The organism is Mesorhizobium sp. M1273, from assembly GCF_040318195.1.
In the GTDB taxonomy this organism is placed as follows: Bacteria; Pseudomonadota; Alphaproteobacteria; order Rhizobiales; family Rhizobiaceae; genus Mesorhizobium.
Map to the genome: position 1 here is coordinate 109593 of NZ_JAMYLV010000014.1, position 53806 is coordinate 163398.

The 53806-nt window shown below is 62.6% G+C and carries 63 protein-coding genes and 1 pseudogene (1 of these 64 running past the window's edge); 30 read left to right on the plus strand and 34 right to left on the minus strand.

The window, feature by feature from the left end; all coding sequences use genetic code 11:
* The 4 genes and pseudogenes from NKH30_RS17135 to NKH30_RS17145 form a co-directional block, all read right to left on the minus strand.
* Positions 1-449 carry the 5' portion of an XdhC family protein gene (locus NKH30_RS17135; protein WP_352996274.1) on the minus strand. Its footprint begins 256 nt before the window's first position, so 449 of the gene's 705 nt are visible here — the first part of the coding sequence; its start codon is at positions 447-449; its stop codon lies beyond the left edge, outside the window.
* Positions 450-455: 6 nt separating this feature from the next.
* Positions 456-794, minus strand: a complete 339-nt coding sequence (locus tag NKH30_RS17140) for an XdhC family protein (RefSeq protein WP_352996276.1) — start codon at positions 792-794, stop codon at positions 456-458.
* A gap of 85 nt (positions 795-879) precedes the next feature.
* Positions 880-988, minus strand: a pseudogene (locus NKH30_RS33160) (AAA family ATPase); the annotation flags it as partial.
* A 33-nt stretch (positions 989-1021) separates the two neighbouring features.
* Complete coding sequence (locus NKH30_RS17145; RefSeq protein WP_352457772.1) at positions 1022-1516, minus strand: flavin reductase; 495 nt, start codon at positions 1514-1516, stop codon at positions 1022-1024.
* 180 nt (positions 1517-1696) lie between these two features.
* Here NKH30_RS17145 and NKH30_RS17150 point away from each other — a divergent pair, with 180 nt between their 5' ends.
* Positions 1697-2770 carry a branched-chain amino acid ABC transporter substrate-binding protein gene (locus tag NKH30_RS17150; protein ID WP_352474016.1) on the plus strand — a complete coding sequence of 358 codons (1074 nt, stop codon included), beginning with the start codon at positions 1697-1699 and terminating at the stop codon, positions 2768-2770.
* Between the two features lie 14 nt (positions 2771-2784).
* Positions 2785-3804, plus strand: coding sequence for a P1 family peptidase (locus tag NKH30_RS17155; RefSeq protein WP_352996306.1), 1020 nt, complete (start codon positions 2785-2787; stop codon positions 3802-3804).
* Between the two features lie 46 nt (positions 3805-3850).
* Here NKH30_RS17155 and NKH30_RS17160 read toward each other — a convergent pair whose 3' ends face one another.
* Positions 3851-4105, minus strand: coding sequence for a DUF2171 domain-containing protein (locus NKH30_RS17160; RefSeq protein ID WP_352474015.1), 255 nt, complete (start codon positions 4103-4105; stop codon positions 3851-3853).
* A gap of 248 nt (positions 4106-4353) precedes the next feature.
* Here NKH30_RS17160 and NKH30_RS17165 point away from each other — a divergent pair, with 248 nt between their 5' ends.
* Genes NKH30_RS17165 through NKH30_RS17180 form a run of 4 tightly spaced genes read left to right on the plus strand, consistent with a single transcriptional unit; the run spans position 4354 to position 7530 of the window.
* A complete protein-coding gene (locus NKH30_RS17165; protein ID WP_352772745.1) occupies positions 4354-5079 on the plus strand; it encodes a DUF2259 domain-containing protein in 726 nt (241 codons plus the stop codon).
* An 11-nt stretch (positions 5080-5090) separates the two neighbouring features.
* Entirely contained in the window at positions 5091-5591 is a 501-nt protein-coding gene (locus tag NKH30_RS17170; protein WP_352614092.1) for a hypothetical protein, read from the plus strand.
* Positions 5592-5650: 59 nt separating this feature from the next.
* The gene (gene purB / locus NKH30_RS17175; protein ID WP_352576020.1) at positions 5651-6958 is read left to right on the plus strand and encodes an adenylosuccinate lyase; all 1308 of its coding nucleotides are present in this window, start codon (positions 5651-5653) and stop codon (positions 6956-6958) included.
* A complete protein-coding gene (locus NKH30_RS17180) occupies positions 6958-7530 on the plus strand; it encodes an alpha/beta hydrolase (RefSeq protein WP_352637835.1) in 573 nt (190 codons plus the stop codon). The genes purB and NKH30_RS17180 overlap by 1 nt, the downstream gene beginning before the upstream one ends.
* A gap of 1 nt (position 7531) precedes the next feature.
* Here the strand turns inward: NKH30_RS17180 and NKH30_RS17185 are convergent, their stop codons facing one another.
* On the minus strand, positions 7532-8344 hold the full coding sequence (locus NKH30_RS17185) for a VOC family protein (protein ID WP_352772752.1): 813 nt from the start codon (positions 8342-8344) through the stop codon (positions 7532-7534).
* A 271-nt stretch (positions 8345-8615) separates the two neighbouring features.
* Here NKH30_RS17185 and NKH30_RS17190 point away from each other — a divergent pair, with 271 nt between their 5' ends.
* Complete coding sequence (locus NKH30_RS17190; protein WP_023674728.1) at positions 8616-9164, plus strand: RBBP9/YdeN family alpha/beta hydrolase; 549 nt, start codon at positions 8616-8618, stop codon at positions 9162-9164.
* 98 nt (positions 9165-9262) lie between these two features.
* On the opposite strand, the gene NKH30_RS17195 is transcribed toward NKH30_RS17190, so the two are convergent.
* Both NKH30_RS17195 and NKH30_RS17200 read right to left on the minus strand, forming a co-directional pair.
* Positions 9263-10036, minus strand: coding sequence for an HpcH/HpaI aldolase family protein (locus tag NKH30_RS17195; protein WP_352772754.1), 774 nt, complete (start codon positions 10034-10036; stop codon positions 9263-9265).
* A gap of 120 nt (positions 10037-10156) precedes the next feature.
* Positions 10157-10477: a DUF1476 domain-containing protein gene (locus NKH30_RS17200; RefSeq protein ID WP_254817651.1), complete on the minus strand. Its 321-nt coding sequence runs from the start codon at positions 10475-10477 to the stop codon at positions 10157-10159.
* A 270-nt stretch (positions 10478-10747) separates the two neighbouring features.
* Here NKH30_RS17200 and purC point away from each other — a divergent pair, with 270 nt between their 5' ends.
* The 6 genes from purC to NKH30_RS17230 are packed head-to-tail and all read left to right on the plus strand — an operon-like array spanning position 10748 to position 14251.
* Positions 10748-11542, plus strand: a complete 795-nt coding sequence (gene purC / locus NKH30_RS17205) for a phosphoribosylaminoimidazolesuccinocarboxamide synthase (protein WP_023674725.1) — start codon at positions 10748-10750, stop codon at positions 11540-11542.
* Between the two features lie 40 nt (positions 11543-11582).
* Positions 11583-11825, plus strand: a complete 243-nt coding sequence (purS, locus tag NKH30_RS17210) for a phosphoribosylformylglycinamidine synthase subunit PurS (protein WP_352541430.1) — start codon at positions 11583-11585, stop codon at positions 11823-11825.
* A 1-nt stretch (position 11826) separates the two neighbouring features.
* Positions 11827-12495, plus strand: coding sequence for a phosphoribosylformylglycinamidine synthase subunit PurQ (gene purQ, locus NKH30_RS17215; protein WP_352996279.1), 669 nt, complete (start codon positions 11827-11829; stop codon positions 12493-12495).
* 31 nt (positions 12496-12526) lie between these two features.
* Positions 12527-13192 carry a glutathione S-transferase family protein gene (locus NKH30_RS17220; RefSeq protein WP_352474653.1) on the plus strand — a complete coding sequence of 222 codons (666 nt, stop codon included), beginning with the start codon at positions 12527-12529 and terminating at the stop codon, positions 13190-13192.
* 2 nt (positions 13193-13194) lie between these two features.
* Entirely contained in the window at positions 13195-13605 is a 411-nt protein-coding gene (locus tag NKH30_RS17225) for a hypothetical protein (RefSeq protein ID WP_352474652.1), read from the plus strand.
* A gap of 4 nt (positions 13606-13609) precedes the next feature.
* The gene (locus NKH30_RS17230) at positions 13610-14251 is read left to right on the plus strand and encodes a Pr6Pr family membrane protein (protein ID WP_352996281.1); all 642 of its coding nucleotides are present in this window, start codon (positions 13610-13612) and stop codon (positions 14249-14251) included.
* Positions 14252-14265: 14 nt separating this feature from the next.
* Here the strand turns inward: NKH30_RS17230 and NKH30_RS17235 are convergent, their stop codons facing one another.
* On the minus strand, positions 14266-14517 hold the full coding sequence (locus tag NKH30_RS17235; protein ID WP_352996283.1) for a DUF1127 domain-containing protein: 252 nt from the start codon (positions 14515-14517) through the stop codon (positions 14266-14268).
* A gap of 93 nt (positions 14518-14610) precedes the next feature.
* Here NKH30_RS17235 and NKH30_RS17240 point away from each other — a divergent pair, with 93 nt between their 5' ends.
* The 4 genes from NKH30_RS17240 to NKH30_RS17255 all read left to right on the plus strand — a co-directional run bounded on the left by NKH30_RS17240 (position 14611) and on the right by NKH30_RS17255 (position 19483).
* Entirely contained in the window at positions 14611-16023 is a 1413-nt protein-coding gene (locus NKH30_RS17240) for an aminotransferase-like domain-containing protein (protein ID WP_352996285.1), read from the plus strand.
* A 148-nt stretch (positions 16024-16171) separates the two neighbouring features.
* Positions 16172-18409, plus strand: a complete 2238-nt coding sequence (purL, locus tag NKH30_RS17245) for a phosphoribosylformylglycinamidine synthase subunit PurL (protein ID WP_352996287.1) — start codon at positions 16172-16174, stop codon at positions 18407-18409.
* A gap of 85 nt (positions 18410-18494) precedes the next feature.
* Positions 18495-18728, plus strand: coding sequence for a BolA/IbaG family iron-sulfur metabolism protein (locus NKH30_RS17250; RefSeq protein WP_023674714.1), 234 nt, complete (start codon positions 18495-18497; stop codon positions 18726-18728).
* Positions 18729-18748: 20 nt separating this feature from the next.
* Positions 18749-19483 carry a class I SAM-dependent methyltransferase gene (locus NKH30_RS17255; protein ID WP_352541435.1) on the plus strand — a complete coding sequence of 245 codons (735 nt, stop codon included), beginning with the start codon at positions 18749-18751 and terminating at the stop codon, positions 19481-19483.
* A 2-nt stretch (positions 19484-19485) separates the two neighbouring features.
* On the opposite strand, the gene NKH30_RS17260 is transcribed toward NKH30_RS17255, so the two are convergent.
* Positions 19486-20280, minus strand: a complete 795-nt coding sequence (locus tag NKH30_RS17260) for a phosphodiester glycosidase family protein (protein ID WP_352474643.1) — start codon at positions 20278-20280, stop codon at positions 19486-19488.
* A gap of 163 nt (positions 20281-20443) precedes the next feature.
* On the opposite strand from NKH30_RS17260, the gene grxD reads away from it, so the two are divergent.
* Together grxD and NKH30_RS17270 are read left to right on the plus strand one after the other, a co-directional pair.
* A complete protein-coding gene (gene grxD / locus NKH30_RS17265; RefSeq protein ID WP_023674712.1) occupies positions 20444-20779 on the plus strand; it encodes a Grx4 family monothiol glutaredoxin in 336 nt (111 codons plus the stop codon).
* A 207-nt stretch (positions 20780-20986) separates the two neighbouring features.
* A complete protein-coding gene (locus NKH30_RS17270) occupies positions 20987-22186 on the plus strand; it encodes a multidrug effflux MFS transporter (RefSeq protein WP_502893744.1) in 1200 nt (399 codons plus the stop codon).
* Here NKH30_RS17270 and NKH30_RS33165 read toward each other — a convergent pair.
* The 4 genes from NKH30_RS33165 to rpsD all read right to left on the minus strand — a co-directional run bounded on the left by NKH30_RS33165 (position 22068) and on the right by rpsD (position 25139).
* Positions 22068-22778, minus strand: a complete 711-nt coding sequence (locus tag NKH30_RS33165) for a UCP034077 family protein (protein ID WP_502911478.1) — start codon at positions 22776-22778, stop codon at positions 22068-22070. The two genes, NKH30_RS17270 and NKH30_RS33165, sit on opposite strands and share 119 nt — an antisense overlap.
* Positions 22663-23490: an inositol monophosphatase family protein gene (locus tag NKH30_RS17275; RefSeq protein ID WP_352681933.1), complete on the minus strand. Its 828-nt coding sequence runs from the start codon at positions 23488-23490 to the stop codon at positions 22663-22665. Before NKH30_RS17275 ends, NKH30_RS33165 begins: the two co-directional genes overlap by 116 nt.
* Positions 23480-24367, minus strand: a complete 888-nt coding sequence (gene ttcA, locus NKH30_RS17280) for a tRNA 2-thiocytidine(32) synthetase TtcA (protein WP_352996290.1) — start codon at positions 24365-24367, stop codon at positions 23480-23482. Before ttcA ends, NKH30_RS17275 begins: the two co-directional genes overlap by 11 nt.
* Positions 24368-24521: 154 nt before the next feature.
* Complete coding sequence (gene rpsD, locus NKH30_RS17285; RefSeq protein ID WP_023717376.1) at positions 24522-25139, minus strand: 30S ribosomal protein S4; 618 nt, start codon at positions 25137-25139, stop codon at positions 24522-24524.
* A gap of 381 nt (positions 25140-25520) precedes the next feature.
* Here rpsD and NKH30_RS17290 point away from each other — a divergent pair, with 381 nt between their 5' ends.
* Positions 25521-25733, plus strand: coding sequence for a hypothetical protein (locus tag NKH30_RS17290; protein ID WP_023674706.1), 213 nt, complete (start codon positions 25521-25523; stop codon positions 25731-25733).
* Between the two features lie 90 nt (positions 25734-25823).
* On the opposite strand, the gene NKH30_RS17295 is transcribed toward NKH30_RS17290, so the two are convergent.
* The 4 genes from NKH30_RS17295 to NKH30_RS17310 form a co-directional block, all read right to left on the minus strand.
* Positions 25824-26012: a DUF3008 family protein gene (locus tag NKH30_RS17295; protein ID WP_023674705.1), complete on the minus strand. Its 189-nt coding sequence runs from the start codon at positions 26010-26012 to the stop codon at positions 25824-25826.
* Positions 26013-26088: 76 nt separating this feature from the next.
* Entirely contained in the window at positions 26089-26901 is an 813-nt protein-coding gene (gene murI, locus NKH30_RS17300) for a glutamate racemase (RefSeq protein WP_352996292.1), read from the minus strand.
* Between the two features lie 156 nt (positions 26902-27057).
* A complete protein-coding gene (locus NKH30_RS17305) occupies positions 27058-27702 on the minus strand; it encodes a DUF805 domain-containing protein (protein WP_352996294.1) in 645 nt (214 codons plus the stop codon).
* Between the two features lie 80 nt (positions 27703-27782).
* Positions 27783-28649 carry an RNA methyltransferase gene (locus NKH30_RS17310; RefSeq protein WP_352501579.1) on the minus strand — a complete coding sequence of 289 codons (867 nt, stop codon included), beginning with the start codon at positions 28647-28649 and terminating at the stop codon, positions 27783-27785.
* 206 nt (positions 28650-28855) lie between these two features.
* Here NKH30_RS17310 and NKH30_RS17315 point away from each other — a divergent pair, with 206 nt between their 5' ends.
* Genes NKH30_RS17315 through NKH30_RS33175 form a run of 4 tightly spaced genes read left to right on the plus strand, consistent with a single transcriptional unit; the run spans position 28856 to position 31261 of the window.
* A complete protein-coding gene (locus NKH30_RS17315; protein WP_292659842.1) occupies positions 28856-30067 on the plus strand; it encodes an NADP-dependent isocitrate dehydrogenase in 1212 nt (403 codons plus the stop codon).
* Positions 30068-30078: 11 nt separating this feature from the next.
* On the plus strand, positions 30079-30699 hold the full coding sequence (locus tag NKH30_RS17320) for a glutathione S-transferase family protein (RefSeq protein WP_352996296.1): 621 nt from the start codon (positions 30079-30081) through the stop codon (positions 30697-30699).
* Between the two features lie 15 nt (positions 30700-30714).
* On the plus strand, positions 30715-31059 hold the full coding sequence (locus NKH30_RS33170) for a demethoxyubiquinone hydroxylase family protein (RefSeq protein ID WP_502911479.1): 345 nt from the start codon (positions 30715-30717) through the stop codon (positions 31057-31059).
* Positions 30989-31261, plus strand: a complete 273-nt coding sequence (locus NKH30_RS33175) for a demethoxyubiquinone hydroxylase family protein (protein ID WP_502911480.1) — start codon at positions 30989-30991, stop codon at positions 31259-31261. Before NKH30_RS33170 ends, NKH30_RS33175 begins: the two co-directional genes overlap by 71 nt.
* A 166-nt stretch (positions 31262-31427) precedes the next feature.
* Here the strand turns inward: NKH30_RS33175 and NKH30_RS17330 are convergent, their stop codons facing one another.
* The 3 genes from NKH30_RS17330 to recA form a co-directional block, all read right to left on the minus strand.
* Entirely contained in the window at positions 31428-32222 is a 795-nt protein-coding gene (locus tag NKH30_RS17330; protein WP_352745700.1) for a PhzF family phenazine biosynthesis protein, read from the minus strand.
* 64 nt (positions 32223-32286) lie between these two features.
* Entirely contained in the window at positions 32287-34953 is a 2667-nt protein-coding gene (alaS, locus tag NKH30_RS17335; protein ID WP_352996308.1) for an alanine--tRNA ligase, read from the minus strand.
* A 259-nt stretch (positions 34954-35212) separates the two neighbouring features.
* Positions 35213-36310, minus strand: coding sequence for a recombinase RecA (gene recA, locus NKH30_RS17340; RefSeq protein WP_023674696.1), 1098 nt, complete (start codon positions 36308-36310; stop codon positions 35213-35215).
* A gap of 276 nt (positions 36311-36586) precedes the next feature.
* Here recA and NKH30_RS17345 point away from each other — a divergent pair, with 276 nt between their 5' ends.
* A complete protein-coding gene (locus NKH30_RS17345; protein WP_352996298.1) occupies positions 36587-37510 on the plus strand; it encodes a PfkB family carbohydrate kinase in 924 nt (307 codons plus the stop codon).
* A gap of 34 nt (positions 37511-37544) precedes the next feature.
* Here the strand turns inward: NKH30_RS17345 and NKH30_RS17350 are convergent, their stop codons facing one another.
* Positions 37545-37868, minus strand: a complete 324-nt coding sequence (locus NKH30_RS17350; RefSeq protein ID WP_352996300.1) for a TfoX/Sxy family protein — start codon at positions 37866-37868, stop codon at positions 37545-37547.
* A 90-nt stretch (positions 37869-37958) separates the two neighbouring features.
* Between NKH30_RS17350 and NKH30_RS17355 the strand changes: the two genes are divergently transcribed.
* Positions 37959-38456 carry a GFA family protein gene (locus tag NKH30_RS17355; RefSeq protein WP_352772789.1) on the plus strand — a complete coding sequence of 166 codons (498 nt, stop codon included), beginning with the start codon at positions 37959-37961 and terminating at the stop codon, positions 38454-38456.
* Positions 38457-38595: 139 nt separating this feature from the next.
* Here NKH30_RS17355 and sufA read toward each other — a convergent pair whose 3' ends face one another.
* The 8 genes from sufA to NKH30_RS17395 form a co-directional block, all read right to left on the minus strand.
* Complete coding sequence (sufA, locus tag NKH30_RS17360; RefSeq protein ID WP_006206001.1) at positions 38596-38976, minus strand: Fe-S cluster assembly scaffold SufA; 381 nt, start codon at positions 38974-38976, stop codon at positions 38596-38598.
* Positions 38977-39087: 111 nt separating this feature from the next.
* A complete protein-coding gene (locus NKH30_RS17365) occupies positions 39088-39480 on the minus strand; it encodes an SUF system Fe-S cluster assembly protein (RefSeq protein ID WP_352474719.1) in 393 nt (130 codons plus the stop codon).
* A 5-nt stretch (positions 39481-39485) separates the two neighbouring features.
* Positions 39486-40727: a cysteine desulfurase gene (locus tag NKH30_RS17370; RefSeq protein WP_352926426.1), complete on the minus strand. Its 1242-nt coding sequence runs from the start codon at positions 40725-40727 to the stop codon at positions 39486-39488.
* A gap of 179 nt (positions 40728-40906) precedes the next feature.
* The gene (gene sufD / locus NKH30_RS17375; RefSeq protein WP_352926423.1) at positions 40907-42175 is read right to left on the minus strand and encodes a Fe-S cluster assembly protein SufD; all 1269 of its coding nucleotides are present in this window, start codon (positions 42173-42175) and stop codon (positions 40907-40909) included.
* 25 nt (positions 42176-42200) lie between these two features.
* Positions 42201-42956: a Fe-S cluster assembly ATPase SufC gene (gene sufC, locus NKH30_RS17380; RefSeq protein WP_352746447.1), complete on the minus strand. Its 756-nt coding sequence runs from the start codon at positions 42954-42956 to the stop codon at positions 42201-42203.
* Positions 42956-43222: a hypothetical protein gene (locus tag NKH30_RS17385; RefSeq protein WP_352926420.1), complete on the minus strand. Its 267-nt coding sequence runs from the start codon at positions 43220-43222 to the stop codon at positions 42956-42958. Before NKH30_RS17385 ends, sufC begins: the two co-directional genes overlap by 1 nt.
* Positions 43223-43241: 19 nt before the next feature.
* On the minus strand, positions 43242-44759 hold the full coding sequence (gene sufB, locus NKH30_RS17390) for a Fe-S cluster assembly protein SufB (protein ID WP_023674685.1): 1518 nt from the start codon (positions 44757-44759) through the stop codon (positions 43242-43244).
* A 188-nt stretch (positions 44760-44947) separates the two neighbouring features.
* Complete coding sequence (locus tag NKH30_RS17395) at positions 44948-46126, minus strand: cysteine desulfurase family protein (RefSeq protein WP_352541450.1); 1179 nt, start codon at positions 46124-46126, stop codon at positions 44948-44950.
* A gap of 255 nt (positions 46127-46381) precedes the next feature.
* Between NKH30_RS17395 and NKH30_RS17400 the strand changes: the two genes are divergently transcribed.
* Positions 46382-47056, plus strand: coding sequence for an alpha/beta hydrolase (locus tag NKH30_RS17400; protein ID WP_023674683.1), 675 nt, complete (start codon positions 46382-46384; stop codon positions 47054-47056).
* Positions 47057-47062: 6 nt separating this feature from the next.
* Entirely contained in the window at positions 47063-47713 is a 651-nt protein-coding gene (locus NKH30_RS17405; RefSeq protein ID WP_352541451.1) for an FMN-binding negative transcriptional regulator, read from the plus strand.
* 40 nt (positions 47714-47753) lie between these two features.
* Here the strand turns inward: NKH30_RS17405 and NKH30_RS17410 are convergent, their stop codons facing one another.
* Together NKH30_RS17410 and NKH30_RS17415 are read right to left on the minus strand one after the other, a co-directional pair.
* On the minus strand, positions 47754-48086 hold the full coding sequence (locus NKH30_RS17410) for a lipid-A-disaccharide synthase N-terminal domain-containing protein (protein WP_023674681.1): 333 nt from the start codon (positions 48084-48086) through the stop codon (positions 47754-47756).
* A complete protein-coding gene (locus NKH30_RS17415) occupies positions 48079-48807 on the minus strand; it encodes a glycosyltransferase family 2 protein (protein WP_352477338.1) in 729 nt (242 codons plus the stop codon). The genes NKH30_RS17410 and NKH30_RS17415 overlap by 8 nt, the downstream gene beginning before the upstream one ends.
* A 387-nt stretch (positions 48808-49194) precedes the next feature.
* On the opposite strand from NKH30_RS17415, the gene tyrS reads away from it, so the two are divergent.
* Positions 49195-50448: a tyrosine--tRNA ligase gene (gene tyrS / locus NKH30_RS17420; RefSeq protein ID WP_352996303.1), complete on the plus strand. Its 1254-nt coding sequence runs from the start codon at positions 49195-49197 to the stop codon at positions 50446-50448.
* A gap of 563 nt (positions 50449-51011) precedes the next feature.
* Here the strand turns inward: tyrS and NKH30_RS17425 are convergent.
* Together NKH30_RS17425 and NKH30_RS17430 are read right to left on the minus strand one after the other, a co-directional pair.
* Positions 51012-52106, minus strand: coding sequence for an alkene reductase (locus tag NKH30_RS17425; RefSeq protein WP_352501563.1), 1095 nt, complete (start codon positions 52104-52106; stop codon positions 51012-51014).
* Positions 52107-52164: 58 nt separating this feature from the next.
* The gene (locus NKH30_RS17430) at positions 52165-52953 is read right to left on the minus strand and encodes an SDR family NAD(P)-dependent oxidoreductase (RefSeq protein WP_352614117.1); all 789 of its coding nucleotides are present in this window, start codon (positions 52951-52953) and stop codon (positions 52165-52167) included.
* Positions 52954-53063: 110 nt separating this feature from the next.
* On the opposite strand from NKH30_RS17430, the gene NKH30_RS17435 reads away from it, so the two are divergent.
* Positions 53064-53627 carry a TetR/AcrR family transcriptional regulator gene (locus NKH30_RS17435; protein WP_352541455.1) on the plus strand — a complete coding sequence of 188 codons (564 nt, stop codon included), beginning with the start codon at positions 53064-53066 and terminating at the stop codon, positions 53625-53627.
* Positions 53628-53806: the final 179 nt, after the last annotated feature.

The following is a 53806-nucleotide window of genomic DNA, read 5'->3' on the forward strand; positions in this document are numbered from 1 at the left end:
TCGATCTTCGGATCGTGGGTGAGAGCAGCCAGCGCCGTATAGCTATCGAGCGGCTGACGGGTCAGCACATCCTCTGGCCATTCGGCATGCAGCGCGATATCGGGAAAACGATTGGGCGTGGCAAAGGCCGTGCGCGGATCGATGATCTCGACAGGATAGCCGGCGATCCTGGCCATCGGTGCCAGCGCCTGGCTGATGTGGACGGCGCCGATCACCACCAGGCGCGGCTGCGGCAGATGTGCGTTGAGGAAGAAGGTCCGTCCCTCAGCTTCGACCGAACCGGAATTGCCGGTGCGAAATGCCTTGGCGATGGCCGCCCCGAGTTCGCCAGCTACCCGGTCGCCCTCGCGCACGACACGGTCGCGGCCGTCGCCGAGATCGGTGACCAGGATTGCCGCGCGGCGGGCGCGGCGTTCGGCGTTGAGTGTCTTCAGCGCATAGGGATCCATTCGAGATCAACCCAATCTTTCTACATAGACCTTGATGCGGCCGCCGCATGACAGGCCGACTTGCCAGGCGGTCTCGTCTGCGACGCCGAATTCGAGCATTTTGGCCTTGCCGCTATCGATAACATCGACCGCCTCGGCGACCACGGCGCCTTCGACGCAGCCGCCCGAGACGGAGCCGTGGAAATTGCCTTCGGCGTCGATGACCAGGTGGCTGCCGACCGGGCGCGGCGCCGAGCCCCAGGTCTCGACCACGGTGGCAATGGCGACATCCTTGCCGTCCTTCATCCAGCCCTCCGCGATGATCAGCGGGTCGCGGGCCCCATCGAGATAGATACTGCGTTCCATGATTTTCTCCCTGGCAGACATGTGGTTATGCGACGCGCTTCACGCCAGCCTCGATCCACGGGCGCGCGTCGACCGAACGCATAAAAAACAGCACGGTTGCCAGCGACCGGTCCGCCACATAATCCGCACGGGTCAACAGATCGAGCGTCTCGTCGATCGTCCGCGGCGCCGGACGCGGTTTTCAACTCGGTCATCCTGTCTTCGCCGACGCGGCCATCTGAAAGCCTCTACAAAGCGTGGTAGCCGCGGTTGTGATAGATCAGCGGCCGCAAATTATCGCCGATGCGCAAACCTGTAACCTTGCCAAAAAGCACACGGTGGGTGGCCAGATCCTTGGAGTCGATCAGTTCGCAGTCGAAGACGGCGAGCGCACCCTTCAGCGTCGGCGCACCGGTCGAGATCACATCCCATTCGGCCAATGCGAAACGCTCCTCGACCGGCAGGCCGGTAATGCCGGAAAAGCCGATCGACAGCGGCTCCTGATCCGAAGCCAGCGTGTTCAGGGCAAATTTGCCGTTTTCCACGAACGGCTCGTTCTTGGGATTTTCACGATTGAGGCAAACCAGGATGGTTGGCGGCGTGTCCGACACCGAGCAGGCCGCGATCACCGTCGCGCCGCGCCTGCCGGCAGGGCCATCGGTGGTGACCACATGCACATGGCCAGCAAAATGGGCCATCGCGTCGCGGTAGGCCTGCGGCCCGATGTCATTCTTCTTCAGCACCGATGATTTTCCACTAGTCAGAACCAACCGTTATATATGGGGGGATATTGCAGGCCACAAGCGAAGTGCTTGACCTATATCCCGAATTCGCGTGTTGCGCCAAAGCTGGCCAGCCTTTAGGTCTTGACGGCATTGGCGCCGGCAGAACACGCGATCGGCGCGGAGGAATTCTTCGCTCGCATGCGACGTTGGACAACCACAATAGCGGTGCTGGCCTGGCTCTCGGTCGCCGGTAGTGCGAGCGCCGAGACGCTGCGGGTCGGCGTCGCGGCACCTTTGTCGGGGCCGTCGGCAATCCTCGGCAAACAGATCGAGGCCGGCGCGACAATGGCGGCTGAAGCTGACGGTACCGAGATCAGGACGATCGATGACGCCTGCACGGCCGACGGTGGCGCCGCCGCCGCGCGGGAATTCACCGCGGCCAAGGTCAACGTCGTCATCGGGTTTTTGTGCACCGACGCAATCGAGGCGGCTCTGCCGATCCTCAAGGATGCCGGCATACCGGTGATCACAGTCGGCGTTCGCACGGAAAGCCTGACCGACCGGCGCGCCAAGACCGGATGGCCGATCTATCGTCTCGGGCCGCGCGGCGACGACGAGCGCAATGCCGTCGCTGCCATCCTCACCCGCCTATGGCAGACCGAGCTGTTCGCCATCGTCGACGACGGTACGATCTATGGCCGCGAAATGGCCGAGACATTTCGGGCAGCCGCCGAGCAAGCGGCGCTGAAGCCGGTTTTCGTCGACACGTTCCGGCCGCAGCTCGATAACCAGATCGGCCTGATCGGCCGACTTAGGAAAGCCGGCGCAACGCATGTCTTTGCCGGCGGCGACGGCGATGATGTCGCCATTATGGGCCGGGATGCTGGCCAGCTAAATACCGGCATGGTGTTTGCCGGCGGCGAAGCGTTGCGCGCGCCGCTCGGCGACGTGGCTTATGCCGACGGCACGCTGATGATCGCGCCGCCCGAATGGGCCGATGTCGCCGACCCCAAGGTGCTGCAGAGCTTCGCCGGACAAAACATCGTGCCGGAAGGTTACACGCTGCCCGCCTATGCCGCGGTCGAGATCGCCAAGTCGGCTTCAGCATTGACGCAAAGCTCCGGCGAGAGGCTGGCCAACGTGCTGACCGCGCATGACTTCACCACGGCGATCGGACCGATCCGCTTTGACGAAAAAGGTGACCTGACGCAAAATCCTTATCGAGCCTTCCGTTTCGACGGCGGCCGTTTCGTGCCGGCGGAGAGCCAATGATGTCCAGCACAGGGATGTTCCATACGGGTCCGCGCAATCTCATCACGGACGTCGCCGGCCTGCGTGTCGGCAATGCGGCGAATGCCAAGCTGAAATCCGGTGTGACCACCGTCATCTGCGACGAACCGGCCGTGGCCGGCGTGCAAATCCTGGGCGGTGCGCCGGGCACCCGCGAAACCGACCTGCTCGAGCCGCACAATTCGATCCACGCCATCCATGCCGTGGTGCTTTCGGGCGGGTCGGCTTTTGGCCTCGACGCCGCGTCGGGGGTGCAGGCGGCATTGCGTGAAAGGGGCATCGGCGTCGAGGTCGGCGGCTTTCGCGTGCCGATCGTGCCGGCGGCGATCCTGTTCGACCTGCGCAATGGCGGCGACAAGGATTGGGGCCAGTATCCGCCTTACCGTGACCTTGGCTACGAAGCCGCGCAAGCCGCCGCGATAGACTTTGCGCTCGGCACTGCCGGCGCAGGTAGCGGGGCTTTGAGTTCCGGCCTGAAGGGCGGGCTCGGCTCGGCCTCGACAGTGCTGGACAGCGGCGTCACCATCGGCGCGCTCGCCGCCGTCAACCCGACCGGCTCGGTGACGGTCGCAGGGACCCGCCATTTCTGGGCGGCGCCGTTCGAGATCGGCGACGAGTTCGGCGGGTTAGGCTATCCCCACCCGATGCCTGACGATGCCAGAAAGGTCCTGCTGAAGTTCCGTGACAAGCATGCGGCAGAACAGGCGGAAACCGGCGCCAACACGACCATCGCCGTGATCGCCACCGATGCGGTACTCACGAAGGCCGCCGCCAAACGTCTGGCGATATCGGCACATGACGGCTTTGTCCGTGCCATTTGGCCGACACACACGCCCGCAGACGGCGATCTGGTCTTCGCGCTGGCAACGGGCAAGAGCGGCATTGAGCTCGCACCCAACGATGCCGTCGATCTCTACGCCGCGGCCGGCGCCACGATGGCACGCGCCATCAGCCGCGGCGTCTTTGCCGCGACGCCGGCCGAGGGCGATCTGTTCCCGGTCTGGTCGTCGCGCTGAACGCGCAACGCTCATTCGGGTGAGCCGTAGTCAGACTGGATTATGATCAGGTGGGTTCGGATTTTTCTTCCTCGAACGTGACCGCAACATCCGAGTTTGCCGACAGCCGCACCTTCTGGCCCTCGACCTCGGCGACAAGGCTGAGAGGAATGAAGTGGTGATGGCCCCTGTGAGCGCCCTCGCCGCTGTCGCGCTTGGTCAGCTTTATGCGATCTCCGTCAACCTTGTCGACGGTACCGACATGGACGCCGTCGGCGCCGATCACTTCCATACGTTCGCGAATCTTGGCTGCATCAATCATTGGGGGTCTCCCTTAGAGCGCCGCGCGTCCCTTTGAACGCGCAAAGGACGCTCTAAACATTTTGAATCAATGCACCGTGCCTTGCGAAAATCGGTCCGGATTTTCGGACGGCACGATGCGGTGAAGTTGCCGACAATAACAAACGACGGCCGGATTGGATGCATCGACTTTGTGTTTCAGTCAGCACGATCTTTTGACGGCATCGTGATAGGAATTTGAGGGCGTCGACCGCCGGAATGGAAAGCCCCATGCGAAATCTTGCCCTGTTTGCAGTCTGCCTGCTTGCCCCGCTTGCGACTTTGGCCGCCGCCTTCGCAGGCGATGTCGCCGAGCTTGAGATCCTCGGCTTCAGCAGTGACGGCGGGGTCTTTGCCTTCGAGGAATACGGCGTCCAGGACGGATCGGGATTTCCCTATGCGACACGCTATTATATCGACACGGCCGACGACAGTTTCCTGAAGGGTTCGCCGATACGTGTCCGGCTCGACGACGAGAATGCCACGGTGGCCGCAGCGCGGCTGCGGGCCCGGCAAAGGGGCGAAGCGATCGTCAGTCAGGCGGAACTCACGGCAAATCGCGGCATCACCGCCGGCTTCAACCCGGTGACCGAGCTTTCTGCCGATCCCTTCCGCATGGTGGTCAATCCGCGCCCGATCTTCTCGCCGGTCGACGATCCGCTCGAGTTCCGGCTCGACCAGATCGGCATGAATGACACCGAACGCTGCCAGAGCCAGGGCGAGATCAATGGCTTTCGCCTGCTGCGCATCGAGGCGAAGGATGGCGGCCAGACGAGGATCATTCACGAGGACAAATCGATCCCGCAAAGCAGAGGCTGTCCGAATGGCTACCAGATCGGCGCGGTTCAGACATTTTCGCTGGATAGCCTCAGCGCCTATGCCGTGCTGATCGCGGTGCGCCAATACGGCTTCGAAGGGCCGGACTATCGCTGGATCGCGGTAACCGGTCGCCTGTGACGTTCCCCGCCATGCGCTATCGCGCTCTGCGCCGTCTCCGCCGTGCTCTGCCGTCGCTGCGCACCGCATTTGCCGGTGCCTTGCTGTGGGCGGCAGCGATGGGCGCCAGCGCGCTGCTCAATCTGCTGCAGTACGATTGGGAGACCCCGGCAAAGGTCCGCTTCGTCTCGCTGCTTTATGCTGCCGGCGGCGCGCTGGCCTTCCCGGTTGGGCTGTTTCTGGCGCGGCTCGTCTCGCTCGGACGCCACTGGGAAATCGCCCTCGCCGCCGCCTTCGTCTGCCTTCTCGCCGCGACAATTACCTTCACCGGCGGCCTCTTTGGGCTGCAATACCGCTCCTACTATGTCCAATGGCATGCACCCGCGCTCACCATCACCTGGGTTTTCCAGTTCGTGTTCACGATGTTGACGGCGCTTTACCAGTTCGTCGTCCTCGGCATCCGGCTGTATTTTCCGCTCGGTTTCGTTGCACTCGCTGTCGCCAGTGTCTGGTTTGCGCGCCAGCAACGTTGAGCATTTTGCCTGCCTCTGTTAGGACGCGGGCAAATGCTCTCACAAGTCAGGACCGACTGATGATCCCTCGCTACTCCCGGCCGGAAATGGTGGCCATCTGGTCACCCGAAACCCGGTTCCGTATCTGGTTCGAGATCGAGGCCTACGCCTGCGACGCATTGGCCGAGCTCGGCGTCATCCCGAAGGAGGCCGCCAAGACCATCTGGGAGAAAGGCGGAGCGGCGAAGTTCGACGTCGACGCCATCGACGAGATCGAGCGCGTCACCAAGCATGACGTCATCGCCTTTCTCACCCATCTTGCTGAATTCGTCGGGCCGGATGCCCGCTTCATCCACCAGGGCATGACATCCTCCGACGTTCTCGACACCTGTTTTGCCGTGCAGCTCACCCGCGCCAGCGACATCCTGCTGGCCGACATTGACGGGCTGCTTGCGGCGCTCAAGCGCCGCGCCTTCGAGCACAAGGACACCATCACCATCGGCCGCAGCCACGGCATCCATGCCGAGCCGACCACCTTCGGCGTCAAGCTGGCGCAGGCCTATGCCGAATTCTCGCGTTGCCGCGAGCGGCTGGTGCACGCACGCGAGGACATCGCCACCTGCGCCATCTCGGGTGCGGTCGGCACCTTCGCCAATATCGACCCCTACGTCGAAGAATACGTGGCCAAGAAACTCGGACTGAAGCCCGAGCCGGTGTCGACGCAGGTGATTCCGCGCGACCGCCATGCGATGTTCTTCGCCACGCTCGGCGTCATCGCCTCGTCGATCGAGCGGCTGGCGATCGAGGTGCGCCATCTGCAGCGCACCGAGGTACTCGAAGCAGAAGAGTACTTTTCACCCGGCCAGAAGGGCTCGTCGGCGATGCCGCACAAGCGCAACCCGGTGCTGACCGAGAACCTCACCGGCCTTGCCCGCATGGTGCGCTCCTTCGCATTGCCGGCAATGGAGAATGTGGCGCTCTGGCACGAACGCGACATCTCGCATTCCTCGGTCGAGCGCATGATCGGGCCCGACGCGACGGTGACGCTCGATTTCGCGCTCTCACGCCTGACCAGCGTTGTCGACAAACTGCTCGTCTACCCCGACAACATGCTGAAGAACATGAACAAATTCCGTGGCCTTGTGCATTCGCAGCGCGTGCTGCTGGCGCTGACGCAAGCCGGTGTTTCGCGCGAGGACGCCTACCGGCTGGTGCAGCGCAACGCCATGAAGGTGTGGGAGCAAGGCGCTGATTTTCTTGAGGAACTTTTGGCCGACAAGGACGTTGTCGCAGCCTTGCCCGAGGCCGAGATCCGCGAGAAATTCGACTTGGGCTATCATACCAAGCACGTCGATACGATCTTTAGCCGAGTGTTTGGAGAAGCCTGATGATTTCGTCGGCCGGAGATTTCGATTTCCTCGCCCTGCCCGGGCGCGGCAATTCCGGGCCGGATCATTGGATGTCGCATTGGTGCCGGGTGTTCCCCAATTCGAGCCGCGTGCTGCAGGCCGAGTGGGACCGGCCAAAGCCTGAAGACTGGATCGGCCAAGTGGATGCCGCGGTGGCCGCCGCACCGCGCCGCGTCGTGCTGCTTGCGCATTCGCTGGCGGTGGCGACGGCGGTGAAGTGGGCTGCCGGCGCCAGTCAAAGCCAACTCGACAAGGTCGCGGCGGCATTCCTGGTTGCCGCGACCAATGTCGAGGATACCGATCCCTCATTCGACGCGGTGCGCCCGTTCGCGCCGATGCCGCTGAAGCGCCTGCCCTTCCCGACATTGGTGGTGGCGAGCCGCAGCGACCCACGCGTCACCTTCGACAAGGCGACCGCTTTTGCCGCAGCCTGGGGCGCGGATATCGCCGATGCCGGCGATCTCGGCCATATGGGAAACGAGGCGCGCCTGGGCGTATGGCCAGCGGGCCTGCTCATGCTTGGCCGCTTGCTCGAAAAAGCGAACCTCTAACCTACGCCTTACCGGGAACCGTCCTTATTACCGTGCCCCACGGATCCTCGCGGGTGGTCTCGCTTGCGGCATTGTCCGAGCGCATCTCGACCCAGGCCAAGCCGGAGCGGGCGGGATCGCGGCGACCGGCGCCGGCGCTCTGCCACGCATTTGCGCCAATGTGGTGATGATAGCCGCCGGACGACAGGAACACCGCCGCGCCACCGTACTTTGCCACTGTGTCGAAACCGAACTCCTGATGCCACCATGCTTCGGCTTCTTCCGGGCTGCCGACCCGCAAATGGACGTGGCCGATAATGCTGTTTTCCGGCGTGCCCTGCCAGCCGGCGTCACCGGCCGGCACTTCGGCAATGACCGACGGAATGTTCAGCCGCTCCGTCGCCATCGCGATCTTGTCGCCATTCCATTTCCAATCCTGGGGGCGGCGGTCGGCATAGATCTCGATGCCGTTGCCTTCCGGATCGGTCAGATAAAGAGCCTCGCTGACCAGATGGTCGGATGCGCCCTCGATGCCGATCTTACCGGCGATGGCGTGATTGATCCAGCGGCCGAGATCGGCCCGGCTGGGTAGCAGGAAGGCGGTGTGGAAAAGACCGGCGCTGCGCGGGTCATCGGGTTTCGCAGCCGGATCCGCTTCGATGTCGAGCAAAGGGCGATTGACTGCGCCGAGCGTAATCGTGCCGCCGGAGCGGGTCAGTTCCTGCAAACCGACGACTTTGCGATAGTAGGCAGCGAGATTTTCTGCATCGCGCGCCCGCAAGCCGACACGGGCAACGCTGACCGGGGTCGTCGCGGCAAAAGGCAGTTCGCTCATCAAAGTGCTCCGTTCAGCCGGCGCTCGACAAGCTTCCAACGAAGGAACCCGGCGCCATCAATCATTCTACGCCGTGTCCGTGCCAAAATCTCGGAACAGCCATTCTTTCTCAGCGACAGATCGTCGATCGCGATCGTTCACACAAGAGCGCAAGAAGCGAACATGGTGTTCACAATAGCGAGCAGAACCGGGCTGATGAGAGGCCGTTTGCGTGTCGCTGTTGAGTTCATACCCGGTTGCACCCGACAGCGCCTCTCGCTACATGCGCGCCATGAAAGTCAGGGAAGCAGATATTCTCATCGTGCCGGGCTACACCAATTCCGGCCCCGATCATTGGCAGAGCCGCTGGCAGTCGAAACTATCGACAGCGCGCCGCGTCGAACAGGCGGAATGGTCGAAGCCGGTGCGCGAGGATTGGACGGCCGGTGTCGCCAAGGCGGTTAACGAGGCCGAGCGGCCGGTCGTCATCGTCGCCCATTCGCTTGGCGTCGCGGCGGTCATTCAAGCATTGCCTCGGTTCGAGAGGCCGGTCGCCGGCGCTTTCTTCGTGGCGCCGCCCGATGTCGCCAATCCAGAGATAAAGCCGAGGCACCTGATGACCTTCGGCCCCTATCCGCGCGACCCGCTGCCGTTTCCGTCGGTGGTGATCGCCAGCCGCAACGACCCGTTCTGCGCCTTCGGCGTCGCCGAGGACATTGCCGGGGCGTGGGGCTCGCTGTTCATCGACGCCGGGGATGCCGGTCATCTCAACGCGGATTCCGGCTTCGGCCCCTGGCCTGAAGGCTCGATGACGTTCGCGAAATTCTTGACGGATCTCTAGAGCGGTTCACCGTTTCACGGAAACGGCGAACCGCACTATCTCTTTGTTTTGACGCAATTCCGGACGGAAAACCGTTTCACACTTTTCCTGGAATTGCTCTAGGAAGCGATCGAATCCCTGACGCTGCTCAGCAGGGTCTTTGCCCCAAGCGAAATCAGCGAATGCTCGGAACCCATCGCCAGCAGCCGGTAACCCATCGACACCACGCGACCGGCGATGGCCGGTTCCATCACATAGATCGCCGCATGCTTGCCGGCTTTGCGGGTGCGCTCGGCGATCGAGGCGACGGTCCCCATCATGCTCTCCAGCGTCGAACTGACGGTGGTGCCCTTCGACCAGGCGATCGAGAAATCCGACGGGCCAAGGAAGATACCGTCGATGCCCGGCGTGTCGAGGATGCCGTCGAGTGCATCAAGCGCGGCCCGCGTTTCGACCATGGCGAACGCCATGGTGCGCTGGTTGCTGTCGCGCAGCCAGTCGGCATAGTCGCCCTTGCCATGGCGCGGAAAAGCATAGGTCGGGCCCCAGGAGCGCTCGCCGAGTGGCGGGTATTTCATCGCGGCAGCAAACAGCTTTGCGTCCGCCACCGAATTCACCATCGGGGCGATCACCGCTTCGGCGCCGAAGTCGAGCGCGCGGCTGGCCATGTCGAAGCGGCCGACCGGGATGCGCACCAAAGCCGGCTTGTTGGCGGCCAGCACCGGCACAAGCCCGCGCAGCACGCTGTCCTCGTGATGGCCCCCATGCTGCATGTCGAGCGTAACCGCGTCGAACCCTTGCCTGGCCAGTATCTCGACCGTCAAGGCATCCGGCACGCCGGACCATGCGGTGAACAGCGTCTCGTCGACCGCAAGGCGTGACTTCAGGGACATTGGCGATTTCCTCTTTGCTTGCAGCAATTCAGCCGGAAATGACCGCAAAGGCAAAGAAAAACCGCGCGGTTAGGCCGGGCGGTCGATTGGTCCAGCATTCGATCGGTACCGGCTGAAAAATCAGGTGTTCTTGATCTGCTCGATCGCCTGCGCCATCAATTCATCCATGGTGCGGCGGATCTGATGGTCCGACTGGTCGATGCCCGCCGCATCGAAATCCTTGCGTATCTTGCGGAAAACGTCGTGATCGCCGGCTTCCTCGATGTCGCTGACGACCACTTCCCTGGCATAAGCGTCGGCATCGGTGCCGGATTTGCCGAGCTTTTCGGCAGCCCACAGGCCGAGCGCTCTATTGCGGCGTGCCGCAGCCTTGAACCGAAGTTCCTCGTCGAATGCGAATTTGCGCTCAAAGCCCTCTTCGCGGTCTTTCATGCTGCTCATGGCATCCCTCCGTGAAATCCGATTCGTTGTGCCAATATGTGTTGCCGGAGCACAAACCAAAAGGGCGCAGGCCGGTCAATATGCTACATTGCTTGCTGCGCTGCGGCATTTCGGTGCCCGAAAGCGGTTGATTGAAAGGATTTGCCGATTGAGCAAACAGTGCGATTGGGATAGACACCGGCATTGAACCCCACCGTCGCCATCTTATTTTAGGCAGACGGACAGGAACTGGTCGCTTGCCGCCTGCCCGCAAATCCAGAGAAAAATCAGATGAAAAATCGCCGCCGCATTTATGAAGGCAAGGCCAAGATCCTTTATGAGGGACCGGAGCCTGGCACGCTGATCCAGTTCTTCAAGGACGACGCTACCGCTTTCAACAAGAAGAAGCATGAAATCGTCGATGGCAAAGGCGTGCTCAACAACCGCATTTCCGAGCACATCTTCAACCACCTCAACCGGATGGGCATTCCGACGCACTTCATCCGCCGGCTCAACATGCGCGAGCAGTTGATCAAGGAAGTCGAGATCATCCCGCTCGAAGTGGTGGTGCGCAACGTCGCCGCCGGCTCGCTGGCCAAGCGCCTGGGCATCGAGGAAGGCACCGTGCTGCCGCGCTCGATCATCGAATTCTATTACAAGGCCGATGCACTCGACGATCCGATGGTATCGGAAGAGCACATCACCGCCTTCGGCTGGGCGAGCCCACAGGAGATCGACGATGTCATGGCGCTGGCCATTCGCGTCAACGACTTCCTTTCCGGCCTGTTCATGGGCGTCGGCATCCAGTTGGTCGATTTCAAGATCGAATGCGGCCGCCTGTTCGAAGGCGACATGATGCGCATCGTCGTCGCCGACGAGATTTCGCCGGATTCCTGCCGGCTGTGGGACGTGGCGACACAGGATAAGCTCGACAAGGACCGCTTCCGCCGCGACATGGGCGGGCTGGTCGAAGCTTATCAGGAAGTTGCCCGCCGACTCGGCATCATGAACGAGAACGAGCCGCCGCGCCCAGCCGGGCCGGTGCTCGTCGCATCGACCGACGGTGTCAAAGGCAAGCCGCACTGATGGCTTGCCCGCTCAACAGATGAACAGGAACATGTCCAGCGTGATCAAGGCCCGCATTACCGTAACCCTCAAGAACGGCGTGCTAGACCCACAAGGCAAGGCAATCGAGCATGCGCTGTCCGCAATGGGTTTCGGCGGCATCGGCCAGGTGCGGCAAGGCAAAGTTTTTGATATCGAACTTGCCGAGAGCGACAAGGCCAAGGCCGAAGCGGATCTGAAAGCCATGTGCGACAAGCTTCTGGCGAATACGGTGATTGAGAATTACGCGGTGGAGATCGCCTGAGGTGAAATCAGCCGTCGTCCTGCTCCCCGGCCTCAATCGCGACCGCGACATGATCGCGGCGCTGACCAAGATTTCCGGCACGCCGCCGGTCACCGTCTGGCAGACCAACACCGACATTCCCGATGTCGACCTGATCGCCATTCCCGGCGGCTTTTCCTTTGGCGATTATCTGCGCTGCGGCGCCATTGCCGCGCGCATGCCGGTAATGCGGGCTGTCGCCGAAAAGGCGGCCAAGGGCGTCATGGTCATCGGCGTCTGCAACGGCTTCCAGATCCTGGTCGAGGCAGGCCTGCTGCCGGGCGCATTGATGCGAAACACCTCGCTGAAATTCGTCTGCCGGCAAGTCAAGCTGCAGATTGCTAATGCCAACACGATGTTTACCCGCCGCTATCAGCCGGGCCAGGTCATCCGCGCGCCGGTGGCGCACCATGACGGCAATTATTTCGCCGATGCCGAAACGCTGGCCCGCCTCGAAGGGGAAGGCCAGGTGGTATTCCGCTATGCCGAAGGCACAAATCCCAATGGCTCGATCAACGACATTGCCGGCATCGTCAACGGCCGCGGCAATGTGCTCGGCCTGATGCCGCATCCCGAGAACCTGATCGAAGCGGCGCATGGCGGCAGCGACGGCCGGGCGCTGTTCGAAAGCGCGCTGGGCATCGCCGCTTGATACCTTCAATTTTCCTCCTGGAGCCACGGTCATGAAACTCTATTCGCGGCCGTTGTCGCCCTATTCGTCGATCGTGCGGGCGTTGGCCTACATCAAGAACGTGCCGCTCAAGCTCATTGCACCGCCGCCGGGGTTTCCCATCCCCGAGGCGTTTCGTGCCATCTCGCCGTTGAACCGGATTCCGGTGCTGATCACCGGCTCCGGCGAAACGATCGTCGAATCGGTGGTCATCGCCGAATATCTGGAGGAGCGCTTTCCCGAGCCGGCGCTGCTGCCGAGGGACTCGAAGGACCGGGCGCTGGTGCGCATGTTCGCCCGCATCACCGACCTCGACGTGCTCGCCCCGACCATGAAGCTGTTCGAGCTCCATTTCGTGCCGCAGCGCAACGAGGCGGAGATCAAGGCACAGTTCGCCCGATTGCATCACGGGCTCGCGGCAATCGAGGCGCGCATGGCGCATGGCCCGTTCGCGCTCGGCGACGACATCTCCTTCGCCGATGCCTGGCTGACGCCGACCCGCTTCGTCTTCAACAATTTCAGGGCGACGATCGGCCGCCCCGACCTGCTTGATGGCTATCCGAAATTCGATGCCTATGAGCAAATCGCCCTGCAGCATCCGGCGCTGTCGCGCGTCTGGGGTGAGATGACAGACGGTCTGAAGGTGTTTCTGTCCGAACTCGAGATGGGCGCCGCTTGACCATGCGATCGACACTCGCCCGCCTCGCCCTCGCCGCTTCCGCCGGTCTTGTACTCGCCTCCTGCCAGTCAGGCCCGAAGAGCGCGCCGGCGCCGGCGGGCAAGAGCGCGTCACTGCTTGCCATGGAGCAGGTGGCAATAGCTGCCCACAAATGCTGGATCGCCAGCAAGGACCCTGCCTTCAAATCGTACCAGATGGCCAACGAGCTGAATTCGTTCAGCGGCACGCCGCGCTTCCTGCTGGTGCCGGCCAAACATTATGGTGGAAAGCCGTTGCTGGTCGTGCAGGCGCAAGGCAATTCGAGCCGCGTCGACGTGTTCGGCCCATTGATGGCGGAACCGCTCGGCGCCCGCATCGGCTCGGACATTGCCCGCTGGCAGGCGGGCAATCCGGCCTGCGGCGCTGCTGCCTAGCCCAATGGGTCGCGTGCTGCAGATCGCCGGTCTGGTCGTCGGCCTGGCCGGGCTCGTCCTGCAGCTCTGCATCACCGTCCCGGCATCAATGGAAGCCGGCCGCGGCTTTGCCGGCTCGCTGGTCTTCTATTTCAGCTTCTTCACCATCCTGACCAACATCGGCGCGGTGCTCGTCCATGCCTCGTTGCTGTCGTCGACGGGTTATGCATGGTTTCCGGCCTTTTCCGCGCCACGGATGCGGGCGGGCGTAGCCGTCGCCATAACGCTGGTCCTCATCGTTTATGCAACGGTCCTGGCGCAGCTTTGGCAGCCGCAAGGGCTGTTCCTGCTCTGCGATGTGCTCCTGCACTATGTGACGCCGGTGTTGTTCGTGCTGTGGTGGCTTGTGGCAGGCGCCGACGGCTCGACGCGGTGGCGCGACATCTCCTGGTGGATGATCTATCCGATTGCCTATCTGGCCTACGCGCTGGTGCGGGCGCCGATTGCCGGTGAAGTGCCCTACCCGTTCCTCGATCTCGCCAAGAACGGCGCGACCAGCGTCGCCGTCTCGGCTCTGGCCATCACCGGGCTCTTTCTGATGCTGTGCATTGTGGCGGTGCTTGTGGACCACGGTGTCACGCGGATCAGGGCGGCGGGCGTCCGCTAAAGCGCTCGAACGCATCAGTCCCAGAACGGCCTCAGACCTTCACGATGGGCGTCGCAGCGCGAAATGCCGATGTCCTTGAGCTGGGCGTCGGTCATCTCGAGCAGGACCAGCCGGCTGCGCCGGCGATCCATTAACCCGTCAATCCACCTCGCGAAGGATCTGAGCGTACGCACCAGCCGACTGACATAGGTTGGCCTGCCCGGCGGGCGCGCCACCTGCACCTGCAATTCAACTGCGGCGCAGCGGATTGTCTCTATTGTACCCATTTTCTTTCTGCCAAGATTGCAATTGTGCCCTTTTGTATTGCCCGTTTCATATGTATTGACTCTCACTTCGGTGCAATGTAGAAAATTGTCACCATGACAACTTGGCTTCCAGACCTTACCGGCGGCACTGGCCCGCTCTATCAGCGGCTTGCCGCTTCCATCGAGACGGACATCGACCGCGGCTTGATCGGTGCAGGGGCAAAGCTGCCGCCGCAGCGCGATCTGGCATACGACATCGGCACGACCGTCGGCACGGTCGGCAGGGCCTATCAATTGCTGCGCGAGCGGGGACTGGTCAGCGGCGAGGTCGGCCGCGGAACCTATGTTCTCGCTCAACGGTCGGAGAGCGCAAAGGCGGATTTCCTGGGGCCGGTCGAACAAGGCACGCGCTATATGGATGCGCCCGGCGACAAGCTGCGCTTCGATAGCACCGCCGCACCGGATGTCGGCCAGGGTGCCATCGTCGCCGACGTGTTGACACGCACGGCGCAAGACCATCCGCATGAGATTTCAAGCTATACTCGTGATTTCCCGGACCGCTGGTTCGAAGCGGGCAGGCGCTGGCTGTCGCGCAATTCCTATCGCCCGGCGGCGGATGCAATCGTTCCCACGCTCGGCACCCACGCCGCGGTGATGGCAACCATTGCGGGGCTCACCGCCCCCGGCGACTATGTCGTCTTCGAGCACCTCACCTATTCGCAGATCTCGCGCAGTGCCGGCCTGATCGGTCGCCGGACCGCACTGGTGGCGACTGACGACGAGGGCATCGATCCCCAGGATTTCGAGCGCGTCTGTGCGCAAAAGCACCCGAAAATGATGTTTTTGATGCCGACGGCCAAGAACCCGACACTGACAACGCTGTCGGCATCGCGCCGCGAGGCAATCGCGCATGTCGCCCGTCAATATAACGTCGTCCTGATCGAGGACGATCTCTATGGCGGACTGACCGATGACCCAACGCCTTTAATGGCCGAATATGCTCCCGAACGGACCATCGTTGCCGGCGGCCTGTCGAAATCGGTTGCGGCGGGTGTTCGCGGCGGCTGGCTCGCTTGCCCGCCGGCCTATCGTCACCGCATCCGGGTTGCCCACAAGATGATGACCGGCGGCCTGCCCTTTCTGCTGGCGGAGGTGGGCAGCCGGCTGGTGCTGTCCGGTCAGGCCGCTGAGATGCGCAAGCGCAGCATTGCCGAGATCGGTGCGCGCATCGCGATCGTGCGCGAGACACTCGACGGCTTCGATTTCAAGGCGCTGGATAACGTGCCGTTCGTCTGGCTCACTTTGCCGGACCCATGGCTTTCCGGCACTTTCAAGCAGGCCTGCCTCGAGCATGGCGTGCTCATTGACGACGAGGACGAGTTCAAGGCAGGGCGTTCCGAACAGGCCTTTCACGGCGTACGGTTTGGCATCTCCCAGCCGCGGCAGCGGGACGATATCGCGCACGGCGTCGCGGTAATCCGGCGGCTTCTGGACGAAGGCCGCGCCGGCTACGACAGCTTTTCTTGAACCGGCTTGAAACCGGCGGGTCGAGTGGCGATCTTTCGCTACTTGCGGTCAGCTGTTGCTTTCCATCGTTTTAGTCATCCGACGGGGTGTATCGGCTGCAACGCTTGCGATAAGACGGGACTCGATCCCAAGGACACAATTGCCGATCATGACCATTTCCAATTCCGTGCCGATCACTCCTGAACTCATTGCCGCGCACGGGCTGAAGCCCGACGAGTACCAGCGCATCCTCGACCTGGTCGGGCGCGAACCGAGCTTTACCGAACTTGGTATTTTTTCGGCGATGTGGAACGAGCATTGTTCCTACAAATCCTCGAAGAAGTGGCTGCGCACGCTGCCGACCACCGGGCCGCAAGTCATCCAGGGCCCGGGCGAGAATGCCGGCGTGGTCGACATCGGCGACGGCGACTGCGTCGTCTTCAAGATGGAGAGCCATAACCACCCCTCCTATATCGAGCCCTATCAGGGAGCTGCGACCGGCGTCGGCGGCATCCTGCGCGATGTCTTCACCATGGGCGCGCGGCCGGTCGCGGCGATGAACGCGCTGCGCTTCGGCGCGCCGGACCATCCCAAAACCAGGCACCTCGTTGCCGGTGTCGTTTCCGGCGTCGGCGGCTATGGCAATTCCTTCGGCGTGCCGACGGTCGGCGGCGAGATCAATTTCGACGCCCGCTACAATGGCAACATCCTGGTCAATGCCTTTGCGGCGGGGCTTGCCAAGACTGATGCGATCTTCCTGTCGGAAGCCAAGGGTGTTGGCCTGCCGGTGGTCTATCTCGGCGCCAAGACCGGGCGCGACGGTGTCGGCGGCGCCACCATGGCCTCGGCCGAGTTCGACGACAAGATCGACGAGAAGCGGCCCACCGTGCAGGTTGGCGATCCGTTCACCGAAAAATGCCTGCTCGAAGCCTGCCTCGAACTGATGGCGTCCGGCGCCGTTATCGCCATCCAGGACATGGGTGCCGCCGGCCTCACCTGCTCGGCGGTCGAGATGGGCGCCAAGGGCGACCTCGGCATCGAGCTCGATCTCGACAAGGTGCCGGTGCGTGAAGAGCGCATGAGCGCCTATGAGATGATGCTTTCGGAGAGCCAGGAGCGCATGCTGATGGTGCTGCGCCCCGAAAAGGAAAAACAGGCCGAGGCGATTTTCCACAAATGGGGCCTCGACTTTGCCATCGTCGGCAAGACCACCGACGATCTGCGCTTCCGCGTGCTGCACCAGGGCGACGAGGTCGCCAACCTGCCGATCAAGGATCTCGGCGATCAAGCGCCGGAATATGACCGTCCCTGGGTCGATCCGAAGAAGCCGGCGCCGCTGGCCGGCGATGCACCTCAAGCCGATGTGGCTGACGCACTGCTCAAGCTGCTGAGCGGACCGGACCTTTCCTCGCGCCGCTGGGTCTGGGAGCAGTACGACACGCTGATCCAGGGTAATTCCCTGCAGCTTCCCGGCGGCGACGCCGGTGTCGTGCGCGTCGATGGCCACCCGACCAAGGCGCTCGCCTTCTCCTCCGACGTGACGCCGCGCTATTGCGAGGCCGACCCTTACGAGGGCGGCAAGCAGGCGGTTGCCGAATGCTGGCGCAATCTTACCGCCACCGGCGCTCTGCCGCTCGCGGCCACCGACAACCTCAATTTCGGCAATCCGGAACGGCCGGAGATCATGGGCCAGCTGGTTGGTGCTGTGAAAGGCATCGGCGATGCCTGCCGGGCGCTTGGCTTTCCGATCGTCTCCGGCAACGTCTCCCTCTATAATGAGACCAACGGACAGGGCATCCTGCCGACACCAACCATCGGCGGCGTCGGTCTGATTGCCGACTGGTCGAAAATGGTGCGCATCGGCTTTGCCGCCGAAGGCCAGATGATCGTGCTGGTCGGCGCGCCGACGATATGGGGCTCGCATCTTGGCCAGTCGGTCTATATGCGCGACATCTTTGGCCGCGCCGACGGCCCGCCGCCGCCGGTCGATCTCGGCCACGAGAAGCGGGTCGGCGACCATGTGCGGGCACTGATCGCCTCCGGTGTCGTTACCGCGGCGCATGACGTTTCCGATGGCGGCATCGCGGTAGCGCTGGCCGAGATGGCGATGGCCTCCGGCATCGGCGCGACCATCCCCGGCCTGATCGGCACAGATCCAATCCCCGTCTGGTTCGGCGAGGACCAGGGCCGCTATCTCTTGACGCTGTCGATCGACCCGCAGAGCGAGCAATGGGACGCCATTCGCGAACAACAAAACAAGCTCGGCGTTTTTGCGCCGTGGATCGGCTCGACCGGCGGCAGCGACCTGAAGCTGGGCGAGGCGCGTGCGATACCGGTCAGCGAATTGACCGCCGCCCACGAATCCTGGTTCCCTCGCTTCATGGCAAATGAGGTCGTGGACCCGTGATGTGATCGAGTGGGCCGTTTCGCTGTGGTTCATCCGCCATTTCGACCATATCTATGAGATCACGACCTGAACAAGGAATCCTCATATGGCAATGGACGCCCACGACATCGAACGGCTGATCAAGGAAGGCATTCCCGACGCCAAGGTGACGATTCGCGACCTGGCCGGCGACGGCGACCATTATGCGGCTGAGGTTGTGGCCGAAAGCTTTCGCGGGAAAAGCCGGGTCCAGCAGCACCAGATGGTCTATGACGCGCTGAAGGGCAATATGGGCGGCGTGTTGCACGCGCTTGCCCTGCAGACCAGCGTGCCGGACTAATTCTACGCAAGCGGGAAGTCATGGCCAAAGGCGACAGCGATCCGGTTGCAGTCAGTGCCTATGCTTCCTTCGCCGAGCGCTATGACGCGCTGGCGCCGATCAAGCCGCACAACGCCCTTTATGAACGGCCAGCCTCGCTGGAGTTGCTGGGCGACGTGACGGGTCTGAACATACTGGACGCCGGTTGCGGCTCCGGTATCTGCTCGGAAAAGCTGGCTGGCTCAGGTGCGCGGGTAAGTGCCTTCGACATTACGCCGGAAATGCTGGCTCTGGCACGTCAGCGATGCGCTGGGCTCGATGTCGATATCCGGCTTGGCAACCTCGAAAGGGCTCTCGACTGGCTCGCGGATGGCAGTTTCGACCGAATACTTTGCTCGCTGGCGCTCGACTATGTCGAAAAACTGGAGCCGGTATTCGCTGAGTTTCATCGCGTGGCCTGCCCGGGCGGCTGGCTGGTGTTCTCTATGGGCCATCCAATGCGCGACTGGCAGGACACGCGCACGCGCGGGACGAAAACCTATTTTGAAACGAATCGCTGGGGCATGTATTGGGGAGGTTTTGGGGAGCCCAAGCCCTATGTCGAATCCTATCGCAGGCCGCTCGGCGATATCCTCAACGGGCTTGCCGACACAGGCTGGACGCTCGATCGTTTCGTCGAGCCGGTTCCCGCGCCCGAGATGGAAATGGTCGACTCCAGGCATTTTGCCGAACTGAGTTTGGCGCCGGCATTCATATGCGTACGTGCGCATAAATAAATTCACCTTTTCGCCGACACGGCGATGATCGGCCCGACCGGATAGCTTCCACCCACAATCATCCGCTCGCCGTTCGACAGCGCCGAAACGACCCCGTCGAAGAAAAGCGCGTTGGGACAATTGAGCGCATCTCGAAACAGTCGCGCGAAGCTGCCGAGGCTGACCTCAGAGCGCGAGATCGCCAGCACGACAGTGTTTTCGTCACGCACGCCGATGCCATTGCGGATATAGCGCGATGTGCCGTTTTGCTCGAAGCGGGGATGAAGCCGGCCGTCGATCACCAGCATCGGGCCGGATTGCGTGGCAAACATCACGTCCAGTCTGGTCGCAGCATAGGCGCTTGTCTCCATGACCGCCGCCTTGCCGTCCTTCCGGACCAGGAAGACGCCATTCGGTTTCAGGAAGAAATTCCCTTCGCTGTCGGCGACGTTGATCGGCGCCTTCTCCCGGCCGTCTTCGACGAGAAGGCCGACCGGAGTCAGGTCTTGGTGATACATGCCGGCGTTCATGGCGAGCAGCACCGGCCGGCCATGATCCGCCATCGCCTTGTCGAATTTGTCCAGTGAACCGAAAGCCTTGCCGTCAAGGCCTGCATGGAACACACCGATGTCATAGTGGCGCAGATCGATTTCGCAGACGACATAGGCGACCGCCTCGAAGCTCGCGTCGCGGCACGGCGCCGGTAATTCACCGCCGACGACGAGAGATGGCTGTCTCGGCGACCTGGCCCACCAGATCAAGGACAGTGCGGCGAACAGAACGGCGAGGAGGAACCCGGCGAGATATCGTCTTTTCATCGCGCCTCGGGAAAGATGGTGGCCAACGCTCTTGGCCCAAGATCAGACGTTCCTTTGCGCCATTTGCATGGCAAGGCGGCAAACATCTTGTTTCGCGCAACCCATGGGTTTATTTGAAGGGTAATGTTCGAGCCTGACTCCCACAGGCATGAAAGGGTATTCCATGAGCGGCATCAACGACTACATCGACAATGAAGTGAAGGGCAACGACGTCGTTCTCTTCATGAAGGGCACGCCCGGCTTCCCGCAATGCGGATTTTCCGGCCAGGTCGTGCAGATCCTCGACTATATCGGCGCCGACTATAAGGGCGTCGACGTGCTGACGTCGGCCGAACTGCGGCAAGGCATCAAGGACTATTCTAACTGGCCGACCATCCCGCAGCTCTACGTCAAGGGCGAGTTCGTCGGCGGCTGCGACATCATCCGCGAGATGTTCCAGGCGGGCGAATTGCAGACCTTCCTCGTCGAAAAGGGCGTCAGCGTCAAAGGCGCCGCCTGACTTCTGTTTCTGCGTATGACCTTCCGCCTGCGATTTTCGGGGGTCATGCGCTAAGCGCCGGGGCAGCCCCCACCTTGGCAAAAAGTTCTGCCCGCTATCGGGCAATCAACGAATGGATGCGTCGGCCAGCCGGCGCATTTTCGTTTGAGGATCGGACTGGCCTTGGATCAGCAAGCACAAGCGCAGCAAAAGGCAAGCACCTTGCCCATTCCGCGCTGGGAATTCATTGCGCTGTGCGCGGCGCTGATGGCGCTCAATTCGCTGGCAATCGACATTATTTTGCCGGCGCTGCAGCAGATCGGCGCTTCGCTTGGCATCGAAAATGAAAACCACCGGCAATATGTTGTCACCGCCTATATCCTTGGCTTTGGCGGCGGACAGCTGTTCTTCGGGCCGATCTCGGACCGCTTCGGGCGCCGCGCGCCGCTTGTCGCAGGGCTGGTGATCTACGTCCTGGCGGCCGGCGCTGCGGCAATCGCCCCGTCATTCGCCACGCTTCTGCTATGCCGGGCGGTGCAAGGCATCGGCGCGGCGGCGACGCGCGTCATTGCCGTCTCGATCGTGCGCGATACGTTCGACGGAAGGCGCATGGCCGAAGTCATGTCCTTGATCTTCATGGTGTTCATGGCCATTCCGGTGGTGGCGCCCGGTATCGGCCAGTTCATCATGCTGTTTGCGACCTGGCATGTGATCTTCGTCACCATGGCAGCCGGCGCGCTGATCGTGTCCGCCTGGTCGCTGCTGCGCCTGCCCGAGACACTACACCCCGAATATCGCCGGCCGCTGACGCTGTCCTCCATCATCGGCGGCTTCCGCATCGTTCTCACCAACCGCATCGCGCTCTGCTATGCCTTCGCCAGCACCTTCATCTTCGGCGCCATGTTCGGCTTCATCGCCTCGGCCCAGCAGATCTATGTCAGCGTGTTCAATGTCGGCGAGATGTTCCCCGTCATCTTCGCGGGGGTTGCCGGCGTACTTGCTTTTTCGAACTACCTCAACTCGCGCCTCGTCGGCCGCATCGGCATGCGCCGTCTGTCGCAAAGCGCGCTGCTGCTGTTTCTGGCCATCAGCCTTGCCTGGCTGGTCGTTTCCATCGAAATAAAGATGCCGCTCTGGCTCTTCATTACCTTCTTTGCCTGCGCCATGGTCCCGTTCGGCGCGCTTGGCGCGAACTTCAACGCGCTTGCCATGGAGCCGCTGGGGCACCTGGCCGGCACTGCATCGTCGATCCTTGGGTTCATGCAGACATTTCTTGGCGGCATTCTCGGCACGCTGATCGGCCAAGCCTTCAACGGCACGGTGACGCCGCTGGCCGCCGGGTTCTGCAGCGTGTCGGTGGCGGCGCTGCTGATGATCCTGCTGGCCGAGCGCGGCAGACTGTTCCAGCCGCATAACCCGCCGGTTTAATGCACATTGCCGGGCGCGCGTAGGATGCACCCTCACTGACCGCGGTGAAGCGGGGGAACAGCGTACGTCCTGCGATTGCTCCACCCATACTGTCCGAAACGGGCAGTGGAAGAGCCTTGTCGAGCGCCTCGAGGACGGAAGCCACGAAGGCCCGATTGAGCGGACCATCGTCCCCTAGATGGGAGTAAGTGGCGCGCGGCTTGCCGATAAGCGTGCCGTTTCGGCGAATTGAGAACTGCAGCGTCAGGGTCATGCCCGCGGTTCCGGGCGGCGGCTTCCAACAGGCGAAGATCGCGGAGAACATCTCGTCTATGGTGTCGACGGAGTCGGGACTGCGACATGCGCGTTCCCCAGCGCTTGCTTCATTGACACCGGCAACCAAGGCAAGGGCAAAGGCCGTTGCAACAATTGCGGACCGAGGTTTCATTCGAGGTCTCCGGTTTCGCACAGGATTGGACAACTTTGGCAGCGAAGAGTTATTCCGCCCAGAGCTCGCGGCGCAGCTCCCGCCAGCTCTCCCGGTCCGGCGCGACCAGCAGGCCACCTCCGACATGCGACGGCAGATAGGCGCTGCCGTCGAAGCGCGCGGCATGGCCGCCCGCCTCCGCATGGATCAGCACGCCAGGCAGGTGATCCCAGGGCATCAGCTTGTTGTAGACGACGAAATGGCCGTGGCCGCTGGCCAGCAGGCGGTATTCGTGGGCGGCGCAGCGATAATTGAACTGCGATAGCGACTTGGTCTGGTTGCGCGCCAAACGTGAGCGGTCCGGCTCGGGCACATAGTGCCATGAGACCGCACCGGTCATTTCCGACATCGGCGCGGGTTTGGCGACATGGACCTTTTCCAGATTGCCATGGGCATGGCGGATATGGCTGCCGGCGCCACTAACGCCGATCAGCCAATCCTTGCCGACGGGATCGTGAATGATGCCGACGACCGTCTCGCCCTTGACCACGACGCCAAGCATGACGCCGAAAAGCGGCACGCCGGAGGCGAAGTTGAAGGTGCCGTCGACCGGGTCGATGACGAAGGCGAGTTCGGCATCGCCGAGACCGTCGAGCAGCGTCAGGTCGTCGGAGCAGGCCTCCTCGCCGACGATCATTGCGTGGGGATAACGCTGGCGCAGCCTGGCGGTGATGAGCCGTTCGGCATTGACGTCGGCCTCGGTGACGAGATCGGCGGCCGAGGTCTTGCGACGGACGTCGCCCTCGCTCAACCGGCGAAAGCGCGGCATGATCTCGGCGACGGCGACTTCCGACAGAAGGTCGGCAAGCCAGTCGATCGCGCTGTCGTCAAACGTCATCGGGACGCCTGGTGGTGAGGGTTTCGTTGAGGGCGGCGAAATCGAACAGTTTCCTGTCGAGCAGATGTGAACGCCGCACATTGGTCATGGCGCGGATCATCGTGTCCTTGCGGCCGGGCATGCGCTTCTCGATGTCGTCGAGCATCGCCTTCATGGCGTTGCGCTGCAGGCCTTCCTGGCTACCGCACAGATCGCACGGAATGATCGGGAATTTCATGGCGCCGGCGAATTTCTCGAGATCCGCTTCCGCACAATAGGCGAGCGGCCGCAGCACCATGACATCGCCTTCGTCATTGAGCAGCTTCGGCGGCATGGCGGCGAGGCGTCCGCCATGGAACAGGTTCATGAAGAAGGTTTCCAGTATGTCCTCGCGGTGATGACCGAGCACCAGCGCCGAGCAGCCCTCCTCGCGGGCAATGCGATAGAGATGGCCGCGCCGTAGCCGCGAGCACAGCGAGCAATAGGTGCTGCCCTCGGCCAGCTTGTCGGTGACCACCGAATAGGTGTCCTGATATTCGATGCGATGCGGAATGGCATGGCTGTCGAGATAGTCGGGCAATATGTGCTTGGGAAAGTTCGGCTGGCCCTGGTCGAGATTGCAGGCCAACAGCTCGACCGGCAGCAGCCCGCGCCATTTGAGATCGAGCAGCACGGCAAGCAGGCCGTAGGAATCCTTGCCGCCCGACAGAGCGATCAGCCAACGGTCGCCGGGCCTCACCATGGCGAAATCGTCGATCGCCTGGCGGGCAAGCCGCAACAGCCGCTTGCGCAGCTTGTTGAACTCGACGGAGGACGGCACATCGGCAAACAGCGGATGAAAGCCGCCTTCGGTGTCGGCGACCGGTTCGAGTGTTTCGGCGTCTGGCAGCATATTCATGGCGCGTCGGCCCCAAGATCCTGTTGCCGCCCGCAGTAGCGCATCGGACCGAAAACCGAAATCGATTTCGGAATCACGCCGCGGAAAAGGAAACGAAAAAAGAAAAGGCCGCCTCGACGGGCGGCCTTCGATTGTATCGCGACGAACGCGCCGATCAGCGCGAATAGAATTCGACGACCAGGTTCGGTTCCATCTGCACGGCAAACGGAACGTCCGCCAGGCCGGGGATGCGCGTGAAAGCCGCGGTCATCTTGTTGTGATCGGCCTCGATGTAATCGGGCACGTCGCGCTCGGCCAGGCCCACCGATTCCAGCACGATGACCAGCTGCTTCGACTTCTCGCGCACTTCGATGACATCGCCCGGCTTGCAGCGGTACGAGCCGATGTTGACGCGCTTGCCGTTGACGTTGACGTGGCCATGATTGACGAACTGGCGCGCCGCAAAGATGGTCGGCACGAACTTGGCGCGGTAGACGACTGCGTCGAGGCGCGATTCGAGCAGGCCGATCAGGTTCTCCGAGGTGTCGCCCTTGCGGCGGTCCGCCTCTTCATAGACCTTGCGGAACTGCTTTTCCGACACGTCGCCATAGTGGCCCTTCAGCTTCTGCTTGGCGCGCAGCTGCAGGCCGAAATCGGAAAGCTTGCCTTTGCGACGCTGGCCATGCTGGCCGGGGCCGTATTCACGCTTGTTGACCGGGGACTTCGGGCGGCCCCAGATGTTTTCGCCAAGACGGCGGTCGATCTTGTACTTCGCGGATTCGCGCTTGCTCATCGCATTCCCTTTCAAAACAATGCACCCGGAACCTCATGGTCCGGGTGAAGGAAACGCGCCCTCCTCTGGCCTCCGTTTTCGAGACCTGACAGGGTTTTCCACGCAACGCGACGGAAAACCCACGGGACACGTCATTTCAAACAAGACATAGGGAAAGTAAAACCGGCTTCCCAAACGCCTCGCACACATAAAGAAAACCACCGGGCATTGCGGCCCGGTGTTGGTGGGCTGGTTAAACGGAGATTTAACCGCTGTCAAGCTTCTGGCTGGCGCGAATCGCCGAACCGGATAGTGTTACGGTTGTAGAACATGCCGGATGTGGCGGGAGGTTGCGCCAGCGGCATCAGGAAGGGACTGAAGTCAGAGGAGCTGGAATTCGCAATGAAGAAGTTCTTCCTTACGTTGGTAGGCGCCGCGGTGATGGCCGGCACGATGGCGGTCGCGCCCGAGCCGGCGCAGGCCCGGCATTGGCATGGGCACAGGCATCACCAGGTCTGCCGCATCGTGGTCAAGAAGAAGGTGGTGTGGCGCCACGGTCATCGCAAGGTGATCCGCTACAAAGTGCGGCGCTGCGGGTGGGGCTGGAACTGGTAATTTTCGTCCTCGCCCGTAGAGACTTCATGGCCCGCGGCTCAGCCGCGGGCCTTTTATTGACCGGCATCCGCCGTCAGAATGGCCAGTCGATCAGTGTTTCGACTTCTTTTCCGGCAGGCCCTTGCGCTTGGTCTCGGCGAATTCCTCGAGCTGTTTTTCGCTCATGGATTTATACATTCCCTTCGACGCGCCTTTGAGCGCGCCCTTCTTGGTCTCGCCGCGCTTGGCTGACAATGCCGCGCCGGCCGCTTTCTGCTGGGCTTTTGAGGTGGCTGGCATGATGGTTTCTCCCGTTTCCAATGAGAGGAAAACGCATTGTCCGGTGTGATGTTCCCAAAGCGAAAATTGCCTGCGGTCAGGATATCGTCAGGCCAAATCCCTGCATCAGCCGGCGCGTCGGAAAATCGGCGCTGTTCGAGGTGAAGAATGCAAGGTCGGCGCCTTCCGGCAGTGCCTCTCTGCGATAGCGTGCCTCGGTATCGGCAAGCAGCGACAGCGCGCGGCGTGCGATCGCCTCGGCCGGGTCGAGCCAGTCGACCGGCCACGGTGCTGTCTTGCGCATGCGGTTGGCCAAAAACGGATAATGCGTGCAGGCAAGCACGACGATGTCGGTGCGCAGCCCGTCATGCTCGACGAAGCACGGCGCGATCTCGGCGCGCACGGCGTCCTCGTCAACAAAACCGTCGCGCATATAGGCTTCGGCCAATGCAGCCAGCCTGTCGCTGCCGACCAGGCGGACATGGCATTTCTGCGCCCATTTGCTGATCAGGTCGCGCGTGTACTGGCGCTTGACGGTGCCGGGCGTCGCCAGAACCGAAACCAGGCCCGAGCGCGTGCGTTCCGCCGCCGGCTTGATGGCCGGCACGGTGCCGACGAAAGGGTGGCCGGGAAACCTCTCGCGCAAGGCATCGATGACCAGTGTCGAGGCGGTGTTGCAGGCGATGACCGAAATGGCCGGCGAAAACCGGTCGAGCAGCCTGGCGAACAACTCCAGGATATGTGTTCTCAGCGCCGGCTCCTCCCAGCCGCCGAAGGGGAACGCCGCGTCGTCGGCGACATAGATGAAGCGGCGGTCAGGCATCAGCACGCGCGCCTCACGCAGCACGGTGAGGCCGCCAATGCCGGAATCGAACATCAGGATCGGACGGGCGCTCGATGGATCGGTCATTGTCATTGAGTCACTAAGGGCTGGGAATCACTAAGGGCTGGGAATCACAAACGAGATCACGAGGGAGGCCCGGCCCATGCTTTCTGCTTCGGCCAATGATGCTTTATCCCGGCCGCTTCTATGTGGAACCATCATGGCCTTGATGCGGCGAGCCGGTCACACAAGGCCGCGCTTGCCGAAGCCGCCGGGCCGCGGCCGGCCGTTCGCCGGAGATGCAGGTTGAGATGCAGGGTGGTTCGACGGCACCGGCGCGGCCCGCGTGGCGTAGGCTGGAGCCTGGGCCGTCACGCCGGCGACTGACTCTGAATAGGGCGCCCCGCGACCGCGCAGCGGCCCGGGCGGGTCGAAATCGTCGAAACTCAGGGATGACGCCATATCCGAAGAGCCGCCACCCGCCGGCTTGCCCGCCAAGATGACGGCCCACAGCCCGACAAGAGCTAATCCCAGCAGGTTAAGGCCGGAATGCGAATCTTCGCCGTCGAATTTTACGACAAGAACAGTACCGGCCTGCAGGATCGCGAACAGCGTCGAGAACACGATATACGACCAAAGGATCCAACCCGACCCTTGCGCGTCGCGGCTTCGACGCCAGGCGAAATTCGCGCGGAACAGAACGATCACCAGCGAGGTAACGAGAACAGCCGCGGCCAGCCCTTCCCTGGAAGGACCGGGTTTCGAATTGGCCAAACCCTCGAAGCCGACGGTCCCCACGACGCACAGCACAAAGGTCACGATTTCCGCAACCAGCAAGGCCGCGGAATAGAAGAAAAAGCGAAGACGCCCGATATTTGAATTGAACATCGAAAGGATCCATCGTTTTCCAGACAATGGATCACACCAAATAACATTCGGTTACTGGTGAGGTATGGGCAGTTCCGAGGCTAGTCTTTGTCTTTCGCCCTCGCAGCGCGTGCCGCGGCCGCCGGGAGCCGCCTTGGATCGTCGCCGGGCGATCCGTCGCCGCGCGGCATGGCCGGCGAGAACCTGTCCAGCGATGATATGATGCCGCGCAGCACCTTGAGCTCCGGCTCAGCAAAGCCGGGGCGGGTCAGCACTGCACGCAAATTGTCGACCATCTTCGGCTTCTTCGCTGCCGGGCGGAAATAGCCGCGCGCCTCCAGTGCACCTTCCAGATACGCAAACAGGCCGTGCAATTCTTCCTTGGCAGCCGGCGGCATTTCGGGGCCGGAGAAGTTGGTCCTGGTCTCGTCTTCCAGGCCGGACTTCATCCATTCATAGGACATCAGCAGGGCAGCCTGGGCGATGTTGAGCGAGGAGAAGGCTGGATCGACGGGGAAAGTGACGATCTCGTCGGCAAGGCCGACCTCGTCATTATAGAGGCCGAAGCGCTCGCGGCCGAACAGGATGCCGGTGCGCTGGCCGGCCCGCTGCCGCGCGCGCAGCGCCCTGCCCGCCTCGACCGGACCGCGCACCGGCTTGAAATTGTCGCGCGCGCGCGCCGTGGTGGCGAAGACGAAGTTCAAATCGGCAATCGCCGAGGCGAGGTCATCGAACACCGTGACTGCATCGATGACGTGGTCGGCGCGGCTTGCGGCGGCACGCGCCTTCTCGCTCGGCCAGCCGTCGCGCGGATTGACGAGCCGCAGCTCGGTAAGGCCGAAATTGGCCATGGCGCGCGCAACCATGCCGATATTCTCGCCGAGCTGCGGCTCGACCAGGATGATCGCCGGTCCGGACGCTGGAGTTCCGGAGGCAAGAGGGGTGGCGGGATCCTGGGTAGCGGCCATGGTTGTCAGTGAACTGCTGTTTGCGGCATTTCGCAGTCCCCTGCCACATTTGGCGGCGAAAATGAAGCTTTCGCAAGGAATGCCGACACTACGGCGCGGTTCGCCGTTTGCGCGGCCAAAAAGCCTTTGATATACGGGCCGCATCCCAGGGCCGGCAGCCGTGCGGGCAAGGCCGTTCCGTTCCCCAAAAGTGAGGCATTCTTTCCATGGCGAAGATCAAGGTGGCGAACCCGGTCGTCGAACTCGACGGCGACGAGATGACCCGCATCATCTGGCAGTTCATCAAGGACAAGCTGATCCACCCTTATCTCGACCTCAAGCTCGAATATTACGACCTCGGCATCGAGCACCGCGACGCCACCAACGACCAGGTGACCATCGATTCGGCCAATGCCATCAAGAAATACGGCGTCGGCGTGAAATGCGCGACGATCACGCCCGACGAGCAGCGCGTCGAGGAATTCAAGCTGAAAAAGATGTGGAAGTCGCCGAACGGCACCATCCGCAACATCCTCGGCGGCACCATCTTTCGCGAGCCGATCATCATGAAGAACGTGCCGCGGCTGGTGCCCGGCTGGACCAAGCCGATCATCGTCGGCCGCCACGCCTTCGGCGACCAGTACCGCGCCACCGACTTCCGCTTCCCCGGCAAGGGCAAGCTGACAATCAAATTCGTCGGCGAGGACGGCCAGGTGATCGAGCACGATGTGTTCGACGCACCCGGCGCCGGCGTCGCCATGGCCATGTACAATCTCGACGAATCGATCCGCGAATTCGCCCGCGCCTCCCTGAACTATGGGCTGCTGCGCAATTACCCCGTCTACCTCTCGACCAAGAACACCATCCTCAAAGCCTATGACGGCCGCTTCAAGGACATCTTCCAGGAGGTCTACGAGGCGGAGTTCGAAGCAGAATTCAAAGCGAAGAAACTCTGGTACGAGCACCGGCTGATCGACGACATGGTGGCCTCCAGCCTGAAATGGTCGGGTGGCTATGTCTGGGCCTGCAAGAATTATGACGGCGACGTGCAGTCCGACACGGTGGCGCAAGGCTTCGGCTCGCTCGGCCTGATGACCTCGGTGCTGATGACGCCGGACGGCAAGACCGTCGAGGCGGAAGCCGCGCACGGCACCGTCACCCGCCACTATCGCCAGCACCAGAAGGGCGAGGAGACCTCGACCAATTCGATCGCCTCGATCTTTGCCTGGACGCGCGGCCTCGCGCACCGCGCCAAGCTCGACGACAATGCCGAACTGAGGCGCTTTGCCGAGACGCTGGAAAGGGTCTGCATCCAGACGGTCGAGTCCGGCTTCATGACCAAGGACCTGTCGCTGCTGATCGGCCCCGACCAGCCATGGCTTTCGACCACCGGCTTCCTCGACAAGATCGACGAGAATTTGCAGAAAGCGATGGCCTGAGCCCAACCGGCATGGGCAAGCCCGTCGTCTACGGCGCGGACTACAGCGTCTATGTGCGCATCGTGCGGCTGGTGCTGGAGGAAAAGGGCGTCGGCTACGAGCTCGTGCCCGTCGACATCTTTGCCGCGGACGGCATTCCCGGCTGGTATTTCGAGCACCAGCCGTTCGGCCGCATCCCGGCCTTCGAGCATGACGGCTTTCGCCTCTACGAGACCGGCGCGATTGCCCGTTATGTCGACGAAGCCTTTGGCGGCCCGGCGCTGCAACCGGTCGAAGCCCGGCCTCGAGCACGCATGAACCAGATCACCGGCCTGCTCGACGCCTATGCCTACAGGACCATGGTCTGGGATGTCGCTGTCGAGCGGCTGGAAACAACGCCGCCCGACGAAGCGGTGATCGCCAACGGGTTGCGGCAGGCAAGAACGGCATTGCAGGCGCTCTCCTCGCTGAAAGCTGAAGGGCCTTGGCTGTTGGGAACGGACCTGACGCTGGCCGACCTGCACGCCGCAGCGATCATCGGCTATTTCGTCAAGGTCGCCGAGGGACAAGCCCTGCTGGCCGAGTTTGCCGAGATCCAGAATTGGTGGACCCGCATTGCGGCGCGTGCGAGCGTTGCCGGCAGGCTGACTTAACTCTCGAGCGCATTCATGGCCAACTCTCACCAGGACGCACTGACGGTGGCCAGAATAGTCAGAGTCAACCACGCCGGCGAGTACGGCGCGATCAGAATCTATTCGGCACAGATTCTTGTCGCGAAGCGTTTCTGGCCGGACTGCGTGCCGTCTTTGTCGGAGATGCTTGGGCACGAGCGCACCCATTGCGCGTCTTTCCATGCAGCCATGCCACTGCGAAATTCCCGACCGTGTCGCGTGATGCAATTCTGGAGCTGGGGCAGGCTGGCTGCTGGGTTTCCTCACTGCCCTGCTCGGCCCGCAAGGCGTCTGGGCCTGCACCGCAGCTGTCGAAGCGGCGGTGCACCGCCATCTCGATGATCAGCTGTTCTTTCTCACCGGACGCGATCACGAGTTGCACGGCATCATCCTGTCCATCCGCGAAGAAGAGCTTGCCCATCTCCGTCACGCCGAAGAGCAGCTGACCTCGCCTGGACCGTTGCTGAACCGCCTGCGCGCAGCGATCTCCGTTACCACCGACTGCCTGATTTGGCTGTCGACCTGGGGGACTCGACGCGAATGACGCGTGCCCTGAAGGCATCAAGGCATCTCTGATGAGCGCTATGCCGTTCTAGCGCCGCCCCTTTGGGGCCACTGCCCTGCGCCATCGGGCCGCCGCCGGGCCCAAACGCCATACCGTGATCTGGACACCTGGCTCAGGCGAAGCAGCCACCGAATTGGCAAGCCGCTCAATCGGGAAGGTAGATCTCCGCCTTCATGAAGGTCTTCGCACGGCCTGTGATCAGCACGCGATCTCCGGCCAGTTCGCATAGCAAATGCCCGCCGCGCTGCGAGCATTGGAATGCCGACAGATGCGTCTTGCCGAGTTTTTCAGCCCAATAAGGCACCAGCGTCGCATGAATGGAGCCGGTTACCGGATCCTCGGGAATGCCCGCCCCGGGCACGAAGTAACGGGAGACGAAATCGTGGGCTCGCCCAGGCGCGGTAATGACCAGGCCGAGAGGATGAAAACGTCCGATCCTGAGCAGATCGGGAACGAAAGATCGGACGGTTGTCTCGTCGGCAAGCTCGACAAACAGGTTCTCGAAATTGCGGAAGCTCGCAACCGGCCGCTGAGGCAATATCGCTTGCAGCGCCGAGTTCAGCTCTTCCTCGACGGGCTGCGGCGGAAAACAAGGCAGATCGAGCTGATAGCCCCCTTCCCACCGGGAAACCCGCAGCTCGCCGACCCGGGTGGCGAAGGCCATTTCGCCCTGACCATTGTATTCCGTAGCCAGCACATGGGCGGCCGCAAGAGTGGCGTGGCCGCAGAAGTCGACTTCGTGGACCGGCGTGAACCAGCGCAAATCCCAACCTTTGCCATTCGGCCGCACAAACGCGGTTTCAGCAAGATTGTTTTCGTTGGCGATGGCCTGCATTACCTGCTCCGACAGCCATTCCTCTAAAAGGAGAACGGCGGCAGGGTTACCCTGGAAGGCCCGTTCGGCAAAGGCATCGACCTGATACATCGTCAGCGTCGGCATATCGGCCCTCAGAGATATCCGCTGGGCGGCGCGCCATTTCGGCCGTGCCGCCCCCGGTGCAGGTTCACGCCGCTTCGAGAGCCGCTTTCACCGCAGCGATCGCGTCTTCGGCCTTCGAGGCGTCCGGGCCGCCGGCCTGAGCCATATCGGGTCGCCCGCCGCCGCCCTGCCCGCCCAATGCCGCGGACGCGACGCGCACCAGATCGATGGCGTTGAAGCGGCCGGTCAGATCATCGGTGACGGCGACGACGACGCTCGCCTTGTTGTCCTCGCCGGCGCCGACAAAGACGACGATGCCGGAGCCGAGGGACTTCTTGCCGGCATCGGCCAACGGCTTAAGATCCTTTGGCGAGACGCCCGATACCGCCTTGCCGAGAAAACCGACACCGGCAATGGTTTCGTTTTCCGCAGGCACACCGGCTGGCGAGCGATCGCCCAGCGCCAGCTTCTTGCGCGCCTCTGTCAGCTCCTTTTCGAGCTTCTTGCGCTCGTCGAGCAGCGCCTCGACGCGGGCCGGCACATCGGCCGGCGAAATCTTCAGCGCGGCGGCGGCCGCCTTCAGCCGCTTGTCCTGTTCGTCGAGATGCTTTCTGGCCGCCTCGCCGGTCAACGCCTCGATGCGGCGCACGCCGGCAGCGACCGCGCTGTCGGACAGGATGCGCACCAGGCCGATATCGCCGGTCGCCCTGACATGCGTGCCGCCGCATAGCTCGACCGAATAAGGCCGGTTGGCCTTGGCGCCATGCAAGCCCGTGCCCATCGAAACGACGCGCACTTCATCGCCATATTTCTCGCCAAACAGCGCCATGGCGCCTTCGGCAATGGCGTCGTCGACAGACATCAGCCGCGTGGTTACAGGGCCGTTCTGAACGACGATCTCGTTTGCCATGCGCTCTACCTCTTCGAGCTCGTCAGGCGAGATCGGCTTGTTGTGGGAGATGTCGAAGCGCAGACGCTCGGGCGCAACCAGCGAGCCCTTCTGCGCCACATGGGTACCCAGCACCTCGCGCAGCGCCTCATGGATCAGATGCGTGGCGGAATGGTTCGCGCGCAGCCTGGAGCGACGCGCGTGGTCCACCTTCAGCTCGACGGTCGCGCCCGTCTTGACCGTGCCGGTAGCCACCTTGCCGAGATGGACGAAAAGCCCATCGGCCTTCTTCTGGGTATCGGATATCTCGATCGAGAACCCGTCGCCCGAAATGACGCCGGTGTCGCCCATCTGGCCACCGGACTCGCCATAGAACGGCGTCTGGTTGACAACCACGGCAACGGCGTCACCTTTGCCGGCGCTGTCGACGGTCTTGCCGTCCCTGACCAGCGCCTGGATGAGGCCTTCCGCCTGCTCGGTCTCATAGCCGAGGAACTCGGTGGCGCCGGCGTTCTCGCGCACCGGAAACCATACCGTCTCGGTCGCCACGTCGCCGGAGCCGGCCCAGCTTTTGCGCGCCTCCGCCTTCTGCCGCTCCATCGCCTCGGTGAAGCCGGCAAGGTTGACCGAGATGTTGCGCTGGCGCAGCGCGTCCTGCGTCAGATCGAGCGGAAAGCCATAGGTGTCGTAGAGCTTGAACGCTGTCTCGCCATCCAGCATGTCGCCGGAGGCCAGCTTTTCCGTCGCCTCGGAAAGCAAGCCCAAGCCGCGCACCAGCGTCTTGCGGAAACGAGTTTCCTCAAGCTTCAGCGTTTCGGTGATCATCTGTTCGCCGCGCACCAGTTCCGGGTAGGCTTGACCCATCTCGCGGACCAGTGCCGGCACCAGGCGCCACATCAGCGGATCGCGGGCGCCGAGCAACTGCGCGTGGCGCATGGCGCGGCGCATGATGCGACGAAGCACGTAGCCGCGTCCTTCGTTGGACGGCAGCACGCCGTCGGCGACCAGGAAGCAGGACGAACGCAAATGGTCGGCGATGACACGGAACGATGCGACGGTGCCCGCATCCGGACCTTTGCCAAGCGCCGACGACGCAGCGTCGATCAGGTGGCGGAACAGGTCGGTTTCGAAGACGCTTTCAACCCCTTGCAGGATGGATGCCATGCGCTCGAGGCCCATGCCTGTGTCGATCGACGGACGCGGCAGGTCGACGCGCTCGTCCTTCGTCACCTGTTCGTACTGCATGAACACCAGGTTCCAGAATTCAAGGAAACGGTCGCCATCCTCCTCGGGGCTGCCGGGAGGGCCGCCCCAGATATGCTCGCCGCGGTCGATGAATATCTCCGAACACGGCCCGCAAGGTCCAGTGTCGCCCATTGCCCAGAAATTGTCCGAAGTCGCGATGCGGATGATGCGATCGTCCGAAAGGCCGGCGATCTTCTTCCAGTACGAGGCCGCCTCGTCGTCGGTGTGGTAGACGGTGACCAGCAGCTTGTCCTTCTTCAGCCCGAACTCCCTGGTGATCAGGTTCCAGGCAAGCTCTATGGCCCGCTCCTTGAAATAGTCGCCGAAGGAGAAATTGCCGAGCATCTCGAAGAAGGTCAGGTGGCGCGCGGTGTAGCCGACATTGTCGAGGTCGTTGTGCTTGCCGCCGGCGCGAACACTCTTCTGGGCGGTCGTGGCGCGCGAATACGGCCGCTTCTCCAGACCGGTGAAAACGTTCTTGAACTGCACCATGCCGGCATTGGTGAACATCAGCGTCGGGTCGTTGCGCGGCACCAGCGGGCTTGACGCGACGACCTCGTGACCTTCCTTGCGAAAATAGTCGAGAAATGCCGACCGGATCTCGTTGACGCCACTCATGAATACTGCCTTTTCGAGAGAACCGCCGGCTGCCGGCGGAAAATAGACATGGCCTTTTAGCGGTCGCACCGCAGCCTGTCCAGAAACACCAAATGGGCTCAAATCCCGGCTTTCACCAGCGCCTTGAAATGCGTCTGCCTCGCCGTCAAACGCGAACCGCCGGCCCTGGGCCGGCGGTTCGAAACGCATCGATTACGCAAACTCAAAATCAAAACATCAAATCGAAACCTGGCTGAGGCTCAGCGAGGCGTCGCTTGCCCTACATCACCCCAGCGTCGTCCTCGAAACCGTCATCGCTGCTTTCGGAGCCGCCGTTCTCAAGGAATTTCTCAGCGATCAGCCCGGCATTCTGCCGGAGCGCCAGCTCGATCTCGCGCGCCGTGTCGGGATTGTCGCGCAGGAACAGTTTTGCGTTTTCGCGGCCCTGGCCAAGACGCTGCGAATTGTAGGAGAACCAGGCGCCCGACTTTTCGACCACGCCCGCCTTGACGCCGAGATCGACCAGCTCGCCGGTCTTGGAGACGCCCTCGCCATACATGATGTCGAACTCGACCACCTTGAAGGGCGGCGCCAGCTTGTTCTTGACGACCTTGACGCGGGTCTGGTTGCCGACGACCTCGTCGCGATCCTTGACCGAGCCGATGCGGCGGATGTCGAGGCGGACCGAGGCATAGAATTTCAACGCATTGCCGCCGGTCGTCGTCTCGGGCGAACCGAACATGACGCCGATCTTCATGCGGATCTGGTTGATGAAGATGACCATGGTGTTGGAGCGCGAGATCGAGGCGGTGAGCTTGCGCAGTGCCTGGCTCATCAGGCGGGCCTGCAGGCCGGGCAGCGAATCGCCCATCTCGCCTTCGATTTCCGCCCGCGGCGTCAACGCCGCCACCGAATCGACCACCAGCACGTCGATGGCGCCGGAGCGCACCAGCGTGTCGCAGATCTCCAGCGCCTGCTCGCCGGTATCGGGCTGCGAGATCAAAAGGTTTTCGAGATCGACGCCGAGCTTGCGGGCATAGACCGGGTCGAGCGCGTGCTCGGCATCGACGAAGGCGCAGATGCCGCCCTTCTTCTGGGCTTCGGCCACCGTGTGCAGCGCCAGCGTCGTCTTGCCCGAGCTTTCCGGCCCGTAGATCTCGACGATGCGGCCGCGCGGCAGGCCGCCGACGCCAAGCGCGATGTCCAGCCCAAGCGAGCCGGTCGGCACCGTCTCGATCTCGACGACCTGCTCGTTCGCGCCGAGCCGCATGATCGAGCCCTTGCCGAAGGCACGCTCGATTTGCGACAGCGCCGCATCCAGAGCCTTTGATTTGTCCACCGCTTTGTCCTCTACAAGCCGCAAAGAATTCTGAGCCATGATACATCACCCCGTGGTCGTCAATGGAGGCCGGACAATCCCGCAATCCTTAAAAGAATGTACCTCATTTGTTCTCATTTGTCAATGAGCACCAAGGGTTTGAAAAATAACGCATATCCCTATTTGTTCTATTTTTGTTTCGCAATTATTGCTTCGGATGTATCTCACCTCGCATGCGGCGCCGTTGCCGTTACCGACCGAATCGGACCCGCGATTGCAGGGTTCCGCCCGGCGACCTAGTCTCCCCGGGCAACAGCTAAAGGGCATTTTGACGGCATGATCAAATCCCCGACGATCCTGGCCGTGGGCGGCGCCTATATCGAGCGGCGCGGCCGGGTTGCCGGCGCCTTCGTGCCGGCCGCTTCCAACCCCGGCACGATGCGCGAGCATGTCGGCGGTGCCGTCTTCAACGCCTTGCGCTTTGCGGTGCGACGCGGCGCCTCGGCCGCGCTGCTTTCGGTGCGCGGCGGCGATGCCCTTGGCGACACGGTTTTACGCGCCGTCACCGAGGCCGGCATTACCGACCTGTCGGCGGTGTTCCTCGACCGAGCAACGCCAAGCCATACGATGCTGATCGACAGCGACGGCGGGCTGATCGCCGGCCTTGCCGACATGGTGCTCTACGAGCTGGCGCTTCCCAAGCAGATCCGCCGTGCCAAGGTGCGGGAAGCGATCGGTTCGGCCGACGCGGTGCTGTGCGACGCCAACCTGCCGTCGACCGCGCTGGAGCGGCTGGCGGCACTCGCCGCCGGCAAGCCGGTGTTTGCGCTTGCGGTCTCGCCCAACAAAGCGGCGCGGCTGACGCCGGTGCTCGACCGTCTGGCGATGGCCTTCATGAACCGGCGCGAGGCCGGCATGCTCGCCGGCGTCCAAATCGATCAAGGCATCGTCGACGGCCTGAGACGCGCCGGGCTGAAAAGCGGCGTGATCACCGCCGGCGACGAACCAGTGCTCGGTTTCGACGAATTGGGCGCGTTCTCGATCTCGCCACCGCCGCTGCAAAAGCGGACCGATGCTGCCGGCGCCGGCGACGCATTGGCAGGCGCCACGATCGCTGCCCTGCTGCGCGGCCTGACGCTGTGCGCGGCACTGCGCGAAGGCATTGCCGCAGCTATGCTCGTCGTCGAGAGTGCCGCCTTCACCAGCGCTGGCTTTGCCGAAGCGCTGGCGCTCGTGCCCGAGGCGCGGGACCTGGCATGAAGTGCGGCCCGGAATTGCCGAAGCATGACGCAGCCTATTTGCCGGCGCGCCGTCCTGCCTCGTAGGCGCGGCGCGCCCAGATCGCCATCTCGTCGGGATCGTCGAACGCGCTGTCGGGAACGCTCCAATAGGGCATCGACACGAGCTTGCCGTGGCGCGAGCCGGTATAGGTCCATTGCCGGCAGCCGGCCGCTTCGAATTCCGGGGCGCTTTCGGCGTCGGCCTTCAGCATCAATTCGCCACCGATGACGATGGCGACGATGACGCCGTCGAAATAGATGCCCCTGCCGCCGAACAGCTTGCGGATACTGACCGGGCCGAGGCCTTCGAAAAGCTCTTCTATGCGCTCGTTGTCCATGCGGCGATCATGTCACCCGGATTTCCCCTTGTCATCGCCGCAACCGGCGCCATCCTGACAAAGTTCAAATCACTTTCGTCGGAGTTTCTCATGCCGCTTCTGCTCAAAGGGTCCTGCCGGTGCAATGCCGTGCGTTTCGAGGTGGAAAGCCACACGCCGGTGCCGTTCATGCTGTGCTACTGCTCGATCTGCCGCAAGCAGCAGGGCGGCGGCGGTTTTGCCATCAATCTCGGCGCCGATTACGAGACGCTGAAAATCCAGGGCAAGCGCCATCTCGGCGTCTACCGCGCCGAGATCGAGGACGACGAGCACCCGCAACGCGAGACCTCGACCGGCGAGCGGAACTTCTGCATGAAATGCGGGACGGCACTCTGGCTCTACGATCCGACCTGGCCGGAGCTGGTGCACCCCTTCGCCTCGGCGATCGACACAGACCTGCCAAAGCCGCCGGAGAAGGTGCATCTGATGCTGAAATACAAGGCGAACTGGGTCGAGCCCGACATCGGCAAGGGCGACAAGGTTTTCGATGTCTACCCGGAGGAGTCGATCGCAGACTGGCACAAGCGAACGGGGATGTGGGTGGATTAGCGTTCTTCTCCCCGTCGCTATACGGGGAGAAGATGCCGGCAGGCAGATGTGGGGCGGCGCAAACATTGCGAACGCTCGGCCCCTCATCCGGCCCTTCGGGCCACCTTCTCCCCGTATAGTGACGGGGAGAACGAAAACGTCAGGCCGAAGCGCGCGCCTCGGCCAGTGCCTTCAGATCAGCCGGCTTCAATTCGACCGATTCGCCGCAGCCGCAGGCCGAGCTCTGGTTCGGATTGCGGAAGGTGAAACCGGTGCGCAGCGTCGTCTGCTCGAAATCCATCTCGGTGCCGAACAGGAAAAGTGCCGCCTCCGGCGCGACATAGACATGGGCGCCATCGCGCTCGATATGGTCGTCCTTGGTGTTCGGCTCGGTCACCAGATCGACCGTATATTCCATGCCGGCGCAGCCGCCCTTCTTGATGCCAAGGCGGATGCCATGCGCATTCTCACGGGTCGCGACGATCTCGCGCACCCGGTCGGCAGCCTTTTCGGTCATCGTGATGACGGCGAAGCGTCCCATGTCTTTCCTTCTCCATTCTTTGCAGGTTCAAGGCCTGCCGAATGATTCCTCACCTAAAATGGTGAAGTTTTGTACCCGGCGCAAGTGCGCCAGCCTCTGTCTGGTCGGATGCTAATACCAGCCCACCGCCACCTGTGCCTCTTCCGACATGCGGTCGGGCGACCAGGGGGGATCGAAGGTCATGTTGACCTCGACGCCGGAAACGCCTTCGACGGCGCCGACGGCATTTTCGACCCAACCCGGCATTTCGCCGGCCACCGGGCAGCCGGGCGCGGTCAGCGTCATGTCGATCTTGACCGAGCGGTCGTCCTCGATGTCGATCTTGTAGACCAGGCCGAGCTCGTAGATGTCGGCCGGGATTTCCGGGTCGTAGACCGTCTTCAGCGCCGAGACGATGTCGTCGGTCAGCCGCGCCAATTCGTCGGCGGGGATTGTCGATCCGGAAACCGCCGCATTGGTCGTCGCTTCCGAATTGGTCTCGGCGGTGTGGCTGGCATCATCCATGATCGTCACCCGAAGAATTTTCGCGCTTTTTCCAGCGCATCGGCCAAAGCATCGACTTCGGCCCTGGTATTATACATGCCGAACGACGCCCTGCATGTGGATGTTACGCCGAAGCGTTTCAACAGCGGCTGGGCGCAATGCGTGCCGGCGCGGACCGCCACGCCCTGCCGGTCGATGACCATCGACACGTCATGGGCATGGATACCCTGCAGCTCGAACGAGATGATGGCGCCCTTGCCGGGCGCATCGCCGAAGATGCGCAGCGAGTTGATGGCGCGCAGTTTTTGATGCGCATAGTCCTTCAAATCGGCCTCGTGCGCGGCGATGCGCTCGCGGCCGATCTTTTCCATGTATTCGAGCGCGGCACCAAGCCCGATTGCCTGCACGATCGGCGGCGTGCCGGCCTCGAAACGGTGCGGCGGATCGTTGTAGGTGACGATGTCTTGCGTCACCTCCTCGATCATCTCGCCGCCGCCCATGAACGGGCGCATGCGCTCCAGAATATCCTTCTTGCCATAGAGCACGCCGATGCCCGACGGGCCATAGACCTTGTGGCCGGTGAAGACGAAGAAATCGCAGTCGAGATCCTGCACGTCGATCGGCATATGCACGGCGCTCTGGCTGCCGTCGACCAGCACCGGAATGCCGCGCGCGTGCGCGATGCGCACGATCTCCTTCATCGGCGTCACCGTGCCCAGCGCGTTCGACATATGGGTTATGGCGACCAGTTTTGTCCGATCGGTCAGCCGCTTTTCGAATTCCTCGATGTGAAAAACGCCGAGATCGTCGACCGGTACCCAGACCAGCTTCGCGCCCTGCCGCTCGCGGATGAAATGCCACGGCACGATGTTGGAATGATGCTCCATGATCGACAGCACGATCTCGTCGCCTTCGCCGATATTCGGCATGCCGAAACCATAGGCGACCGTGTTGATCGCCGCCGTGGTATTCGAGGTGAAGACGATGTTGTCGGTGCTCGGCGCATTGAGGAAACGGCGCACCGTCTCGCGAGCCTTCTCATAGGCGTCGGTCGCGGCATTCGACAGGAAATGCAGGCCACGATGGACGTTGGCATATTCCTGGGAATAGGCGTGCTGGATAGCGTCGAGCACCGCCTGTGGCTTCTGCGCCGAGGCGCCATTGTCGAGATAGACCAGCGGTTTGCCGTAGACTTGCCGCGACAGGATCGGGAAGTCGCGGCGGATCGCCTCGACGTCATAGGGGATGTTTTCGACTTTCTGGTCCATTACAAGCTCTCTCGAGGCACCGCCTCATTCTGTCCAGCACCCCTCATCCGACCGAGCTTCGCTCGGCCACCTTCTCCCACAAGGGGAGAAGGAAGAGCGCCTCTCCTTCTCCCCTTGTGGGAGAAGGTGGCGCCGAAGGCGACGGATGAGGGGTGTTGGCACCAACCCCTCAGTCACCTCTACCCGTGCGTCAAAAACCAATCGTCGAGCCGTGCTTCCAGCGCCTCGACGATGGCCTCGTCGTCCAGTTCCTCGATCACTTCGGCGACGAAGGCCTTGACCAGCAAGCCGCGCGCGGTCTTCTCGTCGACGCCGCGCGCCATTAGGTAGAACAGATGGCTGTGGTCGATCTCGGTGACGGTCGCGCCATGGCCGCAGACGACGTCGTCGGCGAAGATTTCGAGCTCCGGCTTGGTCGAGAACTCGCCGTCGTCCGACAGAAGCAGCGTGTTGCAGGCCATCTTGGCGTTGGTCTTCTGCGCATATTGGTGGACGTTGATGCGGCCCTGGAAGACGCCGCGCGCCTTGCCGGTCACCACATTGCGGATGACTTCGGTCGAGGCTGTGTGCGGTACGGCGTGGTCGAGCACCATAGTGACATCGGTATGGGTATCGCCGGCGAGCAGATTGATGCCGCGCAAGGTGAATTCGGCGCCCTCGCCGGTCGTCTTCACAACGACCTCCTGGCGCACCAGCTTGCCGCCGGCATTCATGACGAACAGCGTCAGTTTCGAATTCTTGCCGAGATGCGCCTTGAACTGGGCAAGGTGCGTCGCCGTATCCGGATGCTCCTGCACGATGAGCCATGTCACTTCGGCGCCCTCGCCAAGCACAAGCTGGCTGACCGAACTGACCAGCGCCGCCCCCTCGCCTGCCTGGCGCTCGACGACGACAGCCTTGGCGCCGGCGCCGACACGGACGGCCAGGCGTACATGCGTCTGTCCACCGGCCTGCAAATTCTGCAATTCGATCGGCTTTTCCAGTTGGGCACCGTCGGCGATGTCGACGAAATAGCCGTCGGCGACAAAGGCAGTGTTGAGCGCGCCGATGGCGTCGTCGCTGCCATAGGAATCCAGCCCCGGGGCGATGCTGCCGTCGGTCAGCTTCTCCGACAGGCGCTGCACGGCAACGCCTTCGATACCGGGCAGTTTCGTACTCGAAACGCCGTTCAGCACCGGCAAAACCGAGGAGCCTTCGACGATCGGCGCAATGGCTTTCGCGACCGCTGCCGGATCGAAGTCCGGCACCGAGGTCAGCAGCCGGCGCAGGTCCGTATAGTGCCAGGATTCGATGCGCCGCGTCGGCAGGCCGCTCTTGATCGCCTCGATGGCGTCGTCGCGCTTCAGCATCACCGCGCCGTCGCCAGGCAGCAGCGACAGCCGCTCGCCAAAGGCGTCGATCAGCGCCGTTTCGGCCAATGTTCGCTGGGGTGTCGTGTGCATATTCATCAGTTTCGTCCCGCCTTCCGGCATCTCACGCGGCTTGCCCGATCACGCCGGCATAGCCATTGGCCTCGAGATCGAGCGCCAGCGACTTGTCGCCCGACTTGATCACCTGGCCCCTGTAGAGCACGTGCACCGTATCCGGCACGATGTATTGGAGCAGGCGCTGGTAGTGGGTTATGACGACAATGGCCCTATCCGGCGAGCGCAGCGTGTTGACGCCGTCCGCGACGATCTTCAGCGCATCGATATCGAGTCCGGAATCGGTCTCGTCGAGGACACACAGCTTCGGCTCGAGCAGCTTCATCTGCAGGATCTCGGCGCGCTTCTTCTCGCCGCCGGAAAAGCCGACATTGAGCGGCCGCTTCAGCATCGCCATGTCCATGTTGAGCGAGGCGGCCGCTTCCTTCACGCGCTTGAGGAATTCCGGGATTTTCAGCGGCTCCTCGCCGCGCGCCTTGCGCTGCTCATTCATCGCAACTTTCAGGAATTCCATCGTCGCCACGCCCGGTATCTCCATCGGATACTGGAAAGCGAGAAAGATGCCGGCGGTAGCGCGCTCGGCCGGATCCATGTCGAGGATCGACTGGCCGTTGTAGAGGATGTCGCCCTCGGTGACCTCATAATCCTCGCGCCCGGCAAGGATATAGGACAGCGTCGATTTTCCCGAGCCGTTCGGCCCCATGATGGCCGCGACTTCACCGGCCCTGACCGTCAGGTTCAGGCCGCGAATGATCTCGGTGCCGTCATCGACGATACGGGCATGGAGGTTTCTGATTTCAAGCATTATTTTCCACTTTCTTGTTCGCGGTGCCCGGCCTGCGACGGAACTTTTCTAAAAGCTCGAAAAGCGCGTACAAACTTGCTGGTGACCAACATCCAGCTAAAAAACCCAGCCGCGCTTAAGCCTGCAATCGAACCACCAATAGTTTTTGTCGAACTCAAGCCAAACACTGCGCCTATCAACGCCATCACAGCACCACCAACAGCCAATGTCAGCAAGAGCATCAGAACGGCAAATATCAAGCCTTCTATCCGCTTGAACAAATCCATGATCGCCGTTCCAGTTAACTCACCCAACACTCCCCTCAAGACTAATCCCGATCAGCTTCTGCGCTTCGACCGCGAATTCCATCGGCAGTTGCTGGATGACGTCCTTGACGAAGCCGTTGACGATCAGCGCAATCGCCTCTTCTTCCGGGATGCCACGCTGCATGACGTAGAACTTCTGGTCCTCGGAAATTTTCGAGGTCGTAGCCTCATGCTCGAACTGCGCCGTCGAGTTCTTGGCTTCCATGTAGGGCACGGTGTGTGCGCCGCACTGATCGCCGATCAGCAGCGAGTCGCAATTGGTGAAGTTGCGGGCGTTGGTCGCCTTGCGGTGCGCCGAGACCTGGCCGCGATAGGTATTCTGCGAGAAGCCGGCGGCGATGCCCTTGGAGATGATGCGGCTGGACGTGTTCTTGCCGAGATGGATCATCTTGGTGCCGCTGTCGACCTGCTGGTAGCCGTTCGACACGGCGATCGAATAGAACTCGCCGCTGGAATCGTCGCCGCGCAGGATGCAGCTCGGATATTTCCAGGTGATGGCCGAACCGGTCTCGACCTGCGTCCACGAAATCTTCGAGCGATGGCCGCGGCAGTCGCCGCGCTTGGTGACGAAATTGTAGATGCCGCCCTTGCCTTCGGCGTCGCCGGGATACCAGTTCTGCACCGTCGAATATTTGATCTCGGCATCGTCGAGCGCGATCAGCTCGACCACCGCGGCATGAAGCTGATTCTCGTCGCGCTGCGGCGCCGTGCAGCCTTCGAGATAGGAGACGTAAGCCCCCTCCTCGGCGATGATCAGCGTGCGCTCGAACTGGCCGGTGTTCTTCTCGTTCATGCGGAAATAGGTCGACAGTTCCATCGGGCAGCGCACGCCCTTGGGCACGAAGACGAACGAACCGTCGGTGAACACGGCCGAATTCAGCGTTGCGTAGAAATTGTCGGAGGTCGGCACGACCGAGCCGAGATACTTCTTCACCAGCTCCGGATGCTCGCGGATGGCTTCCGAGATCGAGCAGAAGATGACGCCGGCCTGCGCCAGCTCCTTCTTGAAAGTGGTGACGACGGAGACGGAATCGAACACCGCATCGACGGCGACGCGGCCCGACTTGTAGACGTTGTCGCTGGCTTCCTCGAGCTCCGACGCATCGGTCTTCTGCACGCCGGCGAGGATTTCCTGTTCCCTGAGCGGAATGCCGAGCTTCTCATAGACCTTCAGCAGTTCGGGATCGACCTCGCTGAGCGAAGTCGGCCCCGGCGTGCTCTTGGGCGCGGCGTAATAATGGAGGTCCTGGAAATCGATTTTGGGATAGTGGACGCGCGCCCATTTCGGCTCGTCCAGCGTCAGCCAGCGGCGATAGGCTTCCAGGCGCCATTCCAGCATCCAGGACGGCTCGTCCTTCTTCGCCGAAATGAAGCGGATAATGTCTTCGCTCAGGCCCTTGGGGGCCTTGTCCATCGCGATTTCGGTCTGGAATCCGTATTTATACTGGTCGACATCGATCTTTCGAACTCGATCGATCGTCTCCTGCACAGCAGGCATCAGCGTTCTCCATCCACGCCGGGGTCAAGGCCCGGCAGTTTTCAAACTATGGCACCGCAAACGAGCACCCATCAGGCACCCGAGGCGGCGTACGTTTCATATAGTGCGTTCATGCCGGAAATTCACCCGGCCAAATTCGAACGCACGGCTTCTACCAGGCCGCAAGCCCTACATTTCGTCTGCCGCGCTCAGGCGGCTCGTTCCCTGCTTGCCTTTTCCTTACCGGCTTGGCGCGCGACGATCGTCGCCAGCGCCGAACGAAACAGCTCAATGTCTTCAGCGCTGGTCGCGTGGCCGATGGACACGCGCAACGCGCCGAGGCCGTCACCGTAACCCATGGCTTTCAGCACGTGACTCGGCCCGACTTTGCCCGACGAACAGGCCGATCCGGCCGACAGCGCCACACCGGCCAGGTCGAAGGCAATCTGCGCCGTCTCGGCCTTGATGCCGGCAATAGCGAAGAATGTCGTATTGGCAAGCCTTGGCGCGCCGGTCCCGAAGATTTCGGCGTCCGAAACAAGCGTTTTCACGATCGCCTCGATTTCGTCGCGACGCTGCCGCACCGTTTCGATCGTTTGCAAGCCGGCAGACGCCTCTCGCGCCGCCGCGCCAAACCCGGCAATCGCCGCCAGGTTTTCGGTGCCGCCGCGATGGCCTTTTTCCTGGCCACCGCCGCTGACCAGCGGCTTTGGCATCATCAGGTCCGACGCCGCGACAATGGCGCCGACGCCCTTTGAGCCGCCGATCTTGTGCGAGGAGAGAATCAGATAGTCTGCGTAACCCGCTGACATATCGAGCGGAATGCGGCCCGCCGCCTGCACGGCATCGACAACCAGGATGCCACCCGCCGCCTTGACGATTTCGGCAATGCGGCCAACCGGCTGGATGACGCCGGTCTCGTTGTTGGCGGCGTGTATCGCCACCAGCGGCAAGCCTTCGGCCTTGTCATGCTGGGCGAGAGCCTCGGCCAAAACGTCGAGCCTGGCGACGCCGTCGGTGTCGACGCCGATCCGTGTCACCTGCGCCGCTGGGAAACGCCCGCCGTTCAGCAGGCAAGGATGATCGGCCTCGGACACATAGAGCCGGCTCATACGGACAGCGCCGCGCCCCATCTGCCAGTCCGGCGTCAGCAGCGTCGAGGCCGCTTCCGTCGCGCCGGAGGTGAATACGACATGCTCGGCTTTGGCGTTGACCAGTCGCGCCACGTCGCGCCTGGCGTCCTCGATCAGCCGCCGTGCAGCGCGGCCCTCGGCATGAACCGAGGACGGGTTGGCGGCAACGTCGAGCGCAGCCACCACCGCCGCGCGCGCCGAGGCAAGCAGCGGCGCGCTGGCGTTGTAGTCGAGATAGGCGCGTGCTCCGGCCATTTCCGTCCAACTGGTCCCTTCAAAAGCCGTTCCGCGAAGATAGCGCGTTATTTCCTTGAAATTGCAAGGCAAGACGTCCTATTTACGCGGCTTGCGGCGCGGGTGGCCGAGCCACAATTTTTGGCCGCCCAGTTTTGAACAATTCTAAACTAGCTTCTAGAAAGACGCTCGCCCTGCGTCAAGGCCTAGGGAAGACTGGGGCCAGAGGAAGAGTTGTTCCGGGCGCCGCGCAATTTATGCCAAGTGGAGTATTTCATGCCTGAGGTCATTTTCACCGGTCCGGCCGGCCGCCTGGAGGGTCGTTATCAGCCCTCGAAGGAAAAGAGCGCGCCGATTGCCATCGTCCTGCACCCGCACCCCCAGTTCGGCGGGACGATGAACAACAAGATCGTCTACGACCTCTTCTACATGTTCCAGAAGCGCAATTTCACCACGCTGCGCTTCAATTTCCGCGGCATCGGCCGCAGCCAGGGCGAGTTCGACCACGGCACCGGCGAATTGTCCGACGCCGCCGCGGCGCTCGACTGGGTGCAGTCGCTGCATCCGGATTCCAAGAGCTGCTGGGTTGCCGGCTATTCGTTCGGCTCGTGGATCGGCATGCAGCTTCTGATGCGCCGGCCGGAGATCGAGGGCTTCATCTCGGTCGCGCCGCAGCCCAATACCTATGATTTCTCGTTCCTGGCGCCATGCCCGTCGTCAGGCCTGATCATCCACGGCGACGCCGACAAGGTCGCGCCGCCCAAGGACGTGCAGGGCCTGGTCGACAAGCTGCACACGCAAAAGGGCATTACCATCACCCAGAAGACCCTGCCCGGCGCCAACCATTTCTTTGCCAACCATGCTGAGCTTCTGATCGAGGAATGCGCGGACTACCTCGATCGCCGGCTGGCCGGGGAACTGTCCGACCCACGGCCGAAGCGGCTGAGATAATCGGCGATGTACCAACCGCCTCACTTCCAGGAAACACGGCCGGACGTCCTGCACGGGCTGATCCGGGCGCATCCGCTTGGCCTGCTGGTGTCGAACGGCGTCGAGGGGCCGGTCGCCAACGCGATTCCCTTTCTTCTAGACGCGGATGTGCCACCGAACGGCAGGCTGCGCGCCCATTTGGCCAAAGCCAATCCGCAATGGCGGCTTTTGGCCGACAATCCCCCGGCGCCGGTGCTGGTCGTCTTCCAGGGCGCCAATGCCTATGTGACGCCGTCCTGGTACGAGACCAAGCGTGAAACCGGCAAGGTGGTACCGACCTGGAACTACGCCATCGTCCAGGTGCGCGGCAGCGTCACGGTGATCGAAGACCAGGATTGGCTGGCCGAGCAGATTTCCGATCTGACGATGTCGCAGGAGGGCAGCCGCTCGGCGCCGTGGGCGGTGACCGACGCGCCGGCGCCCTTCATCCAGTCACAGATCAAGGGCATCGTCGGCCTGGAGATCGAAATCACCGAAATCAGCGGCAAATGGAAAGTCAGCCAGAACCGCCCGGCCGCCGACCGCGTCGGTGTCGCCGAGGGGCTCGAGAGCGAGACTGCCGATTCGGCCGACATGGTCCGGCTGGTAAGGTCTTACGGCGGGCTGGACGGCAAGTAATCTGGATTGCTTGCTCGACCGGTTCAGGCCGGTGGCGGGCTCAATCGACCTTGGTCATCGCCGCCTTGCGCTCGTTGGCGATCAGCCAGAGATTGCGGATGTAGATCAACAGGCCCATGGCCTGGCCGGCGATGAACACCGGATCCTGACGCTGGATGGCGTAGATCAGCAGCAGGCCGCCGCCGAACAGCGAAAAGAACCAGAAGGCGATCGGCACGACGCTGCGCTTGGCCTTTTCCGACGCCACCCACTGCACCAGAAAGCGCATGGTGAAGAAGAACTGGGCGACGAAGCCGAGCAGAACCCAAGCATCGAATTGCTTGACGAAAACATCGTGAAGCCAGGTCGCCAATTCCTGAAGCACGTTACCCATGCCTGATTTCCTCTACTTTGGGCATTCTGCGGCGCCTGCGGCGCAGCCACCAGACGCCGGCAAGATCGAGCACGCCCTGCAGGCCGCGATCGAAGATGCCGTAATTCGATTTGCCGTGACGGCGGGAGCGGTCGACGACATCGCAATGGACGACGCGGTAGCCCTCCTGGATGACCAGCGCCGGAACAAAGCGGTGGGTGCCGTCGAAGAACGGCAATTTCCGCAAAATGTCGGTGTGGATCGCCTTGAGGCCGCAGCCGGTATCCCGCGTCTCGTCGTGCAGGATGGCTTTTCTCAGCCCGTTGGCGAAACGCGACGCCAGTTGCTTGATCTTGCTGTCGCGGCGCTTCAGACGCTGTCCCTGTGCGGCCCCGACTTCGGGACCAGCCTGCCGCAGCGCGTCGATCAACACCGGGATGTAGCCGGGGTCGTTCTGGCCGTCGCCGTCGATGGTGGCGACGATATCGCCGCGCGCCGCCCAGGCGCCTGAGCGCACCGAGAGCGACTGGCCGGCGGATTTTTCATGCCTGAGATGGCGCAGCGGAAATCGGCGAAGCGCTGCCTCTGCGGCAAGCACCGAAGGCGTATCGTCTGTCGAGCCATCGTCGACGACGATGACCTCGAAGTCCCGCCCGGCCATGGCAGTGCCGATCTCGTCGAGCAGAAGCGGCAGGTTCGCCGCCTCGTTCCGGCAAGGAATGACGATGGATATCTCCGGCATCTCGACTCTGTCACAGGATATGGCATTCGATCGATGCCGCGCGGTCCAGTGGAAGAGCCCCCCTGGCGCGGCGCCTCATTACGCCAGCCGAAACAATGACGCAAGCAGGCCGCACGCTTGGGGTTCTCCCTTCTCCCCTTGTGGGAGAAGGTGGCCGCGCGAAGCGCGGTCGGATGAGGGGTGTTCCAGCTTGGCAAGGACGGCACTCCGTCCAGCACCCCTCAACCGTCTTGGCGCTGCGCGCCAATCCACCTTCTCCCACAAGGGGAGAAGGCAAGAGGGTGTCGCAAAACCGGATTCCACTTTTGCTGATCGCGCTTGAGTGCTAAACGCCCGCCTTCATGCATAGCCGGGCCGCGTTCGGCCGGAAGCCTTTCGGGAAAGAAAATGTCCGCCTTCAAATCCGATTTCCTGCGCACGATGAGCGAGCGCGGTTTCATCCACCAGACCTCGGACGATGCCGGCCTCGACCAGCTTTTCGCCATGGAAACGGTGAGCGCCTATATCGGCTTCGATGCTACCGCCAGGAGCCTGCATGCCGGGTCGCTGATCCAGATCATGATGCTTTACTGGCTGCAGCAGACCGGCCACCGGCCGATCGCGCTGATGGGCGGCGGCACCTCGATGATCGGCGATCCGTCGTTCAAGGACGAGGCGCGCAAGCTTTTGACGCCGCAGGACATTGAGGACAATCTCGCCGGCATCCGCCGCAACTTCACGCCCTACCTCAAATTTGGCGGCGGCCCCAACGACGCCGTCATGATCAACAATGCCGACTGGCTGATGGACATCAACTACGTCAATTTCCTGCGCGATGTCGGCCGGCATTTTTCGGTTAACCGCATGCTGGCCTTCGATTCGGTCAAGCTCCGGCTGGATCGCGAGCAGTCGCTGTCGTTCCTCGAATTCAACTACATGATCCTGCAGGCCTACGACTTCGTCGAGCTCTACAAGCGCCTCGGCTGCCGGTTGCAGATGGGCGGCTCCGACCAGTGGGGCAACATTGTCAACGGCATCGATCTCGGCCATCGCATGGAAGGCGCGCAGCTTTATGCGCTGACGACGCCGCTGCTCACCACCTCCTCCGGCGCCAAGATGGGCAAGTCGGCCTCGGGCGCGGTCTGGCTCGATGCGGAGATGCTGAGCCCGTACGAGTTCTGGCAATACTGGCGCAACACCGAGGATGCCGATGTCGGCCGTTTCCTGAAGCTCTACACGACCCTGCCACTCGCCGAGCTCGGACGCCTCGAACGGCTCGGCGGCTCGGAGATCAACGAAGCCAAGAAGATCCTCGCCACCGAAATCACCGCCATGCTGCATGGCCGCGAGGCGGCGAAGGAGGCCAGCGAAACGGCGCGTAAGACGTTCGAAGAAGGGGCGCTCGCCGAAACACTGCCAACCGTCGAGGTGGGCAGGACCGATCTTGAAGCCGGCGTCGGCATATTGTCGCTGTTCGTCACCGCCGGGCTGGCCGGGTCCAACGGCGAGGCACGGCGGCATATCCAGGGCGGCGCCGTGCGCCTCAACGACCAGCTCGTGGCCGACGATCGCAGGATGGTGACGCTGCAGGACCTTGGCCCGGAAAACGTCGCGAAACTGTCGCTCGGCAAGAAGAAACACGTTCTGGTGCGGCCGGTCTGACCAGGGCCCGGTACTTCCTGTTAGATCTTTTCCGAAACCGGTTTCATCTTGCGGCGCTTACCTTCGGTTCGGAATCACCGCCGAGGCTAATCAGCTAGCTCCCGAGAATGGCCGAGGTGCCATTCGTCTCATCGATCGGATCGAGCAGGTAGCGCAAATAGCGGACGTTCTGCGGCGCTTCGATGAACGTCTTGTTCGGGGCACGGAAGCGGACTTGCGGCTTGGAGGCTTGGAGGCTTGGAGGCTTGGAGGCTTGGAGGCTTGGAATGTGAGAAGCGGACGTTCAGGCGCCCCCATGCATCGACGCGATCTGACCCATTCACGACAGTCGAAATCACGGTGAACGGGTCCGCTTGCGCCGGTAAAGCGAACGTACGACGTGCTACGAATCTCGCCTGGCTGGTCCTGGGCGGACCAGAGGAGCTAACGTCTATGCTATAGCCCTCCATGGCCCTCCTGAATCCCTGGGTTTGGACACCAGTTCGAGCGGAACGCCAGAGAGATGCCCTGAGGCGCTGCTGTCACGTGGGATGGCTGCCTCGCAGGCGCCGCCCTCCGATAGCTCATGGGCGGCTTGAGGCGGCGATCGCGGGATAGTCGGTATAGCCAGCGGAGCCGCCGCCATAGAGCGTCGCCGAGTTGAACTCCGTCAGCGGCGTGCGCGTCTTCAGCCGTTCCACAAGGTCGGGATTGGCGATGAACGGGCGCCCGAAGGCGAAGAGGTCCGCCTTGCCCTCGGCGAGCCGCGACGCCGCGAGGTTGAGGTCATAGCCGTTATTGGCGATATAGGTATTGTTGAAGCGGCGGCGGAGCGATCCGAAGTCGAACGGCGCGACATCGCGCGATCCGCCCGTGGCGCCCTCGACGACATGGATATAGACGATGCCCAAAGCATCGAGTTGATCGACGATATAGTCGAACTGCGCCTGGGGGGCGCTGCTCGAGACGCCGTTGGCGGGCGAGACGGGCGAAATCCGGATGCCGGTGCGCTCTGCGCCGATCTCCTCGACCACCGCAGTCGCAACCTCCAGCATCAGCCGGGCGCGGTTCTCGACCGATCCGCCATAAGCATCCGTGCGGACATTGGCACCGTCCTTGGCGAACTGGTCCAGCAGATAGCCGTTGGCGCCATGAATCTCGACGCCATCGAAGCCGGCCTCAATGGCGTTCGCGGCTGCTTGCCGGAAATCGTTGACGATCCCCGCAAGCTCGTCGAGCGCCAGCGCGCGGGGCTCCGAAACCTCGACAAAGCCGTTGTTCACGAACGTCTTGGTCGCGGCCCGGATTGCCGAGGGCGCGACGGGCGCGGCGCCGTTCTCCTGCAGATCGACGTGCGAGACGCGGCCGACGTGCCAGAGCTGCAGGAAAATCCGCGCGTCCTTGGCGTGCACCGCGGTCGTGACCTTTCGCCAGCCGTCGATCTGAGCCTGAGAATAGATGCCGGGCGTGTCCTGGTAACCTTGTCCCTGCCGCGAGATCTGCGTGGCCTCGGAGATCAGCAGGCCGGCGGAGGCCCGCTGGCCGTAATACTCGGCGGCAAGGTCGCCCGGAACGAAGCCCGGGCCAGCGCGATTGCGCGTGAGGGGCGCCATGACGATACGATTGGAGAGCGTCAGCGAGCCGAGAGAATAAGGCTCAAAAAGTGCTTTGTTGGTCATAGGTCACCTTGTTTGTCCCCGCCGCGACGAGGTCGTTATCAAATGGTTTCGTTGGTGCTCAGGCGACCTTGCGGTACCGCTCGGCGGGATGTTCGTTCCGATAATTCGGAAGCATGGCCTGGCGAGCGGCCTGAAGCGCATCCCACTGCCCGGCATCGGGAAGCGGCGGGATGGTCACCGGTTCGCGGCGGTCGAAGCCGACCAGCGCCGCATCAACCAGATCGTCCACCTCCATCACGTTGGAGAGCGTGTTGATGTCGGCGCCGACGTGGTCCCAGATCTCCGTACGCGTCGTGGCGGGCAGCACGGCCTGGACGTAGACACCCTTCGGTGCGAGCTCGAGGCTGAGCCCCTGCGACAGAAACAGCACGAAGGCTTTGGTTGCGCCGTAGACCGTCATGCCGAACTCCGGCGCCAGGCCGACCACGGAGCCGATGTTGACGATCGACCCTTCGCCAGCTTTCGCAAGACGCGGGGCGATGGCGCTGGCAAGTCGCAGAAGCGCGGTCGTGTTGAGCGCAACGAGCCGGGCGACGTCATTGGTACTCTGCTCGATGAAGCTTCCGCCGATGGCTGTTCCGGCATTGTTGACGAGAATCCCGATGCGGACGTCATCGCGCAGCCTCGTCTCTACCGTTGCAAGCTCGGCAGGCTGCGTAAGATCAGCCTGGATGATGTCGATCGCAACGCCAGTTTCCTGACGGAGCCGGGCTCCCAGTGCCTCCATTCGTGCCACGTCACGGGCAACGAGCACGAGGTCGTGTCCGCGGCGGGCGAACCGTTCGGCATAGGAAGCTCCGATGCCCGTGGAGGCGCCGGTGATGAGGACTGATGGAATGGTGGTCATGGCATTGCTCTTTTCTCTGATGGAACCTATATTCATGACGATCATCATGATTGCGGCTAAATATGATGGGCATCATGTAAATGTCAACGGGGCCGACGGAGAATTTTGAAATGAAGGTCAGTCGAGAGCAGATGGCGGAGAACCGTCACCGGATATTGGATGCGGCCAGCCGGCTGTTTCGCGAGAAGGGGTTCGACGCGGTCAGCGTGGCGGAAGTGATGAAGGCCGCCGGGCTCACCCATGGCGGCTTCTATGGCCATTTCAGTTCGAAGGACGACCTGATCGCGCAGACCCTTGCCCACGTCCTCGCCGCGGACTCAGGCGGAGGGGGCGATCTTCGCGCTTATGTAGGTTCCTATCTTTCGCCCCGGCATCGCGACAACTGCGCCGGCGGTTGCCCGACGGCGGGCCTTGCCGCAGCCATCCGCCATCAGACCCCGGCTGCACGCTCGGCCATGACGGAAGGCCTACGATCGCAGATCGACCGTATCGGCAAGGCGCTCCCGGAGTTGGATCCGGCAGACAGACGCCGCACGGCGATCGGAAGCTGGGCAGCGATGGTGGGGGCAGTAATCCTCGCCCGGGCGATCGACGATCCCGCGCTGTCGGATGAAGTGCTTGAGCAGACGCGCGCCTGGGTCGATGCCGGGATCAGCCAAGTGTCTGCCAGCTAGGTGGTCTGCGGCAGGAGTGCTCTTGTCGAGAGCAATGCGGCTATCGGCGTTGGTTGGGTGGCTATCTTGCAGAATATTCCTGAACCGCGCGATGGAGTTGCCGCGACGAGATCGGATCGGTGCAACTGCGCCCCGGGAACAGCCAGCCATGCGGAAGCATCACCCCGCGACGCCTGCCT

What these genes read in the sequence shown, in the direction of transcription:
- NKH30_RS17435 (WP_352541455.1), top strand. Translation starts at nt 53,064, where the DNA reads ATGAAGGTCAGTCGAGAGCAGATGGCGGAGAACCGTCACCGGATATTG.
- ttcA (WP_352996290.1), bottom strand. Translation starts at nt 24,367, where the DNA reads ATGAATATGCTGCCAGACGCCGAAACACTCGAACCGGTCGCCGACACC.
- NKH30_RS17200 (WP_254817651.1), bottom strand. Translation starts at nt 10,477, where the DNA reads ATGAGCAGCATGAAAGACCGCGAAGAGGGCTTTGAGCGCAAATTCGCA.
- purB (WP_352576020.1), top strand. Translation starts at nt 5,651, where the DNA reads ATGATCCCTCGCTACTCCCGGCCGGAAATGGTGGCCATCTGGTCACCC.
- NKH30_RS17400 (WP_023674683.1), top strand. Translation starts at nt 46,382, where the DNA reads ATGCCTGAGGTCATTTTCACCGGTCCGGCCGGCCGCCTGGAGGGTCGT.
- NKH30_RS17330 (WP_352745700.1), bottom strand. Translation starts at nt 32,222, where the DNA reads ATGCCGACGCTGACGATGTATCAGGTCGATGCCTTTGCCGAACGGGCC.
- NKH30_RS17240 (WP_352996285.1), top strand. Translation starts at nt 14,611, where the DNA reads ATGACAACTTGGCTTCCAGACCTTACCGGCGGCACTGGCCCGCTCTAT.
- NKH30_RS17320 (WP_352996296.1), top strand. Translation starts at nt 30,079, where the DNA reads ATGGGCAAGCCCGTCGTCTACGGCGCGGACTACAGCGTCTATGTGCGC.
- NKH30_RS17345 (WP_352996298.1), top strand. Translation starts at nt 36,587, where the DNA reads ATGATCAAATCCCCGACGATCCTGGCCGTGGGCGGCGCCTATATCGAG.
- NKH30_RS17385 (WP_352926420.1), bottom strand. Translation starts at nt 43,222, where the DNA reads ATGGATTTGTTCAAGCGGATAGAAGGCTTGATATTTGCCGTTCTGATG.
- NKH30_RS17275 (WP_352681933.1), bottom strand. Translation starts at nt 23,490, where the DNA reads ATGACGTTTGACGACAGCGCGATCGACTGGCTTGCCGACCTTCTGTCG.
- NKH30_RS17260 (WP_352474643.1), bottom strand. Translation starts at nt 20,280, where the DNA reads ATGAAAAGACGATATCTCGCCGGGTTCCTCCTCGCCGTTCTGTTCGCC.
- sufD (WP_352926423.1), bottom strand. Translation starts at nt 42,175, where the DNA reads ATGAATATGCACACGACACCCCAGCGAACATTGGCCGAAACGGCGCTG.
- sufA (WP_006206001.1), bottom strand. Translation starts at nt 38,976, where the DNA reads ATGGGACGCTTCGCCGTCATCACGATGACCGAAAAGGCTGCCGACCGG.
- alaS (WP_352996308.1), bottom strand. Translation starts at nt 34,953, where the DNA reads ATGAGTGGCGTCAACGAGATCCGGTCGGCATTTCTCGACTATTTTCGC.
- NKH30_RS17195 (WP_352772754.1), bottom strand. Translation starts at nt 10,036, where the DNA reads ATGTCCCTGAAGTCACGCCTTGCGGTCGACGAGACGCTGTTCACCGCA.
- sufC (WP_352746447.1), bottom strand. Translation starts at nt 42,956, where the DNA reads ATGCTTGAAATCAGAAACCTCCATGCCCGTATCGTCGATGACGGCACC.
- NKH30_RS17295 (WP_023674705.1), bottom strand. Translation starts at nt 26,012, where the DNA reads ATGCCAGCCACCTCAAAAGCCCAGCAGAAAGCGGCCGGCGCGGCATTG.
- purC (WP_023674725.1), top strand. Translation starts at nt 10,748, where the DNA reads ATGAAAAATCGCCGCCGCATTTATGAAGGCAAGGCCAAGATCCTTTAT.
- recA (WP_023674696.1), bottom strand. Translation starts at nt 36,310, where the DNA reads ATGGCTCAGAATTCTTTGCGGCTTGTAGAGGACAAAGCGGTGGACAAA.
- NKH30_RS17310 (WP_352501579.1), bottom strand. Translation starts at nt 28,649, where the DNA reads ATGGCCGCTACCCAGGATCCCGCCACCCCTCTTGCCTCCGGAACTCCA.
- NKH30_RS17170 (WP_352614092.1), top strand. Translation starts at nt 5,091, where the DNA reads ATGCGCTATCGCGCTCTGCGCCGTCTCCGCCGTGCTCTGCCGTCGCTG.
- grxD (WP_023674712.1), top strand. Translation starts at nt 20,444, where the DNA reads ATGAGCGGCATCAACGACTACATCGACAATGAAGTGAAGGGCAACGAC.
- NKH30_RS17165 (WP_352772745.1), top strand. Translation starts at nt 4,354, where the DNA reads ATGCGAAATCTTGCCCTGTTTGCAGTCTGCCTGCTTGCCCCGCTTGCG.
- NKH30_RS17190 (WP_023674728.1), top strand. Translation starts at nt 8,616, where the DNA reads ATGAAAGTCAGGGAAGCAGATATTCTCATCGTGCCGGGCTACACCAAT.
- NKH30_RS33165 (WP_502911478.1), bottom strand. Translation starts at nt 22,778, where the DNA reads ATGCCGCGCGCTTCGACGGCAGCGCCTATCTGCCGTCGCATGTCGGAG.
- NKH30_RS17405 (WP_352541451.1), top strand. Translation starts at nt 47,063, where the DNA reads ATGTACCAACCGCCTCACTTCCAGGAAACACGGCCGGACGTCCTGCAC.
- NKH30_RS17250 (WP_023674714.1), top strand. Translation starts at nt 18,495, where the DNA reads ATGGCAATGGACGCCCACGACATCGAACGGCTGATCAAGGAAGGCATT.
- NKH30_RS17305 (WP_352996294.1), bottom strand. Translation starts at nt 27,702, where the DNA reads ATGTTCAATTCAAATATCGGGCGTCTTCGCTTTTTCTTCTATTCCGCG.
- NKH30_RS17410 (WP_023674681.1), bottom strand. Translation starts at nt 48,086, where the DNA reads ATGGGTAACGTGCTTCAGGAATTGGCGACCTGGCTTCACGATGTTTTC.
- NKH30_RS17180 (WP_352637835.1), top strand. Translation starts at nt 6,958, where the DNA reads ATGATTTCGTCGGCCGGAGATTTCGATTTCCTCGCCCTGCCCGGGCGC.
- NKH30_RS17225 (WP_352474652.1), top strand. Translation starts at nt 13,195, where the DNA reads ATGCGATCGACACTCGCCCGCCTCGCCCTCGCCGCTTCCGCCGGTCTT.
- NKH30_RS17425 (WP_352501563.1), bottom strand. Translation starts at nt 52,106, where the DNA reads ATGACCAACAAAGCACTTTTTGAGCCTTATTCTCTCGGCTCGCTGACG.
- NKH30_RS17290 (WP_023674706.1), top strand. Translation starts at nt 25,521, where the DNA reads ATGAAGAAGTTCTTCCTTACGTTGGTAGGCGCCGCGGTGATGGCCGGC.
- NKH30_RS33170 (WP_502911479.1), top strand. Translation starts at nt 30,715, where the DNA reads ATGGCCAACTCTCACCAGGACGCACTGACGGTGGCCAGAATAGTCAGA.
- NKH30_RS17140 (WP_352996276.1), bottom strand. Translation starts at nt 794, where the DNA reads ATGGAACGCAGTATCTATCTCGATGGGGCCCGCGACCCGCTGATCATC.
- sufB (WP_023674685.1), bottom strand. Translation starts at nt 44,759, where the DNA reads ATGCCTGCTGTGCAGGAGACGATCGATCGAGTTCGAAAGATCGATGTC.
- rpsD (WP_023717376.1), bottom strand. Translation starts at nt 25,139, where the DNA reads ATGAGCAAGCGCGAATCCGCGAAGTACAAGATCGACCGCCGTCTTGGC.
- NKH30_RS17235 (WP_352996283.1), bottom strand. Translation starts at nt 14,517, where the DNA reads ATGGGTACAATAGAGACAATCCGCTGCGCCGCAGTTGAATTGCAGGTG.
- NKH30_RS17415 (WP_352477338.1), bottom strand. Translation starts at nt 48,807, where the DNA reads ATGCCGGAGATATCCATCGTCATTCCTTGCCGGAACGAGGCGGCGAAC.
- NKH30_RS17315 (WP_292659842.1), top strand. Translation starts at nt 28,856, where the DNA reads ATGGCGAAGATCAAGGTGGCGAACCCGGTCGTCGAACTCGACGGCGAC.
- NKH30_RS17185 (WP_352772752.1), bottom strand. Translation starts at nt 8,344, where the DNA reads ATGAGCGAACTGCCTTTTGCCGCGACGACCCCGGTCAGCGTTGCCCGT.
- NKH30_RS17150 (WP_352474016.1), top strand. Translation starts at nt 1,697, where the DNA reads ATGCGACGTTGGACAACCACAATAGCGGTGCTGGCCTGGCTCTCGGTC.
- purL (WP_352996287.1), top strand. Translation starts at nt 16,172, where the DNA reads ATGACCATTTCCAATTCCGTGCCGATCACTCCTGAACTCATTGCCGCG.
- NKH30_RS17355 (WP_352772789.1), top strand. Translation starts at nt 37,959, where the DNA reads ATGCCGCTTCTGCTCAAAGGGTCCTGCCGGTGCAATGCCGTGCGTTTC.
- NKH30_RS17155 (WP_352996306.1), top strand. Translation starts at nt 2,785, where the DNA reads ATGTTCCATACGGGTCCGCGCAATCTCATCACGGACGTCGCCGGCCTG.
- NKH30_RS17395 (WP_352541450.1), bottom strand. Translation starts at nt 46,126, where the DNA reads ATGGCCGGAGCACGCGCCTATCTCGACTACAACGCCAGCGCGCCGCTG.
- NKH30_RS17220 (WP_352474653.1), top strand. Translation starts at nt 12,527, where the DNA reads ATGAAACTCTATTCGCGGCCGTTGTCGCCCTATTCGTCGATCGTGCGG.
- NKH30_RS17230 (WP_352996281.1), top strand. Translation starts at nt 13,610, where the DNA reads ATGGGTCGCGTGCTGCAGATCGCCGGTCTGGTCGTCGGCCTGGCCGGG.
- NKH30_RS17350 (WP_352996300.1), bottom strand. Translation starts at nt 37,868, where the DNA reads ATGGACAACGAGCGCATAGAAGAGCTTTTCGAAGGCCTCGGCCCGGTC.
- NKH30_RS17160 (WP_352474015.1), bottom strand. Translation starts at nt 4,105, where the DNA reads ATGATTGATGCAGCCAAGATTCGCGAACGTATGGAAGTGATCGGCGCC.
- tyrS (WP_352996303.1), top strand. Translation starts at nt 49,195, where the DNA reads ATGTCCGCCTTCAAATCCGATTTCCTGCGCACGATGAGCGAGCGCGGT.
- murI (WP_352996292.1), bottom strand. Translation starts at nt 26,901, where the DNA reads ATGACCGATCCATCGAGCGCCCGTCCGATCCTGATGTTCGATTCCGGC.
- NKH30_RS17365 (WP_352474719.1), bottom strand. Translation starts at nt 39,480, where the DNA reads ATGGATGATGCCAGCCACACCGCCGAGACCAATTCGGAAGCGACGACC.
- NKH30_RS17255 (WP_352541435.1), top strand. Translation starts at nt 18,749, where the DNA reads ATGGCCAAAGGCGACAGCGATCCGGTTGCAGTCAGTGCCTATGCTTCC.
- NKH30_RS17370 (WP_352926426.1), bottom strand. Translation starts at nt 40,727, where the DNA reads ATGGACCAGAAAGTCGAAAACATCCCCTATGACGTCGAGGCGATCCGC.
- NKH30_RS17430 (WP_352614117.1), bottom strand. Translation starts at nt 52,953, where the DNA reads ATGACCACCATTCCATCAGTCCTCATCACCGGCGCCTCCACGGGCATC.